Below are 56,671 nucleotides of genomic sequence, written 5' to 3' on the forward strand. Positions count from 1 at the left end.
GAGCGTGGAGGTCGAGTTGTAGAAGTGCACGATCGCCCGCCGCGCGCCGCGCAGCGACTCGAAGGTCCGGTCGATCAGGTGCTCCCGGCACTGGGTGAGCACCTGGATCGTGACGTCCTCCGGGATCAGGTCCTGCTCGATGAGCTGCCGCACGAAGTCGTAGTCCGTCTGGCTGGCCGAGGGGAAGCCGACCTCGATCTCCTTGTAGCCCATCTGCACCAGCAGCTGGAACATCCGGCGCTTGCGCTCCGGCGACATCGGGTCGATCAGCGCCTGGTTGCCGTCGCGCAGGTCCACCGCGCACCAGCGCGGCGCGACCTCGACGTGCCGGGTCGGCCAGCCGCGGTCGGGCAGGTCGATCCGGAACTGCTGCTGGTACGGCTGGTAGCGGTGGTACGGCATCCGGCTGGGGCGCTGCCGGGCGATCGGATCGGTCTCAGCGTCGGTGACGGGTTGAGCCATGACGGAGTGCTCCCTGGAACATGTGGCGTCAGCAATCGGAAGGTGTCGGCCAGGTGCCGGGCGACGGTGCCCGGGCGGTTGCCGATGGGAAGTTCGGATGTGCTGGACGGCGCGGTTGGACTCCGCGACGAGGTGCCGGCCTTCAGGCCTCGTCGCGGCGACCAAGGAGGAGGTACGCCTGCCACATGACCAGGTAACCCTACGTGGCGGGCCGGGGTGCGGGAAGGCCGGTCCGGACTATGAGACGTACTTCGCAGCCTGGCTGGTCAGCAGCAGGTCGGCCAGGGGGAGCCGACGGCGCAGCCCGGTCTCCGAGCGGAGCAGGTCGGCGGGGAGGCTGAGCGGGTCACCGAGCTGCCCGACGGCCGCCACCGCGTGCGGCCGTACGCCCGCCGGCAGGTCGAGGTCGGCGGCCAGGCCGGCGTGGTCGAGGTCGCGCAGCTGGCGTACGTGCAGGCCGAGCGCCGTGGCCTGCACGGTGAGGTGGGCGACTGCCTGGCCCAGGTCGTACGCGTGCCCGGCGGAGCCCGTGCGGTGGGCGCACAGCAGCAGCGCGGAGGCGCGCTGGGCCCACCGCTGGTCCCGTTCCGGCAGGTTGACCAGGATCCGCTTGAACGTCTCGTCGTCCCGGTGCCCGAGCGCGAACCGCCACGGTTGGGCGTTGCCGGCCGAGGGCGCCCAGCGGGCCGCCTCCAGCAGCGCGGACGCGTCCTGGCGGGACAGCTCCGCCACCGGGTCGAAGGACCGGGGGCTCCAGCGGAACGCGAGCAGCGGGGTGAGGTCGGCCATGGGGTGAGTGTCCCGTAAGGGCGATTCAGTACTTAAGGGCGGGATGTCCGAATGTGGCGAACGGCACCCGTAACGTCACCCGTGGTCAGAACGTTCCCGCGCTCGGGCTCACGGTCGGCTCCCCGGTCGGCTCCGGCGTCGCCGTGCCGAGCGGCTCGGCGTCGACCACCGGCCCGGCCAGCTGCACGGTGGCCGGGGCCGGCGCGGGCGTCCCGGCGAGGATCAGCGTGCCGAACGCGGTACGCACCGCCGTGGGCGTGCCGTCGGGGCCGTAGCAGTAGATCCCCACGTCGAGCGGCGCGTTGATCGACGCCGAGGTGGTCTCGACCGAGTAGCAGGCGCCGGACGCGCCGGGCGGCGGCTGGGCCGGCGAGACGGCGAGCGGGGCCCGCTGGTCGGTCAGCACGTCCAGCCAGTCGGTGAACGGGTGCTGCACCCGGGGATCGAGCCGCCGCGGCACGGCCTCGTCCGGGTCGCCGAGGCGTACGCAGGCCGCCGGCTCGGGCCGGGCGGCGGACGGCAGGGCGCACTGGAACAGCCCGTCGGCGGTGGCGGCGAACGAGACGTCGGCGGTCCCGCCGAGGGCGCCGCCCGGCACGTCGACCCGCCAGCTGCCGTCGTTCGCGCTGGTCACCAGGATCGTCCGGTCCGGGGACCCGGGGGCGCGCAGCGTGTAGCTGGCGACCAGGTGCCGGTCCTGCGCGGCGGCCGCCAGCGCGGCCAGCTCGTCGCGCGCCGCGTCCAGCCCCGCCGGCGCCGGTGTCGCGGTGGGGGTGGGCCGGGCGACCGGCTGGTCGGCGGTGCAGGCGACGAGGAGCGCGGGCAGGGCGAGCGCGAGCGGGCCGGCGAGGCGTCGGGCCCGACGCGCGGGCTTCGCGGTGGGGCCGGCCGGGCGGGGATGGGCGTGCACGGGGCCATTCTGCGGCCCGGAAACGGCGCGCGTGGGCCCTGCCGCGCGCAGCGCCCCGGCGTGTCGCGTGCCACCCCGCCCCGCGCGGCCGGGCCGGATCGTGGGATCACCCGACCCGCCCGGGTCGGCCGACCGATACCCTGGGTGCGTCTGACGCGCGCCGCCGGCTGAGATCCGGCGGCGTCGGCACGCTCAGGGTCGTCGCTGGGAGGGAGTGCACCGTCGTGGCACTCGTGGTGCAGAAGTACGGCGGGTCCTCCGTCGCCAACGCGGAGCGGATCAAGCGGGTGGCCGAGCGCATCGTCGCCGCCCGCAAGGCCGGCGACGACGTCGTCGTGGTGGTCTCCGCCATGGGGGACACGACAGACGAGCTGCTCGACCTGGCCAACCAGGTCAGCCCGCTGCCGCCGGGCCGCGAGCTGGACATGCTGCTCACCGCCGGGGAGCGGATCTCCATGGCGCTGCTCGCCATGGCCATCCACAACCTGGGGTACGAGGCCCGCTCGTTCACCGGCTCCCAGGCGGGCGTGATCACCACGTCGGTGCACGGCCGGGCGCGGATCATCGACGTCACGCCGGGCCGGCTCAAGGGCGCGCTCGACGAGGGCGCGGTGGTCATCGTCGCCGGCTTCCAGGGCGTCTCGCAGGACACCAAGGACGTCACCACGCTGGGCCGGGGCGGCTCCGACACCACCGCCGTGGCGCTCGCCGCCGCGCTGCACGCGGACGTCTGCGAGATCTACACCGACGTGGACGGCGTCTTCAGCGCCGACCCGCGGATCGTCCCGAACGCGCGGCACATCACCCAGATCACCTACGAGGAGATGCTGGAGCTGGCCGCCTGCGGCGCCAAGATCCTGCACCTGCGCAGCGTGGAGTACGCCCGCCGGGCGGGCTTGCCGATCCACGTCCGTTCGTCATACTCGACCAACACCGGCACGATGGTCACCGGATCGATGGAGGACCTTCCTGTGGAGCAAGCACTGATCACCGGGGTCGCCCACGACCGCAGCGAAGCCAAGATCACGATCGTGGGGGTGCCCGATGAGCCGGGCGCCGCCGCGCGGATCTTCGACACCGTGGCCGGCGCCGAGATCAACCTCGACATGATCGTGCAGAACGTGTCCACCGAGGGCACGGGTCGCACGGACATCTCCTTCACGCTGCCCAAGGCCGACGGCCCGACGGCCATGGCCGCCCTGAGCAAGATCCAGGAGTCGGTCAAGTTCAAGGGCCTGCTCTACGACGACCACGTCGGCAAGGTCTCGCTGATCGGGGCCGGCATGCGCTCGCACCCGGGCGTCGCGGCCGGCTTCTTCGCCGCCCTCGGCGCGGCGGGGGTGAACATCGAGATGATCTCCACCTCGGAGATCCGGGTCTCCGTGGTCTGCCGTGACACCGACCTGGACGCCGCGGTGCGCGCCATCCACGAGGCCTTCGACCTCGGCGGCGACACCGAGGCCGTCGTCTACGCGGGGACGGGACGGTAGCCACCGTGTCGCCGCTGCCCACCCTGGCCGTGGTCGGGGCGACCGGTGCCGTCGGCACGGTGATGTGCGAGCTGCTCAGCGGCCGGAAGAACGTCTGGGGCGAGATCCGGCTGCTCGCCTCGGAGCGCTCGGTCGGGCGGCGGCTGCGCTGCCGGGGTGAGGAGCTGACCGTCCAGGCGCTGACCCCGGAGGCGTTCGACGGCGTCGACGTGGCGATGTTCGACGTCCCGGACGAGGTCTCCGCGCGGTGGGCGCCGATCGCGGTCGGCCGCGGGGCCGTCGCGGTGGACAACTCCGGCGCCTTCCGGATGGACCGCGACGTCCCGCTGGTGGTGCCGGAGATCAACCCCGAGCAGGTACGCAACCGGCCGAAGGGCATCATCGCCAACGCCAACTGCACCACCCTGGCGATGATCATCGCGATCGCCCCGCTGCACCGCGAGTACGGGCTGCGCGAACTGGTGCTCGCCTCCTACCAGGCGGCCTCCGGCGCCGGCCAGAGCGGCGTGGACACCCTGCACGCCCAGCTGACCAAGATCGCGGGGGACCGGGTGCTCGGCTCCCGCCCCGGCGACGTACGCCAGGCGGTCGGCGACGACGTGGGCCCGTTCCCCGCGCCGCTGGCGCTGAACGTGGTGCCCTGGGCCGGCTCCCTGGCCGACGCGGGATGGTCGTCCGAGGAGATGAAGCTGCGCAACGAGTCGCGCAAGATCCTCGGGCTGCCCGACCTGAAGGTCTCCGCCACCTGCGTACGGGTCCCGGTGGTGACCGGCCACTCCGTCGCGGTGCACGCGGTCTTCGCCACCGAGGTGGACGCCGAGGGCGCCCGCGAGGTGCTGCGGAACGCGCCCGGCGTGATCCTGGTCGACGACCCTGCCGCGGGCGAGTTCCCGATGCCCATCGACGCGGTCGGCACCGACCCCTCCTGGGTGGGCCGGATCCGCCGCGCCGTCGACGACCCGCGCGCCCTGGACTTCTTCGTCACCGGCGACAACCTCCGCAAGGGCGCCGCCCTCAACACGGCCCAGATAGCCGAACTCCTGGCCAGGGAACTGACCCCCCGCTGACCCCGGTCAGGCGGGGGCCAGGCGGACGCCGTCGCGGCCGTGTCGTTTGACCGCGTACAGCGCCCGGTCGGCGCGGCGCAGCGTGGCCTCGGGTGACTCGCCCGGGCGGGGGAGGGCCACCCCGACGCTGATCGTGCGGCCGATCCGCCTCGCCGCCTCGGCGAGGCGCTCGGCGATCCGGACCGCCTCCTCGGGGCGACTCACCTCGATCACCGCCACGAACTCGTCGCCGCCGATCCGGTAGAGCTCGTCGCCGTGGCGCAGCGCCGCCTCCAGGGCCCGGGCCAGCCGGACGAGCACGCGGTCGCCGGCCTGGTGGCCGTACGTGTCGTTGACGGTCTTGAAGCCGTCCACGTCGATCGCCAGCAGGGCCGTGCGCCCCGGGGTGGCCACCGCGATCCGCTGGCCGAACGGGCCCGTGTGCCGCAGCCCGGTCAACGGGTCCGAGTTGGCCTGCTCGCGCAGGCGGGCGAGGGTGCGCAGCCGGTCCAGGCAGCTCCACGCCTGGCCGGCGAGCAGCTCCAACAGGTTGACCGTGGTGGGGTCGGGGCGCAGCAGCCGTTCGTCGGCGACCAGCAGCACCCCGCCGTCGTCGGGCCGGCCGACCGGCACCGCGACCAGGGTGCGCACCCCGGCCCGGGTCAGCGGCCGGTGGTCGGGGATGGGCGGGTGCCCGGCCTCGCCCAGCGTGTAGCCCACGCCGTGGCGGTGGGCGCGAGCGACCAACCGGCCCAGCGCGGCCGGGCCCGCCTCGGTCAGCTCCGCCCGGATCCGGGCCTCCAACTCGCCCGGGGTGGCGGGCGGCGTGCCCAGCCGGGGCCCGTCCGGGCCGGCGAGCACCAGCACCGCCGCGGAGAGGGTGGACACGTCCCGGGCCGCGGCGATCGCGGCGGCGAACAGGTCCCACTCCGTCGACGCGGAGGTCAGCGCGGCGGCGTGCCGGAGGAGCTTCTCGCTGCGGCTCTCCGCCGGTGGTCCGCCGAGCGCCACGATCCGGGCGCCGAGCCGGGCCGCCAGCCGCTCGGCGGTGTCGCGCCACGGGGCCAGGTCGGTCGGGCCGCACCACTGGAGGTCCAGCACCCCGATGGGCCGGCCCGCCGGGTCCAGCACCGGTACGCACACCTCGGCGGTGACGTCGGGGCGTACCGGGATGTAGTCGGGGTCCCGGGCGACGTCGGGCACGACGGCGGTCTCGCCGGAGGCGTACACCCGGCCCACGATCCCGGTCTTCGGCGGCACCGTGGAGAAGACCTGCCAGGACCCGGTGGCCGCGACGCAGCGGAGCCGGTCGTGGACGTGCAGCAGGACGGAGATGGTGGCCGGCGCGTGCCGGGCGAGCGCGCTGACGGTCCACCCGCACGCCTCGACGACGGTCGACGCCATGGGGAGGCGGACCGTGACGTCACGGATGACTCGCTCGTGATCCACTCGGCACGTCGTTCCAGGTAGGGAGGGCTGCGACCGGCGGGCGGGCCCGCGATCAAGCGTACTCAGCGGGGCCCCGGACCGCCGGTGACCAAGATCGCCCACCGCTTTCGTACACATGTGCCATCCACAGGCTGTGGACAGGGCCTGTGGGTTCGGCGGGCCGCGCGCCGGGGCTCGCGGCGATAGCGTGGGGGTCCCGGTCGAGTGGAGGCACGGATGCTCATCGCCCAGCTCAGTGATCCGCACGTGACCACCGGCGCGCTCGCCACCGAGCCGGCCGCCGGCCTGCACCGCGCCCTGGGGCGGGTGTTGGCGCTGAACCCCCGGCCCGACTGCGTGGTCGTCACCGGCGACCTGGTCGACCGTGGCGGCCCCGACGAGTACGCGGCCCTGCGCGAGATCATCGGCCGGTTCCCGCTGCCGGTGCACCTGGTCGCCGGCAACCACGACGACCGGGAGTCGCTGCTGGACGCGTTCGGCGGCACGCCGTGGCTCGGCGGCGGCTTCTCCGCGTACTACCACGTGGACCACCCCGAGGCGACGGTCGTGGTGCTGGACTCGTCGATGCCGGGCGGGGGCGGCGCCGGCTGCCTCGGCGAGGACCAGCTCGGCTGGCTGGACGGGGTGCTGGCCGGCCGCCCCGAGGTGCCGGCCGTGGTCTGCCTGCACCACCCGCCGGCGCCGGTCGGCATCCCGTTCCTCGACGACATCCGGCTGACCGACGGCGACGGGCTGGCCGAGGTGGTCGCCCGGCACCCGCACGTCGTCCGGGTGATCGCCGGGCACGTCCACCGCCCGGTCACGGTGAGCTTCGCCGGCACGGTGCTCACCACCGCGCCGAGCACCTGGCGGCAGAGTTCGCTCACCATGAGCGCGGAGGAGCAGTTCGGCTGGGTCACCGAGCCGACCGGCTTCCTGCTGCACCGGGTCACCGCGAGCGGATGCGCCACGCACCTGGTGCAGGCGAGCCACGCCGCCGGCATGACCTGCGGGTTCTGACCGCCGGGGGACGAGCGGTCGCGGATGGACGAGGTCTGGTATGTCGCGTACGGGTCGAACCTGCACGCGGCCCGGCTCGGCTTCTACCTGGCCGGGGGCTGCCCGCCCGGCGGACGGCGGACCTACCCGGGCTGCCGGGACCCGCGACCCCCGAGGCGTACGGTGCCGGTGTCGCTGCCCGGCGGCGTCTACTTCGCCGGTGAGTCCCGGGCGTGGACCGGCGGGATGGCGTTCTACGACCCGGCGCTCCCCGGCGAGGCGGCGGCCCGGGCCTACCTGCTCGACGTCGGGCAGTTCGCCGACGTGGCCGCCCAGGAGATGTACCGGGAGCCCGGCGCCGACGTCGGCCTGATCGCCGAGGCCGTGGCCACCGGGCGGGCCACCCTCGGCCCCGGCCGGTACGAGACCCTGCTCTGCCCCGGCCGGCTCGACGGGCTCCCGCTGCTGACCTTCACCGCCCCCTTGGCGGCGTCCGAGGTGCGGTGGCGGGCCCCGGCCCCGGCCTACCTCGGCATGATCGCCCGTGGCCTGCGCGAGTCGCACGGCTGGGACGCCGACCGGATCGTCCGCTACCTGCTGGCCCGGCCGGGAGTCGCCGACGCCTGGGACGCGGCGGCCGTCGCGGCACTGGTCGCCGGGGACGGACCGGCACTGACCGCCGGGGACGGACCGGCACTGACCGCCGGGACGGACCCGCGCATGACCGCCGGGACGGATCCGCGCTGACCGCCGGGAAGGATCCGGCACGACGCGCAGGACGACCGACGCACCGGCCGGTCCCGGGCACCGAACGCCGGGCGGGACGGGACGCCCGGTGGCCGTCGTCCCGCCGCCCGGTCACCCCGGCGGTCGGTCCGGCGACCGGCGCACGTCCCGCCGGTCGGCAGTAGATCAACCGGGCGGACGCAATTGCCCGCAACGACCGTTTCACCGTCCACAATCACCACCGGGCATCGATAACCTCGGCCGGCCGTGCGCGGGCACGGCTCATCCGCCGGCTCCACGAACCGGCCGTCTGTGTGTGGGGGAATCGCATGAGGAGAAGGCTGATCGGTCTCGCGGTGGCGCTCGCCGTAACGGTGGGCGTCTCGCTGACCGCCGCCGGCCCGGCCCAGGCCGCCACCCCGGCCATCCAGATCACCAAGGTCTACTACAACTCGCCGGGCGCCGACAACCGCTCGAACTCCAGCCTCAACGCCGAGTACGTCCGGCTGACCAACCGGCGCTCCACCGCCGTCAACCTGAAGTACTGGACGCTGCGTGACCAGGCCAACCACGTCTACAAGTTCTCCGGCGACTTCCGGCTTGCCGCGGGTGCCAGCGTCCTCGTGCACACCGGAAAGGGCACCAACAGCTCGACCCACCGCTACTGGGGCTCGGGCGCCTACATCTGGAACAACACCGGAGACAAGGCGTACCTGCGCAACTCGTCCGGCACCCTGATCGACTCCTGCTCGTGGGGGAGCCGCGGCAGCTACACGTACTGCTGAGGCGGCCGCCGGCCCCGGGCAGCCGGGGCCGGCGGCACTCGCGGCGGCGTCCACCGACGGGAATCCGTGCTCATCCGATCATCCTTCCGGCGTACGCCGTCCGTCCGGTCCTTCCTGGACCAGCCCGCCCGACTGCCGTGACGATCGGGCACCCGCTGCCGGGCATGTCGGAAACGCCCGTCCGGACCTCCCGGTCGGCGGGCGTAGGCCCAGTTCCCTCGGGTCCGCCCCGGTCGACCGGCGGCGTCCGACGATGAGAGGCTGTTTGCGACGCGGCGGCGTCCCCCACCGTCGCCACCGCGACCGAACCCTGCCGACGGCGCGGCCCGACCCGGGGTGGACCGTCACCCGGGTGCCCGCGCCGGCTTCCCACGAGGAGTTCCATGTCCATCCCCGGGATGCGCCGGGCCGCCATCGGCCTGACCGCGCTCGCCGTGACCGCCCTCGGCGCGGTCACGACCACCCCCGACCAGGCGGACGCCGGCCCGAAGCCGGTCGCCGTCAAGCTGCTCGCCCTCAACGACTTCCACGGCAACCTCGAACCGCCGACCGGCACCACCAACGGCACCATCGCCGGGCAGCCCGCCGGCGGGGCCGAATACCTCGCCACCCAGCTCGCCGAGCTGCGCAAGCGCGCCGCCAAGGAGCAGAACACCATCACCGTGGCGGCCGGCGACCTGATCGGCGCCTCCCCGCTGCTCTCCGCCGCGTTCCACGACGAGCCGACCATCGAGGCGCTGTCGTTGGCCGGGCTCGACTACGCCAGCGTCGGGAACCACGAGTTCGACGAGGGCGCCGACGAGCTGCTGCGCATCCAGAACGGCGGCTGCCACCCGGTCGACGGCTGCGCCGACGGCACCCCGTACGAGGGCGCCGGCTTCCAGTACCTCTCCGCGAACGCGTTCAGGACCGCGAGCGGCCAGCCGCTGCTGGCCCCGTACGCCATCCACAAGGTGCAGGGCGTCAAGGTCGGCTTCATCGGCATGACGCTGGAGGGCACCCCGCAGATCGTCAGCCCGCAGGGCGTCGCCGGCCTGACCTTCACCGACGAGGCGCAGACCGCCAACCGGTACGCCCGCGAGCTGCGCCGCCAGGGCGTCGAGACCATCGTCGTGCTGATGCACGAGGGCGGCACCCAGGACGCCACCGGCGGCATCAACGACTGCAAGGGCATCAGCGGCCCGGTCGTGGACATCGCCAACCGGATGGACCCGTCGATCGACGTGGTCGTCAGCGGCCACACCCACCAGGCGTACAACTGCGACATCAACGGCAAGCTGGTCACCAGCGCCAGCTCCTTCGGCCGCCTGGTCACCGACATCGACCTCTCCATCGACCGGCGCACTGGCGACGTGATCAGCGCCAAGGCCGAGAACGTGGTGGTCACCCGGGACCTCGCCAGAGACCGGGCGCAGACCGACCTGATCAACCGCTACAAGACGGTGCTCGGCCCGGTGGCCGGCCGCGAGGTCGGCCAGACCACCACGGCGATCAAGAAGACCCAGGAGACCCTCTTCGGTACGACCATGGGCGAGTCCCCGCTGGGCAACCTGGTCGCCGACGCGCAGCTCGCCGCCACCGACGACGAGCAGGGCGCGGTCGCCGCCTTCATGAACCCCGGTGGCGTACGCGCCGACCTCGACGCCGGCCCGGTCACCTACGAGGAGGCGTTCACGGTGCAGCCGTTCGGCAACAACCTCGTGACGCTCGACCTCACCGGTGCGCAGCTCTACTGCATGCTGGAGCAGCAGTTCGTCACCGGCCGGACGCTCTACCCGTCGTCGACCGTCCGCTACGTCGTCGACCCGGCCGGCACCACCGGCACCGTCGCCGACGCCTGCGCCGGCACCCGGGTCGTCCGGGGCAGCCTCACCCTGGGCGGGGTGGCGGTCACCGCCGACGCCACGTACCGGGTCACGGTGAACAACTTCCTCTCCGGCGGCGGCGACGGCTTCACCGTCCTCACCGGCGGCACCAACGCGGTCACCGGCATGATCGACCTGGATGCGTTCGTGGCCTACCTGACCGCCGAGTCCCCGCTCTCGGCGCCGGCCCTGGACCGGATCCGCACCACCGCGGAGGTCCCCGCCGCCTGACGGCAGCGGTACACACCCGACGGGCCCCGGAGCATCCGCTCCGGGGCCCGTTCTCCGTCCGTCCGTTGGCCGGCCCTGGGCCGGGGCCGGGTTGTCCGTCCGGTGGTCAGGCCTGCGCGGGGGCCGGTTCGGTGGCCGGTGGGGTGGCCGGCGTGCGGCCGTCCTGGGCCGGCGTGAGCAGCCGGCGCAGGGAGAGCGCGATGAGCGAGGCCACCAGGCAACCGCTGACGACCGCCACGACCCAGATCCGGCCGTTGGCCGCACCGAGCAGCGGGCCCGCCGTGACCGGGCCGATCACCCCGCTGATGCCGAAGATCATCGAGCTCATGGCGTTGTACCGGCCGCGCAGCGCGTCCGTGGCGAGCGCGTTCGCCAGCGCCGGCATCACCGGCGACAGCAGGGTCTCGCCGAAGCCGAAGATCGCCGAGCAGGCCACGACGCAGAGGGCGGCAACCAGCGCGTTGCTCGGGCCGACCACGCCCCCGGCTCCCAGGACCAGCCAGGCGATCGCGAAGACCGCGCCCACCACCGCCAGCCCGCCCGTCCGGCTGCGCCCCTCCATCCGCCGCAGGACCAGCAGCTGGGAGAGCACGATCATCACCGTGTTGCCGGCCAGCGCCCAGGCCACCACGCGCGGCGTCACCTCGGCCACCCGCACGGCGTACGCGGTGAAACCGACCTCGATCTGCGCGTATCCGCAGGTGGTCAGGACCAGGCCGAAGATGACGAGCCGCCGGAACGGGCGGTCGCGCAGCACGGTGAGGTAGCCGCCGGACGACGTCCGCTCCCCGGCCGGTCCGGCGGCGAGCCGGCGGCCCACGTGCGGCAGGGTCAGCAGGATCAGCGCGGGCATCAGGTAGCTGATCGCGTCGAGCACGTAGATCGCCTGGAAGGTGACCGCGCGGGTGGTGTCGACGATCGCGCCGGAGGTCAGGCCGCCGACGCCGATGCCGAGGTTGAGCAGGGCGAAGTTCAGCCCGAAGATCCGCTGCCGCTCGTCGGCGTCGGTGAGCGAGGCGAGGATCGTGTTCTGCCCGGGCCAGATGACGGAGCTGCCCATCGCGACCAGCGTCATCACCCCGAACGCCGAGGCGCTCGAGTCGACCAGCGCCAGCGACCCGGTGCCGACCGCCTCGATCACCAGGCCCGAGAGCAGGATCCGGCGCGCGCCGAACCGGTCGATGAGCGTGCCGCCGACCGGCGACAGCGCCAGGGTGACCACGCCGTACCAGCCGATCACCAGACCGGCCCGGGTGTCGGTGAGGCCCCGCACGTCGGTCAGGTAGATGAACAGGAACGGCAGGGTGAGGCCGCGCCCGATCGCCGACAACAGCGTGCCGACGAGCATCCGCCGGGCTTCCGGACGGCGGGGCAGGGCGCGACTGAGCATCCCCCGATTCTGTGCGCTGGGTGTGACGCAGCGCGAGACCTTTTCGCTCGGAGTTTCCCGCGCAGCGTGTGCGCGGTGTCACACCCCGAAGCGCGTCTGCGGGCGTCGTACCTCTCTGCGATCCTGGTCGGGATGACCACCACCTGGCGACACCTGCCCGCACCGGCCCGCGAGATCGCCACCGCCGCCACCGACGCGGTCGCCGCCGCGCGCGAGCGCGCCTCCGAGGCGTACGACGTCGCGGTGGCCCGGCTCGCCACGGCCGAGCGGTCCGGCCTGGTGCTCGGCGCGGTGGTCCGGCTGCTGCTGGAGGAGACCCACCCGGACGGTCTGGACGGCGACGACGTCCGTCAGGTGCTCGAGGGCTGTGTGCGCGGCGCCGCGCAGTGGCGGCCCGACGTCGACCCGCACGTGGTGCTCGTCCTGCTGGCGGGCGCCCTCGGCGTCTACGACCCGGACGGCGACGAGTCGCCGCCCGACCCGCCCCATGTGGCGCGGCACGCGCCGCTGCTCGTCGCCGACCTGCTCGCCGCCACCGGCCGGCCCCTCGACGGCTACCTGACCGCCGCGTTCACCGAGATCGCGCGCACCGAGCGGCAGGACTGACCGGCGGCCGGGTCCTGTCGGTGGTCGTTGCTACGGTCCGCTCCAGCTCGACGATCAACGGGAGGAAACGGCCTTGGGCGCGTCTTACTGGAGTTATTACGTCGCCTACCAACCCGATCTCGACGCCGCGCTGGACGCACTGCGGGAGAAGGTCTTCGCCGAGGGCACCTACTGGTGGACGCGGGGTGAGTTGGGCACGTCGGCCGGCGACCATCCCCAGCGCCCGACGGACATGGACGAGCTGTACGCCGACGAGTGGGTACAGGAATCGGGCACCCACTCCATCCTGGACATGTTCGACGTCGTGTCCGACGGCGAGGAGCCGGACTACGGCACGGTGCAGCCCGTGACCGCCGCAGAGGCACTGCGCTGCGCCGGCACGGAGATCCTGACCCGCGCGCACGTCGAGGCGATCGACGGCCTGGCCGAGCGCCGGGCTTTCGGCCGGTGCGCGATCCTGCACGACGCGGCCGGCCGCCCCGAGGAGATCTACTTCTGGGGCTTCTCTGGCGACTGATCCGTCCGGTCCGCCGACACCGCGTGGCCTTGGCCGACCCGGTATCCGACAGGGAGGTTCCGACATGACCAGCAAGTTCACCGAGTTGGCGATCGACTGCGCCGACCCTCACGGTCTCGCCCGGTTCTGGTGTGCCGTTCTCGGTTACGTCGTGCAGGACGAGGACGACGAAATCGTCACGATCGGCTCCCCCTCAGTGCCGGAAGGCAGGGACCGTCGCGGCCCGGTGCCACCGACGTTGACGTTCGCGCGCGTGTCCGAGGGCAAGACCGTCAAGAACAGGCTCCACCTCGACGTCAACCCGACCGACATGGGCCGGGACGAAGAGGTCCGTCGCCTGCTCGACCTGGGTGCTCGACACGCCGACGTCGGCCAGGGCGATGAGCGCTGGGTCGTACTCGCCGACCCGGAGGGGAACGAGTTCTGCGTCCTTGCGGACCGCTGCCCCTGACCGGGGGCACACCGCGGCTGCTCCGGCATTCGAGCTGCTCTCACCTTGGGGTAGGGAGCGGCTCCATGACAGCGTCGAACAGTTTCACCGACCGCGACGACCACGGAGCCTCGATCGAGAAGCTGCTGCCTTTTCGCTGCCTCCGGGAGAGCAGTGATCGCCGGAAACGAATCAAGGCCCCTCGTTGGAGGGGCCTTGACCTGCTCTTACCTCTGGTCGGGGTGGCCGGATTCGAACCGACGACCTCTTCGTCCCGAACGAAGCGCGCTACCAAGCTGCGCCACACCCCGAGGCGTGCCGACAAATAGTAGCCCACCCCGCTCAGGGGTCCAACTCGGTACCCCCACCGCCGTGGCGCCCCTCCCCGGCCCTCGCGGGAGCCGTCGAGCCCGGCGTCGTGGCTGATGTCGTAGACGATTCAGCTCGAAAGGACGGCCACACCCAGGCCGGGGCATCGGCGCGGATCCGGCGCCGCGCGTGCCCCATGTCACCGCGCCCGGTACGCCCGCCCGCCAGCCATTGGCGGCGGGCGGGCGTACCCGGGGCCGGAAGGGCAAGCCGCGGGTCAGCGGGGGATCAGGGTGAGCACGCTCGCCTCCGGCGGGCAGGCGAACCGGACCGGCGCGGTCGGGTGGGTGCCGAGCCCGGCGGTGACGTGCAGCCAGGAGTCGGATCCGGGCCAGCGGTGCAGGCCCCGTGCCATGGAGCGGGGCAGGCCGCAGTTGGTGACCAGCGCACCGACCCCCGGTACGCAGACCTGGCCGCCGTGGGTGTGCCCGGCGAGCATCAGCCCGAAGCCGTCGGCGGCCATCCGTTCGAGGACGGCCGGCTCGGGGGAGTGGGTGAGCGCGATCGACAGGTCGGCGGTGGGCGACACCGGCCCGGCCACGGAGTCGTAGTCGTCCCGTTCGACGTGCGGGTCGTCCACCCCGAGCAGTTCGACGACCCGGCCGCCGGCCTTCAGGGTGGTGCGGGCGTTGTTCAGGTCCGCCCAGCCGGCGCCGACGAAGACGTCGCGCAGCTCCTCGTGCGGCAGCTCGACGCCCTCGGTGTACTCCCGGTCGGGCAGGAAGTAGGTGAACGGGTTCTTCCAGACCGGCCCGGTGTAGTCGTTGGAGCCGAAGACGAAGGCCCCGGGAAAGTCGAACAGCGGCTGGAGGGCGCGCAGCACGCCGGGCACGGCGCCCGGGTGCGCCATGTTGTCCCCGGTGACCACGACCAGGTCGGGGTCGAGCGCGGCCAGCGACGCCACCCAGCGCTGCTTGCGCCCCTGGTCGGGCATCATGTGCAGGTCCGACAGGTGCAGGACCCGCAGCGGCTCCGCGTCGGCCGGCAGCACCGGCACGTCGTACCGCCGCAGGGTGAACATGTTGCGCTCGACGAGTGACGCGTACGCCAGGGTCGCCGCGCCGAGGGCGGCGGTCCCGGTCGCGAGCCGGAATAGTGTGCGCTTTCGCATGGCGTTCAGGGTAGTTTCACCGACCATGAGCACGCTGAAGGACCGTCTGACCGCAGACATGCGCGCCGCCCTGAAGGCGCGCGACGAGCTGACCACCTCCACGCTGCGGATGGCGCTCGCCGCCGTCGGCACCGCCGAGGTCGCCGGGAAGGCCAAGCGCGAGCTCACCGACGACGAGGTGCTCGCGGTGCTGACCAAGGAGGCGAAGAAGCGCCGGGAGGCCGCCACCGCCTTCGGTGACGCCGGCCGCACCGAGCAGGCCGCGAAGGAGGTCGCCGAGGGCGAGGTGCTGGAGCGCTACCTGCCGAAGCAGCTCCCCGACACCGAGCTGACCGAGCTGGTCGCGGGGGCGCTCGCCGCGGGCGGCTTCACCGGCAAGGCGCAGATGGGCCCGGCCATGAAGGCGGCCCAGGCGGCGGTGGCCGGCCGGGCCGAGGGCGGCCGGGTCGCCGCCGAGGTACGCCGCCAGCTCGGCCTCTGACCCGGGCCGCACCCACCCGCGTACGCGAAACGGGCGGGCACCCCCGCGAGGGTGCCCGCCCGTGGCGTTCGTCCGGCCGGCTCAGCCGCCGGGGCGGTTGGGCGGTCGGCCGGGGTTGGTCGGCCTGCTGTTGTCGGGCGTCGTGCCCGGGGCGGTGCCGCCGCCGGCGCTGATCTGGATGGTCACCACGCCGCCCTTGATGGTCCGGCCGTCGGGGCTGGTGCCGGCGGCCTTGCCGGCGGGGCAGCTCGACGGGACCCTGATGTCGGAGATGACCGCGTCGAAGCCCTCCGCCTCGATCCGGGACTTCGCCTGCTCCGGGTCCAGGCACTTCACGTCGGGGATCCGGCGCTGGTCGCCCTCGGAGATCTTCTGGCCCGGGGGCTCGAAGTCGACCCGCTTCTTGCCCTTCATGGCGTCGCGCAGGGTCTCGTAGACCGGCGGGTTGATGCCGTCGCGCTGGTTGTGCTTCATCTTGACGTTGGTCTGCGGCCAGTCCGGGTCGGCCATGATGCCGGCCACCGCGTACTGCTTGGTCATCGCGACCAGGGAGGCGGTCTTCTCCGAGTCGGTGGTGCCGGACTTGCCGGCCACCGGCGCGTCGACGATGCCCCGGACGTTCGCGGCCGTGCGGCTGCCGCCGCACTTGCTGGTCGAGGAGTTGTCACCGACCGGGCAGCGGGCGGCGTCGACGGCGGCGCGGGCCACCTCGGTGCTGACCCGCTTCTCGCAGCGCGGATTGGCGATGTCGAGCTTCTTGCCCTCCGGGTCCTTGATCTCCTGCACCGGGATGGGCTCGCAGTACTTGCCGTCCGCCGCGAGCGTGGCGTAGGCGTTGGCCAGTTCCAGCGGAGTGGTCTGCGAGACGCCGAGGGTGAACGCGCCCCAGTCGTGCGCGGCCTCCTTCGTGCCGCTCAACCGGATGTCCTCGGTGGTGCGGAACTGGATGCCGAGCCGCTTGGCCACGTCGACCACGTTCTCCGCGCCGACGCTCTGCTGGAGCGGCACGAAGTACGTGTTGATGGAGGAGGCGAAGGCGCTCCACATGGTCTGCACGCCGCCGGCCTTCTTGCCGGAGTTGGTCGGGCAGTAAATGTTGGTCCCGGGACAGGCGGCGGGACCGGGCTGAATCCTGTATTCCGACTTGAACGTCTGCGGGGCGTTGATCGTGTAGCCGAGCGGGATGCCCTTCTCCAGCGCCGCCACGATGGTGAAGATCTTGAAGGTCGAGCCGGCCTGGTAGCCCGTGAGGCCGTCGCCGCCGGTGAGCAGCGGGTTCACGGTGTTCGGGTAGTTGCCGAGCTTGCCCTTCTTGCGCTGCTTCGGATCGCTGTGCGGCTTGTTGGCCGGCTTCTTCGGATCGTCGAGCTTGAAGGTGCGGTTCACCGCCAGCGCCCGCACCCGGCCGGTGCCCGGCTCGACCACCGCCACCATGGCGGCTTCCTTGCTCTTCTCCGACTTGGCCTTGCGGACGGCCTTGTCGGCGCCCCGCTGGGCCTGCGGGTCGAGCGTGGTGACGACGGTGTAGCCGCCGCTCTTCAGCCGCCGTTCCCGGTCGTACGAGGTCGAGCCGAACGTCTCCTGCTGCATCCACCAGCGGTAGAAGTAGTCGCAGAAGAAGCCCCAGCCCTTCTCGTTGGTCGAGACGCAGCCGTTGGGGGCCCGCTTGCCGGTGACCTGGAGCTTGACGGCCTTCGCCGCGTCCGCCTCCTGCTGGGTGATGGCGCCGGTCTCGACCATGTTCTGGATGACGTAGTCGCGCCGGGCGAGGGCCGCCGCGTGGCCGCTCTTGGTGGTCGGGTCGTTGGTGCTCGGCGCCTTGACCATGCCGGCGAGCATGGCCGCTTCCTCGAGCTTCAGCTTGCTCGGCGGCTTGTTGAAGTAGACCTGGCTGGCGGCGTAGATGCCGTACGCGCCGTTGCCGAACGCGGCGATGTTGAGGTAGCGCTCCAGGATCTCGTCCTTGGAGAGCTCCTTGTCGATCTGGATGGCGTAGCGCATCTCGCGCAGCTTGCGGGCGCTGGTGTCCTCGGTGGCCGCGACCACGTCCGCCGGGTGACTCGCCGAGTAGGCGATGGCGAGCCGGACGTACTGCATGGTCAGCGTCGAGGCGCCCTGCTGGCTGGACGCGTTGGACTGGTTGTTGACGAAGGCCCGGGCGATGCCGTTGAGGTCCACGCCGTTGTGCTTGTAGAAGTCGTGGTCCTCGGCGGCGATGATCGCCTTCTGCATGACGGGCGCGATGTCGGCCAGCTTCACGTCGCGACGGTTCTCGTCGTACATGGTCGCCAGCGGGGTCTTGCCGTCGGAGGCGAGAAGGTAGCTGATCTGTGGCGCGCGGGCCACGGTCAGCTCCTTGGGAAGTGCGCCGAAGGTCTCGGCGCCGGCCTTCGCGGCCAGCCCGGACATCGCCACCGCGGGGAAGGCCGCCGCCGCGACCACCACGCCGGCCAACAGGCCACATATGAGTAGCGATGCGGCGTTGGTCAGCACATTGTGGTCACGTTTCCGCATCCAGGTCACCTCGACAGGGTACGCGAGTAGGGAACGAGGGGCGCCGGGGCGTTCTTTCCCCATTTCCTGCGCGCGCCGACCTCGTTGTGCTAAACGCACGACCCCCGGTGCGTGGTTGCGTGAATCCGCCGCCGAGTCTCCCTCCTGACGGAGGAGGCTCGCAGCGTTTTCGCGGACTCCGACGGGGTAACCGGCGGTCGCGAAGCCCGGGAAGCCGGGAGTGTCCGGAATGATGGATTTCGCCGACAACGTTGCGTAATCAGTCGACTACAGAGCATGATGGGGGCGGCGACAGCGCCACATGTCGTCCGTGCCGCCTTGGGGAAGGCAGGCCGGGCGATCGGGGGGAATTGCCGGCTGGTCCGCGACGGGGTCGGTAGGTACTGCAAGGGGGGACGTGTACAGATGGGCATGATCACTGACTGGCCGTCGCTGGCGGCGTGTCAGAACGGGGACCCGGACGCGTTGTTCGTACAGGGCGCCGAACAGAACGTGGCGAAGCGGATCTGCCGGAGCTGCCCAGTTCGGTACGAGTGCCTGGCCGACGCGCTGGACAACCGGATCGAGTTCGGCGTGTGGGGTGGCATGACCGAACGCGAACGCCGCGCGCTGTTGCGCCGCCACCCCCAGGTGGCGAGCTGGCGCAAGATGTTCGAGGCCGCGATGAAGAAGAACGCCAAGGACAAGACCGGCAAGGACAAGATCCTCGTCAGCACCGCCGGCTGAGCGCCGTCACGGCCGGCTGATCGCCGCGCCGATCGTCCGCAGCCCGTCGACGTCGTGCACGTCGGCGGGCTGCGCCGTCACCGACACCGCCGGCACCGCCGGGAAGGCCTCGGTGAACCGGGCCGCCACCTGCCGCTCGCGTGCCGCCTGCTGGGCCAGCGCCGCGTGGGCCCGCAGCACGTCGACGGTGCCCTCGTGCCCGCCGAGGCCGGCCAGCCGCTCCGCGGCGGCCAGGCTCTCCGCCGCGTCGAGCCCGGGCGCCGCCGAGCGGTGCACCCGGTTGAGCACCAGGCCCGCCAGCGGCATCTTCTCCTCGCGCAGCCGGCCCGCGAAGTAGGCGGCCTCCCGGACCGCGTCCGGCTCCGGGGCCGCGACCAGCAGGAACGCCGTCTCCCGCGCCTGGAGGATGCGGTACGTCTGCTCGGCGCGCTGGCGGAAGCCGCCGAACATCGAATCCAGCGCGGCGACGAAACCGGAGAGGTCGGTCAGCAACTGCGCCCCGAGCACCTTCTGCACGACCTTGGAGAACATCCCGAACGAGGCCGTGACCAGGCTGAACATGCTCCGGCCGCCGGTACGCGCCGGGGCCAGCAGCAGCCGCAGCATCCGCCCGTCGAGGAAGCGGGACAGGCGGGCCGGGGCGTCCAGGAAGTCCAGCGCCGAGCGGGACGGCGGGGTGTCCACCACGATCAGGTCCCACTCGCCCCGGGCGTGCAGCTGGCCCAGCTTCTCCATCGCCATGTATTCCTGCGTGCCGGCGAAGGTCGAGCTCATGGCCTGGTAGAAGGGGTTGGCGAAGATCTCCGCCGCCTTCGCCGGATCGGTGTGCTGGAGCACCACGTCGTCGAAGGTGCGCTTCATGTCGAGCATCATGGCGTGCAGCTCGCCGCCGTTGGCCTCGACGTCGATCCCCTTCACCTGGCGGGGGGTGTTGTCCAGCTCGGTCAGCCCGAGCGACTGGGCCAGCCGGCGGGCCGGGTCGATGGTGAGCACCACCGTGCGCCGGCCGTGCCGCTCCGCGGCGCGCAGGGCCAGCGCGGCGGCCGTGGTCGTCTTCCCCACCCCGCCCGCCCCGCAGCAGACCACGATCCGGACGCCCGGATCGGCGAGGATCTGGTCGACGTCCAGCTGCGGCGCCGCGTCTTCGGAAGGCACCAATCGAGCGTATCGGGCCGGGTCGGTCCGTGCGTCCGTGCCGCTGGCAGGTGTGAGTCAATCCGCTCGGACGAGGGTCGCGGCGAGCCGGTCCAGGCCGGCCCGGCCCACCCCGTCGGGCAGCAGCGGCAGCTCGGTCATCGGCAGGCCCAGCTCCACCAGGTCGGCCCGCAGCGTCTCCTCCAGCTCGCGGCGGACCGCTTGGTCGCGCGCCTCGGCGGCCAGCCCGGCGACGGTGGCCCGGTCGGTCGGCAGCCCGGCGGCGCGCAGCCCCCGCTCCAGCTCGGCGGCGGCCACCACCCGCCCCGCGGGCAGCGGCGGCCGGGCGCCGTTGACGATCACCCGTCCCACCGGGAAGCCGAGCTGGGTCAGCTCGGCGATCGCGTCGACCGTCTCCTGGACCGGCATCTCCTCCAGCAGGGTGACGACGTGCACGGCGGTGATCGGGGAGCGCAGCAGCGCGGCGACCCCCTCGCTCTGGGTCTTGATCGGGCCCACCTTGGCCAGCCGGGCCGTCTCGGCGGTGACGTTGAGGAACCGGCCGATCCGCCCGGTGGGGGGCGCGTCCAGCACCACGGCGTCGTACGCGCGCCGCTGGCCGCTGGTGCGGGTGGTCGCCTCCTTCACCTTGCCGGTGAGCAGGACGTCCCGCAGGCCCGGGGCGATGGTGGTGGCGAAGTCGATCGCCCCGAGCTTGCGCAGCGCCCGGCCGGCCGCACCGAGCTTGTAGAACATGTCGAGGTACTCCAGCAGGGCCTCCTCGGCGTCCACCGCCAGCGCCCGCACCTCCCCGCCGCCCGGCGCGTCGGTCAGGTGCCGCTCCTCGTACGGCAGCGGGTCGGTGCCGAAGAGCTGGGCGATGCCCTGCCGCCCCTCGACCTCGACCAGCAGCGTGCGCCGGCCGCCGGCGGCCAGGGCCAGGGCCAGCGCCGCCGCGACGCTGGTCTTGCCGGTGCCGCCCTTGCCGGTCACGACGTGGAGGCGGGCCGGCCACTCCGGGCCGGCCGGATCGGCCGGCGACTCTGCTGCTCGCACCCGTCGAGCCTATCCAGGCCGCGGGCTCAGGCGACCTCGCAGACCCACCAACCCGTCTTCTTCACCACGGTGAACCGCAGGTCCTGGTCGGCCACCTTCTCGTCGGCGGTGGTCATGGTGACCTTGGTGGTGACCGTGGCGCGGTCGCCGGTCTGGTTGTCAACCTTGGGGGTGCTCCACCGGAACCGGGGGTTCTGGTGGGCAGAGACGTGCTTCTCGACCTCGGCGACCTTGGCGGCGATCTTCTTCTCGTCGCGGGACGAGGAGCAGACCAGGCCGGCCGCCCGGTCCGCGTCGCGCTCCTGGTAGACGGCCTTGAGGAACTCGTCCACCGCGACCGCCGGCTCCTTGGCCCCCTCGCCGCTCTCGGCGTCGCGCAGCGTCAGGAACGTGACGACGCCGCCGGCGGCGCAGAGCAGCAGGATCACGGCCAGGGCGATGGCGGCGATGAGCACGCCGCGCTTCTTCTTCGGCGCGGCGGGTGGCTGGTAGGGCGGGTACCCGGCCGGGGGAGGCGGGATCGACGGGTCACCGGCGCCGGCCGGGCCGGGCGGGACGGCGGCGGCGTCGGGAGTCGCCGGGAAGCCCGGCTGGCCGGCCGGCGGTCCGACGGGACCACCGCTGGGTGGTTGGGTCATCTCATCCCCCGGGTTGCGACGTCGTCGCCTGACCGGGCGACGAGCGTGATCGAGCTGGCGGCGAGCCGGCGAGCGCCCGTCCGACCGGAAGGGTAACGGTCGATTCGCCGCTCCGGGGGGCGGCGGGTGCCGTCAGGTTCCTTACCGACGCTGTGTCGCATATGTGACTTTGTGTGACCAGATGTGCGCGTCCTGTTGGCGGGACTGTCGCCCCGGACCTACGTTCTCACCGGCGCGGGGGGCGGGCCGGACGAAGGGTCCCGGCCCGCAAGCGACGACCTGACCAGGTACGACGTCCGGAGGCAAGGCATGCGCGACGTGGACAACATTCCTCGAGCCCAGTTCCCGGCGGGCGACCGGGCGCGGCGGCCCGGCTCCTCGGGCGACGCCGAGGGCGGCGCCGGCCTGCCCATCAACGAGCGGTCGTACCGGCGGCCCGCCGAACCCGCCGAGGTGGTGCGCGCGCCCGGCCGGCCGGGCCCGGGCGGCCGGGACGAGGAGGAGCCCGGGTTCGTCATCCACCTGCCGATCCGGGTCGCCGACCTGAGGGCGGCCACCGCGCTGGCCGGGACGGTCGCCACCTCGCTGAGCTTCCTGACCGAACTGGACGCCGGCGAGACCACCGTCTCCAGCACCGACGACCAGAACAACCGGCACCGGGTCTTCTGTGACCTGCTGCTGTCGGACCGCTCCCGCTGCCCCCAGCCGTACGAGCACGGCGGCCCCTGCGGAGAGGTGCCGACGCCGCCGGAGCAGCGTCCCGCGCCCCGCCCGTCGGCCGGACCGTAGGCTGTGCGTCGAGAAGTCGAACTCCAGCCAAGGGAGCCCTCCACCTATGCAGAAGTGGGAATACTCCACGGTCCCGCTGCTGGTCCACGCGACCAAGCAGATCCTCGACAACTGGGGTGAGGACGGGTGGGAACTCGTCTCCGTGGTTCCCGGTCCCAACCCGGAGCAGCTCGTCGCCTACCTGAAGCGGCCGAAGGCATGAGCAACGGTCCGCACGCGAAGCTCGCCGAGCTCGGGCACACGCTGCCCGAGGTGGTCCCGCCGTTGGCCAGCTACGTGCCGGCCGTACAGTCCGGGCAGCACGTCTACGTCTCCGGGCAGCTGCCGATGGTCGAGGGGAAGCTGCTCGCCACCGGCAAGGTCGGCGCCGGCGTCTCCGCCGAGCAGGCCAAGGACCTGGCCCAGCAGTGCGCGCTCAACGCGCTGGCCGCGATCGACTCGCTGGTCGGCCTGGAGAACGTCGTCAAGGTCGTCAAGCTGACCGGCTTCGTCGCCGCCGCCTCCGGCTTCACCGCCGTCCCGGGCGTGATCAACGGCGCCTCCGACCTGTTCGGCGCGGTCTTCGGGGAGGCCGGCCGGCACGCGCGCAGCGCCGTCGGCGTCGCCGAGCTGCCCCTGGACGCCCCCGTCGAGGTCGAGGTCATCGTCGAGGTCTCCTGACCTGCGCCACCGCCCCGCGATCCTGCGCTGTGCACCCGGCAAAAGCCGTGAACTGGGACGTACCGGGGGCCGAGAGCGCAGGATCGCGGGGAGTGGCCGGCGGGGCCGTACGATCGCAGCCATGACCGGGCACTTCACCGCGCCGGCGGCGGCGCTCGCCGGCGAACTCCCGGGTTGGGTGACGCTGCTGCGTGCCCCCAACCCGGGGCCGATGACGCTCGACGGCACCAACACCTGGGTGTTGCGCGCCCCCGGCCAGGAGCACGCCGTCGTCGTCGACCCGGGCCCGGCCGACGAGGGGCACCTGGCGGCGATCGCCGCGCGAGGGCCGATCGGCCTGGTGCTGATCACCCACGGCCACCCCGACCACACCGACGGCTCGCGCCGCCTGCACGACCTGCTCGACGGGGTGCCCGTACGCGCCGCCGACCCGGCGCACACCATCGCCGGGCAGCCGCTGGCCGCGCCCGGGGAGGAACTCGGCGGCCACGGCCTGGGCGTCCGGCTCGTGCCGACCCCCGGGCACACCGGCGACTCGGTCTGCTTCCTGGTCGAGCACGGCGACGAGCGGGTGGTGCTCACCGGCGACACGATCCTGGGTCGGGGGACCACCGTGGTCGCCCACCCGGACGGGCACCTCGGGGACTATCTGGCCAGCCTGGAGCTGCTCTCGACGTACCGGGGGATCCCGGCGCTGCCGGGGCACGGCCCGGCGCTGGCCGACTGCGGCGCCGCCGCGGACTTCTACCTGGCCCACCGCCGGGCCCGGCTCGACCAGGTCAGGGCGGCGGTCGCCGCGGGTGCCAGCACCGCCGCCGAGGTGGTCGCGACGGTCTACGCGGACGTCGACCGGTCGCTGTGGTGGGCCGCCGAGTGGTCGGTCCGGGCGCAGCTGGAGTACCTGGGTCGGGAATCCGGCGGAGGTGCCGCGGGGTTGGGGCAAGCGTGACCTGCCCGGTGTGCGGAACCGTCGCCGTGCCCGGCGCGCGGTTCTGCCACAACTGCGGCGCCGCGCTGCCGGCCGCCGCGACGCTGCCCGCGGCCGAACGCCGCGTGGTGACGGTGCTCTTCGGCGACCTGTCCGACTTCACCTCCTGGTCGGAGGACCTCGACCCGGAACGCGTCGGCGCGGTCACCGACCGGGTGCTCGCCGCCCTGGCCGGCGCGGTGAAGACGTTCGGCGGGCACGTCGACAAGCTCACCGGCGACGGGATCATGGCGGTCTTCGGCGCGCCGGTCGCGCACGAGGACGACGCCGAGCGGGCCGTGCGCGCCGCGCTGTCGATGCAGCGGGCGGTCCGCCGGGTGCTCGACGACGAGCGGGGCGGCGGCGCGCCGCTCGGCCTGCGCGTCGGGCTGAACACCGGCGACGTGATCGCCGGCATCCAGGCCGCGATCGAGTACACGGTCATCGGCGACACCGTGAACACCGCCGCCCGGCTGGCCGACGCCGCCGCCGTCGGCGCGGTCTACGCGGGGGCGCGCACCTCCGCCGCCACCCGGCACGTCGCCTCCTGGCGGGCGCTGCGCCCGCTGCGGCTCAAGGGCAAGCGCGAGCCGGTCGAGGCGTACGAGCTGCTCGGTCTCCTGGACGCCCCGGGCACCCGCTCCGGCCTCGGCGACGAGGCCCCCTTCGTCGGCCGGGAGACCGAGATCGGTCGGGTCGCCGGCCGGCTGGCCGAGGTCATCGACCGCGCCGAGCCCCGGGTGCTGCTGATGACCGCCGAGGCCGGGATCGGCAAGTCCCGGTTCGCCGCCGAGGTGGAACGCCTCGCCGCCGGCTACGACGTCGGCGCCGGCCGGTACGCCGCGCACACCGGCGCCCGGGTGCTCTCGGTGCGCTGCGCCGCGTTCGGCGAGCGACGCCGGCTCGCGCCCCTGGCCGACCTGGTCCGGGCGGCGGTCGGCCTGCCCAACGACGCCGCCACCGCGCTCACCCGCCCGGCCGTCGAGGAACGCCTGCGCCGGCTCGGTCAGCGACTCAGCCGCTCCGGCGAGCCGGCGCCGGTCGCCACCGACCAGTTGCTGGCCCTGCTCGGGTACGCGGAGCTGCCCGGTGGCGGCCCGGCCGACCAGGGCGAGTGGGGCACCACCCAGCCCGCCGACGCCGACGCCGTGCCGAACGCGGTCGCGGACCTGCTCACCGCGCTCGCCGGGGAGGCGCCCCTGGTGATCGTCGTCGACGACCTGCACGACGCCACCGCCGAGACCATCAAGGCCCTCGGGGTCACCCTGTCCCGGCTCGCCGGCCCGGTGCTGGTGCTGCTGCTCGGCCGGCCCGAGCTGGTGCGTACCGCCGGGGCGCTGACCCGGGTCGCGGACGCCGAGGTGCACGCGCTGCCGCCGCTGCGCGGCGCCGACGCGGCCCGGCTGCTCACCACCTACCTCAGCGGCGGCAGGCTGCCGCAGCCCGACACCGACCGGCTGCTCGCCACCGCCCAGGGCAACCCGTTCTACCTGGCCGAGCTGGTCACCCTGCTGATGGAGCGGGGCGCGCTGACCGCCGTCGCCGAGCGGAACTCCCCGAACCAGGGCGGCTGGCGACTGGTGCCCGGCTCGCTCGGCAGCCGCCTGCTCTCCCGCGACCTGGCCGCGGTGCTCGCCGCGCGCATCGACGCGCTGCCGGCGGAGGCCCGCTCCGTGCTGCGGGACGCGGCGGTCGTCGGCGACACCGTGCCGGACGGTGCGCTGGAGGCGCTGCGCGAGCAGCGGGCCGGCCGCGACGGCCGACCGGCGGCGGTGGTCGCCGTCGAGCTGGAGCGGGCGGTCGAGGAGCTGCTGCAACGCCGGATGCTGCACCGCACCCGCACCGGGTACGCCTTCGCGACGCCGTTGATGCGCGAGGCCGCGTACGCCGGGGTGAGCAAGGCCGAGCTGGCCGAGCGGCACGCGGCGCTGGCCCGGTGGGCCGCGGCCGATCCGCCGGCGGGGGCGGGCGCGCCGGGTGGCTTCGCCGAGGCGGCCCGGGACGTCTTCGTGGCCCAGCACGTGGAACGGGCCGCCGCGCTGGCCGACGCGGTCGGCCTGCGGCCGGACGCGCCGGCGCGGGCCGTCGTCGGTCTGGGCGTCGCCGCGCTCGGCGGGGCGGCGCGCCGGTCGCTGCAGGCGGGCGAGCCGGCGATGGCCGTGGAGTACGCCGAACGCGCCGCCGAGCTGGCCCGCGACGGGGTGCCGGCGGCCGACCGGGTGGTGCACGCCCGGGCGCTGCTCCAGGTCGGTCGCCCCGCCGACGCCCTCGCCTTCGCCGAGAAGATCGCCGCCAACGCCGGCGACGAGCCCGTCGTCCGGACCAGCGCGCTGCTGCTCGCCGGGCAGGCCCACCAGACCATGGGCGACCAGGGGCGCGCGGTGGCCTGCTGGCAGGAGGCGTTGCAGGTGGCCACGGCCGGAGGGCTGCCGACGCTGCGCGCCTCCGCGATGCGCCGCCTCGGCATGGCCGACTTCGTCGCCGGGCGGTTGGGGCAGGCCAGCAGCCGGCTCGCCGCGTCGTACCAGGTCAGCCTCCAGGCGCAGGACCGCCGGGGGCAGGCGTGGTCGTTGCAGAACCTGGCCTGGGTGACCACGACCCGGGGCGACTTCGCCGGCACCGATGCCGTGCTCGGCCGGGCCGCCCGGCTCTTCGCCGAGCTGAAGGACCCGTACGGGCGGGCGTGGCTGCGTGGCACCACCGCCTTCGCCCGGCTGCTCGCCGGCCGGCTGCGCGAGGCGTGCCGGATGGCGCAGGTCTTCCTGCCGTTCGGCGAGCGGGTCGGCGAGGCGTGGGCGGTGGGCACGCTGCGCGCGGTCGAGGCGTTCGCCACCGCCGAGCTGGGCGAGCTGGCCGAGGCGGACCGGGGGGCCCGCCGGGCGTACCGGGAGTTCGCCGCCGCCTCCGACGACTGGGGGCGCGGGTTCGCGCTGGTCGTCCGGGGGGTCGTGGCGCGCGGGCTGGGCGAGCCGGGGCACGCCGCCGACCTGCTCACCGACGCGCTGTCGTACGCGGAGCGGACGTCGCACCCGTTGCTCACCGGGATGGCGGGCACGCTGCGCGGGTTCGTGGCGCTGGATCTGGGCGACTGCGAGACGGCCGAGCGGCACGCCCGCTCGGTGCTGACCGCCGTCGAGCCGCACAACCCGCAGGCGCCCGCCCAGGTGGGGCCCCGGGTGCTGCTGGCCACCGCCCGGCTGGCCGCCGGCGACTCCGCGACCGCCGTCGGGCTGCTCGCCCCGGTGGCCACGGCCGCCGCCACCGTGCCCTCGCTGCTCTTCTCCCGCCGCCACACCATGGCCCGGTACGCGTCCGCGCTGCTCGCCCACGGCCAGCACGAGCAGGCGCTGGACTGGGCCCGGCGGGCCGTCACCGTCCCGGCGGAGGACGTGCGCAGCCAGGTGGTGGCCGCGCGCGTGCTCGCCGAGGCGCTCGCGGCCTGCGGCCGGCCGGAGGAGGCGCTGGCCAGCGCCGAGGAGGCGGTCTGCCTGGCGTACGCGACGGAGCAGCGCAGCGAGCGCGCCGCCGCCGACGCCCTGCGGGCCCGCCTCGCCACCCCCTAGTCCCGCCGGGTCCCGGGGCCGGAAAGGTCCGGCGGTTCTGGGGATGCGGTCTGTCGGGGGTGGCCGATAGCGTGTCAGGTCCGTGGGGCGGTCGGTCGTGCGACCGCGTCGGGTCTGGGGAGGGCCGTGATGAGGTTGCCGCGTTCGGCCGCCGGGTGGACGATCGCGGTCTTCGGCGTGCTGGCCCTGCTCATGGGCGCGGTCGGGCTGGTCTGGCCGGAGGCGCTGCTGCGCCTGCTCGGCTTCGAGGTGCCGGAGACCCGCGCGATCGGCGACCACACCGGCACCTTCCTGGTCGCCTCCTCGATGGCCTCGTTCAACATGGGGGTCTACTACCTGCTCGCCACCGCCACCGAGTGGCGCCCGTTCTTCCGCTTCACGGTGGTGTTCCGGCTGGTGACGTTCACGGTGTTCAGCATCGTGGTGCTGGCCGACATCGCGCCCGGGCGGTTCTTCGGGGTGGCGGCCTGGGAGGGCCTCGGCGCGGTGGCGACCGCCGTCGGGCTCTGGTGGGACGACCGGCGCGCGGGTCCGGGAGCGGTGGGTGGCGGAGGCGGCTCCGCCGCCGGTGCCGTCCCGGCCGCTGATGCGGTTCACTGAGCCGCCGGTCCGGTTGGGTATTTTCAGAGCTGTGACCGAGACCCCGCCCGGCGCCCTGCCGTTGCCCATCGTGCCCGGTCTGACCGATCTGCACGTGTTTGCCAGGGGAGGCTACGCGACGATCTACAAGGCGACCCAGATCTCCGTGGGTCGCGAGGTCGCGGTCAAGGTGGAGAATCGCACGCTCGACAGCGAGCACGACCAGGCCCGCTTCCTGCGCGAGGCGCGGGCCGCCGGGCGGATGTCGTCGCATCCGCACGTGGTCGACCTCTTCGACGTTGGGGTCACGGTCGACCAGCACCCCTACCTGATCATGGAGCTCTGCGACGGCTCGTACGCCGAGCGGATGCGGACCTCGCCGCTCGGGCCGGCCGAGGCGCGCGACCTCGGGGTCAAGATCGCCGACGCGATCGCCCACTCGCACGCCGCCGGCGTGCTGCACCGCGACGTCAAGCCGGCGAACATCCTCCACTCGCACTTCAACTCGGCGGTGCTGGCCGACTTCGGGCTCGCGGTGGTCGCCGAGATGCGGGACGCCTCGGTCGCCCTGGAGGTGCTCACCCCGGCCTACGCGCCGCCGGAGATGTTCAACCACAGCCCGCCGTCGCCCGCCGTCGACGTCTATGCCCTCTGCGCCACCCTCTACGCGGTGATGCACGGCCGCCCGCCGCGCTGGCAGTCCGAGCGCAACCCCAGCCTGGTCACCGTGCTGGAGATGTTCCACCAGCCGGTTCCCGGCCTGCCCGGGGTGCCGGCCGAGATGATCGACGTGCTCCGGGTCGGGATGTCCAACGATCCCGGCGAGCGTCCCTCGGCCGTCGAGCTGCGCGACCTGCTGGTCGGCCTGCCGCTCGGTCCGGCCGGCTCCCCGGTGGGCGGCATGGGCGCGCCGGGTCCGGTCAGCGGCGGGCCCGGCCCCGTCGGCCCCTACGCCGTCGACCACGCTTCCCGGCCCGCCCCGCGACCGCCGGTGGAGGACCTCCACCCCACGGTGCCCACCGTCGGCCAGCGGCGTCGGCGGCGCTGGTTCCTCGGCGGTGCCGGGATGGTCGCGCTGGCCGCCTCGGCCGGTGCGGGCGCCTGGCTGGCCGGCGCGGTGTCGTCCCCGGGACCGTCGCCGACGGCCGGCGTGGCGGCGACGAGCGTGGCGGCGAGGAGCGCGGTGCTGCCCGCCTGTGCCCTGACGACCGGGTTGCCCGCCGGCGCGGGCTGCGCCGACGAGTTGGAGTGCTTCGGGCCGATGGAGGTGCGCGGCGCGCGGGCCCGGGCGGCCCGGGTGCCCTGCGACGGCCAGCACACCTGGGAGAGCTACGCCGAGGGCAGGCTCCCGGACACCCTGGTCGGTGCCGATCACGACGAGGTCAGCGCGGACGCGGTGGTGCGCCGGGTATGCAACGAGACCACCTTCCGGCTCACCAGCGGGATCAGCTACGCGGACGGCTGGAACCTCGAGGTGCTGCCCCCGGCCGGGGCCGACGCCGACCGGACGTACCGCTGCCTGGCCGGGCGCGGGCTCGACGCGCTCGCCTCACCCACCCTCACGGGCCGCTGAGCCGCCGCGTCCCCGGTGGCGCTCCCGCATGGCGCGGACGGCCTCCCGGTTGTCGAGCGACTCCAGCGTGTCGGCGTCGACGCCGTACAGGCCCCCGGCCGGCTGCCCCGGGCCGCCCGGCGTGACCGCCGGTTCCGTGCCGTCCTCCTGCCGGGCCGCCGCCACGGACACCGCCGCGATCATCGTCGACAGGACGCAGAGCAGCGCCAGGGTCACCCCGACGAGATCCTGACGCCCCCAGACGATCAGCGTCACCAGCAGCGAGGCCGCCGTCAGCGCCGCGAGGACCGCCTTCGCCCGCGCGTCGGGCCTCGGAATTCGCACCCGTCCAGGATGTCCGAGCGGGGCCCGCTGTCAACCGGGACGCCGGCACCGGATGCGATGATCTCCGCCGGAGATCGTCTGCGTGGGAGAGGAGTGCCGGTGACCCGCGTCCTCCGGATCGTCGCCGCCGTGCTGGTGTCGGGTGCGCTGGCCGCGTGCGGGTCGGACGGGCCGCCGGAGCCGGCGACCGCGCCGCCCCCCGCGAGCGGCGGCACGCCGGGGGCGCCCTCGTCCCCGCCCCCGTCGTCGGCCGCCGCGTCGTCGGCCGGCCCCGCGTCGTCGGCCGCCGGTCGCGGCGGGTACGCCAACCCGGACGAGGCGATGGCCGGGCACCTGTCGGCCGTGCCGGGGGTCCGCTACCTCGGTCTGTGCAAGAACGCGAAGCGCGATCCGACGGCGGTCTGCGCCCTCCGGATGGGCTTCGTCGGCCAGGACGAGGTCTACGGCCTCGGCGCCCCGCACAGCGACGTCGTCGGCTTCCTGTTGCTGCGCGAGGGGCCCGACGGCTGGCGGGTGGCGGACGAGCACGCGCCGGACGGGAAGACCGCGGCGCCCGCGTGGATGGCCGGCATCGGGTAGCCCCGGCACGCGCAAGGGCGTAAAGCGTCGACGATGAAAAATTCGTTACATCGATCGTCCGGATTGTCGTATATACAGCCAATCGTCGGCCTGCGTCCCTGTCGCGTCATCCCTAGAGTGACGGGGGTCGAGCCACGGCTCGACCGTCCTGTCGCCCACCGGAAGGCGTCCACATGCCACGACGAAACCGGTCCCTCGCCGCCGCGGGAATCGCCGGCGTCCTCCTCGCCGGCGCCGCGGTCGCGCCCGCCGCCGCCGCACCGTCCCCCGCCGGCGGGGACCGTCCGGTCACCTCCGACCGGACCAGCCCGCAGGAGGCCCGCCGGGTCGACCGGGTGCCCACGCCCACACTGGACTGGTACGCCTGCTACGACTACGCCGAGTGCGCCACCGTCCGGCTGCCCCGGGACTACGACGAGCCGAACGGCCCGACGACCGAGGTCGCCGTGCTGCGGGTCAAGGCCCGCGACCAGCAGCGGAAGATCGGCAGCCTCTTCATCAACCCGGGCGGCCCCGGCGGCTCCGGCACCGACGTCGCGCTCGCCGCGCCGTACTTCCTCGGTGACGAGGTGCTCGACCGCTTCGACGTCGTCGGCGTCGACCCACGCGGCGTCGCCGCCAGCCAGCAGGTCAGGTGCTTCCCCTCGGTCAAGGAGCAGACCCAGGCGTACGCCGGGCTGAACGTGGCCTTCCCGTGGACGAAGGCCGAGGAGAAGGCGTACGTCGCCTCCTCGAAAGCCGTCGGCAAGGGCTGCTCCACGACGGGCCGGCCGCTCACCGGCGCGATGTCGACCGCCGAGGTCGCCCGGGACATGGACGTGCTGCGCCGCGCCGTGGGCGACCGGAAGCTCACCTTCCTCGGCTTCAGCTACGGCAGCATCCTCGGCCAGTACTACGCCAACATGTTCCCGGACCGGGTCCGCGCCGTGGCGATCGACGGGGTGCTGAACCCGAACGAGTGGGTCGGCCAGGGCAGGGCGCGCAGCCTGTCCCAGGAGGACCGGATGCGCAGCGCGCAGGGCGCGTACAAGGCGCTGCGGGAGATCCTGGTGCGTTGCGACAAGGCCGGCGCGGAGGCGTGTCCGCTGGCCGAGGGGGACCCCGTCGCGTCGTTCGACCTGGTCGCCAAGCGGCTGCGGGCCAAGCCGGTGGTGATCGAGGACCCCGATCTCGGCCCGCTCACCATCACGTACGCCGACTTCATCGCCGCCAACCTGGGCGCGCTCTACGGCCCGGCGGGCTACGCCGAGGTCGTCGACCTCACCGCCGCCCTGCTGGTGCTCACCGACCCGGCGTCGTCCCCGGCCGCCCGCCGCCCGGCGACGGCCGACGTGACCCGGCAGGCCGCCAAGGCCCGCGAGCAGGCCCGACGGTACGACTTCCCGTACAACAACGGGTTGGAGACCTTCCTCGGCGTGGACTGCACCGACGGGTACCACCCGAAGGACGCCGGCTCGTTCCCGGCGCTGGCCGCGAAGGCCGACGAGCGCGACCCGTACTTCGGCCGACTCTGGACGTGGGGCACCTCGCCCTGCGCCCGCAAGACCTGGACCGTGCGCGACGAGGACGCCTACACCGGGCCGTTCAACCGGCGGACCGCCGCGCCCGTGCTGGTGCTGGGCAACTACTGGGACCCGGCGACCAGCTACCGGGGCGCGGTGGGCTCGGCCCGGCTGCTGCCGAACAGCCGCCTGCTCAGCAGCGACAGCTGGGGGCACACCGCGTACGGGACGTCGGCCTGCGTGACCGGCGCCGTCGACGCGTACCTGCTGCGCGGGGCGCTGCCGGCCAACGGCAAGGTCTGCGTGGGCGACGTCCAGCCGTTCGCCGAGCTGCCGGCGGAGCCGGGGGCGACCCGGCGCGCGGAGGCGGCGAAGGGCGCGCCGACCGTCGAGGGGGCCCCGGGACGGGGCGAGCCGAAGCGGCTCCCGCCGGTGGTCGCTCCGCTGCCGGCGGTCGGCACGCTGACCGTCCGCTGAGGACCCGGGGTGCGGCGGGCGATCGGGCGTCCGCCGCACCCCGGCCCGCTCAGTAGGACTTGTCCTGGCCGAGGACGTGCTGGGCGACGAAGTTGAGGATCATCTCGCGGCTGACCGGGGCGATCCGGCCGGCGCGTACCGCGCCGAGCAGCGTGGCCACGCCGTACTCGGTGGTCATGCCGGCTCCGCCGAGCACCTGTACGGCGGTGTCGACGGCCAGCGCGGCGGCCTCCCCGGCGGCGTACTTGGCCATGTTGCCGGACACCCCGGCCTCCAGGTCGCGGCCGGCGTCGTAGAGGGTGGCCGCCTTCTGGATCATGAGGCGGGCCAGCTCGACCTGCACGGCCGCGTGCGCGAGCGGGTGGGCCACGCCCTGGTGCGAGCCGATGGTCCTGCCGCCCCAGACCTTGCGGGTGGCGGTGTACTCGCTGGCCCGCTCGATGGCGTACCGGCCGGTGCCGGCGCCCATCGCGGCGACCGTGATCCGTTCGGGGTTGAGCCCGGCGAAGAGCGCCGGCAGGCCGGCGTCCAGCGACTCGCCGACCAGCGCGTCGGCGGGCAGCCGCACGTCGTCGAGGTAGAGCAGGAACTGGTTCTCCGGGGACACGATCTCCATGTCCAGCTTGGACCGGGTCAGTCCCGGTGCGTCGGTCGGCACCACGAACAGCGCCGGCTTCAGCCTTCCGGTGGTTGCGTCTTCGGTACGGGCCACCACCAGCACGTACGACGCCTCGTCGACGCCCGAGATGTAGCACTTGCGGCCGGAGATTAGCCAGTCGTCGCCGTCGCGGCGGGCCACCGTGCCGAGCCGGTGGAAGTTCGAGCCGGCCTCCGGTTCGGTGATCGCGAAGACCACCTTCAGCGAGCCGTCGGCGAAGCCGGGCAGGTAGCGCTTGCGCTGCTCCTCGGTGCCGTGCCGGGCGATCACCGTGGCCGCGATGGCCGGGGAGACCACCAGCAGCAGCAGGGGACAGCCGGCCGCCGCCAGCTCCTCGCAGACGATGGCCAGCTCGGTGATCCCGCCCCCGCCGCCGCCGTACTCGGTGGGGATGTTGACCCCGAGGTAGCCCAGCCGGCCGGCCTCGTCCCACAGCTCGGTGGTGTGCTCACCGGCCTTCGCCTTGGTGACGAAGTAGTCGTGGCCGTACCGGCGGCCCAGGGCGCGCACGGCGTCGCGGAGCTGGGCCTGCTCGGGGGTGAGGTCGAAGTTCATCGCGGGCCCTCCAGGATCACTCGGGGTCGACCACGGCCAGCACGGCGCCCGTGTCGACCTGTCCGCCGGCCGCGACCGGCAGCTCGGCGACCACGCCGTCGGCCGGGGCGAGCACGGGATGTTCCAGCTTCATCGCTTCCAGGGTCAGCAGCAGGTCACCGGCCGCCACCCGCTGCCCGACCTCGACGTGCACCCGGGTCACCGCGCCGGGCAGCGGCGCGACCAGCGACCCGGCCGCCAGCTCCGGGGTGGGCTCTCCGAAGCGCGGCAGCTCGGCCAGGCTCGCCGCCCCGTCCGGGCCGTCCACGAAGACGTCCGACCCCACCCGGTGTACGCGGTACGCGCGCCGCACCCCGTCCACGTCGAGCACCACCCGATCGGGGTACGCCCCGACCAGGGTCACGGCCGGCGGCGGCGCGTCTGCCGGGGCCGCCTCGTCCGGGGTCGGCCCGCCTTCCGGGGCCGCTCCGTCCGGGGTCGGCCCGTCGGCGAGGGCGGCGGAACCGGCGTCCGGCGACACCGACCACTCGGCGAGGCCGCCCGAGCGGTCCAGCCGGTAGCGGACCTCGATCTCGCCGTCCGGCCCCGCGTAGCGGGTGACCTGCGGGAAGGCCGGCACGTTGCGCCAGCCCGACGGGAGCCCGGCGAGCACCGGCGCGTCGGCCCGACGGGCGGCGGCGGTGGCCAGCGCGGCGGCCAGGGCCACCAGGGGGAGCTGGTCGGCCGGCAGCAGCGGGGCGAAGACCTCCTCGTGCCGGTCCAGGAAGCCGGTGTCGATCTCAACGGCGCCGAACTCCGGGCTGCGCAGCACCCGCACCAGCAGGTCCCGGTTGGTGGTCACGCCGTGCAGCTCGGCCCGGGCCAGCGCGCCGGCCAGGGCGCGGGCCGCCTCGGCGCGGGTGGGCGCCCAGGCGATCACCTTGGCGAGCATCGAGTCGTAGTGGACGCCCACCACCGAGCCGTCCACGACGCCGGAGTCGAGGCGCAAGCCTGCCCGGGAGAGGTTCTCGAACTCACGCTCCACCCCGGGAATCGCGAACCGGTGCAGAACCCCCGCCGCCGGCCGGTACCCGTGCACCGGATCCTCGGCGCACAACCGCACCTCGATCGCGTAGCCCCGCACCGCTATCCGGCCGTGAAGGTCTTCCGGCAGGGGCTGGCCTTCGGCTACCAGCAGTTGCAGTCGAACCAGGTCCAGGGCCCCGAGGGCGACCAGCTCGGTGACCGGGTGCTCGACCTGGAGCCGGGTGTTCATCTCCAGGAAGTAGATCTCCCCGTCGGGCGCGAGCAGGAACTCGACCGTGCCGGCGCCGACGTAGTCGACCGCCCGGCCGGCGGCCACCGCCGCCTCGTGCAGCGCCGTGCGCACCTCGTGCGGGAGGACGCCGGGCGCCTCCTCGACGAGCTTCTGGTGCCGGCGCTGGATCGAGCACTCGCGTACGCCCAGGGCGGCCACCGTCCCGTGCGTGTCGCCGAAGATCTGCACCTCGACGTGCCGGCCCCGCTCGACGTACCGCTCGATGAAGACCGTGCCGTCGCCGAACGCGCCGGCCGCCTCGCGGCGCGCGGAGGCGACGGCCTCGGCCAGCCCGGCGGCGTCCCGGACGACGCGCATGCCGCGCCCGCCACCCCCGGCGGACGCCTTCACCAGCACCGGGAAGTCGGTGATCTCGTCGGCGTCGGTCCAGGTGGGCAGCATCGGCACGCCCGCCTCGGCGAGCAGCGCCTTCGCCGCCATCTTGTCGCCCATCGCGGCGATCGCCTTGGCGGGCGGGCCGACCCAGGTCAGCCCCGCGTCGCTCACCGCGGCGGCGAACTCGGCGTTCTCGGCGAGGAAGCCGTAGCCGGGGTGGACGGCGTCCGCCCCGGCCCGGCGGGCCGCGTCGAGGATCAGATCGATCCGCAGGTACGTCTCGGCGGGCGCGTTCCCGGGCAGCCGGACGGCGTGGTCGGCCTCGGCGACGAACGGCGCGTCGGCGTCGGCGTCGGAGTGCACGGCCACCGTCTCGACGCCGAGCGCCCGGCAGGTGGCGAAGACCCGCCGGGCGATCTCGCCCCGGTTCGCCACGAGCAGTTTCCGGATCACTGGTCCCGCCTCTCGATCGCATTCATGTGCGCACTGCCGCCTCACATCCGGAAGACGCCGAAGCCGTCGGCGCCCCTGACTGGTGCGTTGTGGATCGCCGACAGGCAGAGCCCGAGGACCGTACGGGTGTCGCGGGGGTCGATCACCCCGTCGTCGTAGAGCCGGCCGGAGAGGAAGAGCGCGCCGGACTGCGACTCGATCTGCTGCTCGACCATCATCCGCATCGCGGCGTCGGAGTCCTCGTCGTAGTCCCGGCCCCGGGCGGCGGCGGCCTGCCGGGCCACGATGGACAGCACGCCCGCGAGCTGCGCCGGCCCCATCACCGCCGACTTGGCGTTCGGCCAGGTGAACAGAAACCTCGGCTCGTACGCCCGCCCGCACATGCCGTAGTTGCCGGCGCCGTAGGACGCGCCGAGGTTGACCGTCAGGTGCGGCACGGTCGAGTTCGACACCGCGTTGATCATGAGGGCGCCGTGCTTGATGATGCCGCGCTGCTCGTACTCGGTGCCGACCATGTAGCCGGTGGTGTTCTGGAGGAAGACCAGCGGGGTGTCGGCGGCGTTGGCGAGCTGGATGAACTGGGTCGCCTTCTGCGCCTCCTCGCTGAACAGCACGCCCCGCGCGTTGGCCAGCACCCCGACCGGATAGCCGTGCAGCTCGCCCCAGCCGGTGACCAGGGCGGTGCCGTAGGCCGGCTTGAACTCGTCGAACTCGCTGCCGTCGAGCACCCGGGCCAGCACCTCGCGCGGGTCGAACGGCACCTTCAGGTCGGCGCTGGCGATGCCGAGCAGCTCCTCCGGGTCGTACTTCGGCGGCTGCGGGGCCGGGTTGCGCGGCGGCGGGCCCTGCTTGCGCCAGTTCAGCCGGCGTACGCACTGCCGGGCCAGCCGGATGCCGTCCCGCTCGTCGGACGCCAGGAAGTCGGCCAGGCCGGACGTCGTGGCGTGCATGGCGGCCCCGCCGAGGGACTCGTCGTCGGTGACCTCCCCGGTGGCCATCTTGACCAGCGGCGGCCCGGCCAGGTAGACCTGCGACCGGTCTCGGATCATGATCACGTGGTCGGACATGCCCGGCACGTACGCGCCCCCGGCGGTGGCGTTGCCGAAGACCACGCTGACCGTGGGGATCTTCGCGGCCGAGAGCCGGGTCAGGTCGCGGAACACCCGTCCGCCGGGGATGAAGATCTCCGCCTGGGTGGGCAGGTCCGCGCCGGCCGACTCGACCAGGTTCACCATCGGCAGCCGGTTGACCAGGGCGATCTCGCCGGCCCGGCGGGTCTTGGCGAGCGACCACGGGTTCACCGCGCCGCCGCGTACCGTCGGGTCGTTCGCGACGACCAGGCACTCGACGCCCTCGACGACGCCGATGCCGGTCACCACGCTGGCGCCGACGGGGAAGTCGGTGCCGTACGCCGCCACCGGGGACAGCTCCAGGAACGGGCTGTCCGCATCGAGCAGCAGCTCGATCCGCTCCCGGGGGAGCAGCTTGCCCCGCCCGTGGTGCCGGGTCACGTACTTCTCGCCGCCCCCGGCGCGGGCCCGGTCGAGGGCGGCGTCCAGCTCGGCGAGGCGCTCCAGCAGGGCCTCCCGGTTGGCGCGGTGCCCCGGCGAGGACGGGTCGATCGCGCTGCGCAGTGTGGTCATAGGCCCATGCCCTTCGCGATGATCTCGTTCATGATCTCGGTGGTGCCGCCGCCGATGCCGAGGATCCGGGCGTCCCGGTAGTGCCGCTCCACCTCGGCGTCGCGCAGGTAGCCGTAGCCGCCGTGCAGCTGGAGCGACTGGTCGACCACCTCGGCGCAGGCGGCCACCGCGACGTTCTTCGCCATCGCCACCTCGGTCACCACCGGCTCGCCCGCCGCCACCCGCGCCGCCACCTGGTGCACGTACGCCCGGGCCGCCTCGGCGCGGGTGTGCATCTCGGCCAGCCGGTGCCGGACGAGCTGCCGGCTCGCCAGGGGCCGGCCGAACGTGGACCGGTCCCGGCACCAGCGCACCGCCAGCTCCACGGACCGCTGCGCGGTGGCGTACGCCTGGGTGGCGAGGGAGAGCCGCTCCGCGGCGAAGTTCTGCATGATCGCCAGGAAGGCGGTGTCCTCCGCGCCGACCCGGTTCGCCACCGGCACCCGGGCGTCGACGAAGGAGAGCTCGGCGGTGTCGGAGCAGTGCCAGCCGAGCTTCTCCAGCCGGCGCCCGACCGTGAAACCGGGCGTGCCCTTGTCGATCACCAGCAGGGTCAGGGCGCCGGTGCCCGGCGGCAGGGTGCAGACCGCGGTGGTCACGAAGTCGGCCCGGACGCCGCTGGTGATGTAGGTCTTCGACCCGTTGACCACGTAGTGGTCGCCGTCCCGTCGCGCGTGGGTGCGGATGCTCGCCACATCCGAGCCGCCGTCGGGCTCGGTGATCGCCAGCGCGCCGATCATGGTGCCGGCCAGCGTCGGCCGGACGTACCGGTCGATCAGCTCCGCGTCGCCGGAGGCGACGATGTGCGGCAGCGCGATGCCGTGGGTGAAGAGCGCCGCGATCAGGCCGGACGAGCCGCCGGAGCGGATGATCTCCTCGGTGACGATGATCGAGTCGAGCAGGTCCCCACCGCTGCCGCCGACCGCCTCCGGGAAGCCGATGCCGAGCAGGCCGAGCTTGGCGGCGGTGGCGTGCAGCTCCCGGGGGACCTCGCCGGCCCGCTCCCAGTCGTCCAGGTGCGGCAGCACCTCCCGGGTGACGAAGGCCCGGGTCAGCTCCCGCAGTTGCCGGCGCTCCGGCGTGTCCACGATGGTCACCGACCCTCCCCGGGCGTCGTGCCGACGGTGGGGGAGCCGGGGCCGGGCGCGAGTTCCGCCGGCAGGTCGACGACTCGGGAGCGGAGCAGCTCGCCGAGCGCCTTGGCCTGCGGATCGAACCGGGTGGAGGCCGCCACCCCCTGCCCGAGCAGGCCCCGGACGACGAAGTTGACCGCCCGCAGGTTCGGCAGCTCGTACCGCTCCACCGTCAGCGGCGCGGTCTCCGGCAGCAGCTCGCGCAGCCGGTCGGTGGTCAGCCAGCCGCGCAGCCACGACCAGGTCGCGTCGGTGCGGGCCCAGACGCCCAGGTTGGCGTCGCCGCCCTTGTCGCCGGAGCGGGCCCCGACCAGCGCGCCGAGCGGCGCGCGCCGGGTGGACCGGTCGGCCGACGCGGCGGGCGGCGGCTCGGCCTCCGGCGGGTCGGCGGCGGGCGCCGGCTCGTCCGGCGGGCCGGCGGTGCGGGCCGGCGGCGGGATCGCCACCCGCTCACCGGAGGGGAGCACCGCGACGTGCGGCACCGCGTCCTGCGGCACGGCGTCGGCCGTGAACACCCCGTAGGGCGTCGCGTCGCCGGGCAGCGTGGTCAGCGTGCAGCCGGGATAGGAGGCCAGGGCCAGTTCCACCGCGGCGGCCGAGAAGGCCCGCCCGGCCCGCGCCTTGTCGCCGTCCCGCAGGTGTACGTGCAGCAGCGCGCTCGCCGCCTCGGTGTCGACCGCGTCCGCGTGGTCGGTGCGGGCCAGGGTGAACTCCAGCCCCTCCGTGCCGACCGCCGCCTCGACCTGGCTGCGGACCAGGGCCGCCTTCGCGGGGATGTCGAGCCCGCACAGGACGAAGGTCATCGAGTTGCGGAAGCCGCCGAGGTTGTTGACGCCCACCTTGAGGGTGCCCGGCGGGGGCGTGCCCCGGACGCCGCTCACCCGTACCCGGTCCGGCCCGTCGGCGCCCAGCTCGACCGTGTCCAGCCGGGTCACCACGTCCGGGCCGAGGTAGGCCGGGCCGCCGACCTCGTAGAGCAGCTGGGCGGTGACCGTCTCCACGGTGACCGCGCCGCCGGTGCCCGGGTGCTTGGTGACCACACAGGAGCCGTCGGGGTGCAGCTCGGCGACCGGGAAGCCGGGGCGTCGCCCGCCGTCGGGCAGCTCGGTGAAGAAGCTGAAGTTGCCCCCGGTCACCTGCGCCCCGCACTCGAGCAGGTGACCGGCGACGGTCGCCCCGGCCAGCGCGTCCAGGTCGTCGTGGCCCCAGCCGAAGCGGGCGACCGCCGGCCCCACCACCAGGGACGCGTCGGTCACCCGGCCGGTGACCACCACGTCCGCCCCGGCGTCCAGGCAGGCGGCGATGCCGTACGCCCCCAGGTAGGCGTTCGCCGTCAGCGCGTCCGGACGGGCGAGGGCGTCGCCCTCGACGTACCCGACGCGGACGGTCAGGCCCAGCCGGTCGGCGAGCGACCCGATCGCGGCGGCCAGGCCGGCCGGGTTCAGCCCGCCGGCGTTGGTCACGATCCGCACGCCCCGGTCCAGCGTGGTGCCGAGGCAGCCCTCCAGTTGGCGGAGGAAGGTCTTCGCGTAGCCGAGGGCGGGGTCGCGCAGCCGGTCGCGGCCGAGGATGAGCATGGTCAGCTCGGCCAGGTAGTCGCCGGTCAGCACGTCCAGCTCGCCGCCGTCGAGCATCTCCCGCCACGCCGTGGACCGGTCGCCGTAGAAGCCGGAGGCGTTGCCCACCCGCAGCACGTCGCTCACGCCGCCACCCCGCCCGCGACGTCGGTTCCGGCGGCGGCCGGCGGGCGGCCGGGGCCGGGTGGGCCGGCGAAGGCCTGCGCGACGTCCAGCCACGCATCGGCGACCGGCCCGGTCGCCGACAGCGCCAGGTCCGTGCGGTGCCTGCGCTGGGTGACCAGCAGGCAGAAGTCGAGCGCGGGGCCGGCGACCCGGTCGGCGGCGTCGGCCGGGCCGTACGTCCAGGTGTCGCCCTCCGGCGCCGCCAGCTCGACCCGCACCGGCGCCGTCGGCACCGGCCGGCCGTGGGCGGCGAAGCTGTGGCCGAGGGTACGGAAGCCGAGGTGCGCGACGTGCCGCAACCGGGCCGTGCCGGGGCGCGTCACCCCGAGCGCGTCGGCGACGTCCGTGCCGTGCGCCCAGGTCTCCATGATCCGGGCGGTGGCCATCGAGGCGGCCGACATCCGGGTGCCGAACCAGGGCAGCTTCCCGCCGGCCGGCACGCGCGCCAGCGCGTCGGCGAGCGCCGTCCGGCCGGCGCGCCAGCGGGGGAGCAGCTCGCTCGGCGGGGCGAGGAACTCCTCGGCGGCGGCGTCGACGAGCCGGGCGGGGTCGGGGGCGGCGACCACGGTGGCGAGGAACGCCTCGGCGTCGGTGGCGGCGAGCAGTGCCACGTGGTCGGTCCAGGCGAGGTGGGCGATCTGGTGCCCGACGCTCCAGCCCGGCGACGGCGTGGCGCGTCCCCAGTCGACCGGCGGCGGGCCGGCCACCAGGTCGTCGAGCTGCTCGGACTCGTCGGCCAGGTCCGCGAGCAGGTCCTTGAGGTCGACCATGGTGCCTCCGGGGCTGGGCGGGCCGGTCAGGGCGGGCGGTCAGGGGGTGAGCAGGGTGGCGAGCTGGCGCTTCCAGGTGTGCAGCAGGGCGGTGCGGCGGGACGAGTCGTCGTTGAGCAGGTTGGCCACGCCGAGCCCGCGGAGCAGGTCGAGGGTCGCCTGCACCGCCTCGCGTACGCCCGGGCGGCGCTCGTCCACGTCGAGCAGCGCGACGGTGAGCCGGTGCATCTCGCGGCCGACCCGGGCCTCCAGCGGCACCAGGGCCTCGCGCAGCTCCCGGTCGGTGCGTGCGGCGACCCAGAGTTCGAGGGCGGCGACGAAGAGCGGGCCGGTGAAGGCCGCGCCGAGCAGGTCGATCACCCGGTCGAGCCGCTGGGGGCCGGGTGGCAGCGCCTCGGCCTCGGTGCGCAGTTCCTCCGCCCGCCGCTCGGCGAGGTGGGCGACGGCGGCCGTGACCAGCGCGGCCTTGGTGGGGTAGTGGTGCAGCTGGGCGCCGCGTGAGACGCCGGCCCGGGCCGCGACGACGGTGGTGGTGGTGCCGGACCAGCCGTGCTCGACCAGGCACTCGACGGTCGCCTCCAGCAGCCGGGCCTGGGTGGCGCGGCTGCGTTCCTGCTGAGGGACGCGGGTCGATGCGGGCACGGGGACAGCGTGCCGCCGTTGAAACAAACAGTCAAGACTGACTTTTTCTGGCCGGCACCGGACCGTCGCGTGCCGGCCGAGGTTGGTGACCATGTGGTCGGGCGCTGTCGAGCTGCCCCACGGATGGGGCAGAGGCCTGCGGGGCCACAGGCTCGCCCGGACAGCCCCGCCCGCTGCCGGACGGCGACGGGGCCTCCAGCCCGATCCGGGCTCAAGCGCAATCCAAGCTGGGCCCAGCCCTGGGCTGGGGTCTTGATCCGAAGCTGGGCTCGGTCGCGGCTGGCTCACGTTCGCCTGAGCTCGCGTCGGTATGGGAAGCCGGCCGGTCCTATGGACGGGGCAGCTCGACAGGGCGCGACGGGTGTCGTCCCACCCGGGCGGGAGTCATCCGTCGGTCACTGCTCAGCGGCCGTCGCGCGGGGCGAACACCGCGAGGGCGGTGGCGTCGCTGTGTCGGGAGCGCAGGTACTCGTCCGCCCACTCGGCGGCGTCGGGGAAACCCGACTCGGCGGCCACCCGGGCGCAGGCGGCGTCCACGTCGAAGGGAGTGCGCCGCAGGTGCACCCCGGGCCCGAGGAGCGCCCAGAAGGCGCCGGGGCCGCCGTAGGGCATCCCGACGCTGCCCGGGTTGACGATCAGCCGCCGGTCGGCCAGCCGGGTGAACGGCATGTGGGTGTGCCCGCAGACCACCATCCCCACCTCGGCCGGGACGTCGGCGAGCACCTCCGCCCAGCGTTCCATCCGGGAGTCGACGAGCACGACCTCCTCGTCGTCGCGGGGGGTGGCGTGGCAGAACAGCACCGGACCGAGGCCGGTGACCTCCAGGGTGACCGTCAGCGGCAGCGCCGCCAACCGGGCCACCTGGTCGTCGCGGAGCTGCCCCGCCGCCCAGTTGGAGACGTCGATCGGGGAAGGGCGGCCGGCCCGCGCCTCCACCAGCTCGCGGTCCGCGTTGCCCCGTACCCAGCAGACCCGGTCGCCGAGGCCGGCGAGCACGTCCAGCACCTCGACCGGCTGCGGGCCGGCCGCGATGTCGCCGGTGAGCACGATCAGGTCGGCGGCGGCGACGTCCGGCTCGGCCAGTACGGCCTCCAGCGCCGGCAGCGCACCGTGGATGTCGGAGAGAACGGCGACCCGGTCCAGCATCGCTCCACCGTGCCCGCCGGACCGGCCGGTGTCCAGCGATTCTGCCCCGGGCAGATCCGGCGGGTCGGGCGCGTCAGACGCGGGCGCGGCGGGCCAGGCGCTCCGGGTCGAGGATGATGATGCTCTTGCCGTCCAGGCGCAGCCACCCGCGGGAGGCGAAGTCGGCCAGCGCCTTGTTGACGGTCTCCCGGGAGGCGCCGACGAGCTGGGCGATCTCCTCCTGGGTGAGGTCGTGGGTCACCCGCAGCACACCGCCGTCGCGGGTGCCGAAGCGGCCGGCCATCTGGAGCAGGTTCTTGGCGACGCGGCCGGGCACGTCGGTGAAGATCAGGTCGGCGAGCGAGTCGTTCGTCCGCCGCAGCCGGCGGGCGAGCACCCGGAGCAACTGCTCCGCGATCTCCGGCCGGTTGTTCAGCCACGGGCGCAGGGCCTGCTTGCGCAGCCGCACCAGCCGGGTGTCGGTGACCGCGGTGGCGGTCGCCGTGCGCGGCCCGGGGTCGAAGAGCGACAGCTCGCCCACCATGTCCGACGGGCCCATCACCGCGATCAGGTTCTGCCGGCCGTCGGCAGCCCGCCGACCGACCTTGATCTTGCCGGACAGCAGGATGTAGAGACTGTCGCCGGGCTCGCCCTCGTTGAAGACGATCTCGCCCTTGCGGACCTCCAGCGTCTCCATCTCCTTGGCGAGCGCCTCGGCAGCCTCCGGGTCGACGCCCTGGAAGATCCCGCTGCGAGCCAGTACCTCGTCCATCGCGCACCTCCGCCTGCGCGTGCCGTCCGTCGGCCGGGTCCGCCGTCCGCTGATCCCTCGCGCGTCGCCAGTCTAGGCGCACGTGAGCAGCAATCAGAGGTGCACCCCTGGAATCTTGATCGTTGGGCGTAACCTGCCGGCCCTGATCAAGCAGTAGGATCGCGCGCCCGCCCGGGCGCTCTGACCGGCCCCGACAGGTGGGCCGTAGGGTCACCACGTGCTGAGTGAACCCGTGCTGACCGCCCGCCAGGAGGGCGGTCGGGACGTCCCGCTGCTGGTCTGGCGCGCCGACCGCCCGCTGCGCGCGGTCAGTTCCGCGCCGCTGGGCGGCGGGATCGGCGTCCGGCACTGGGTCGTCAACGCGACCGTACCCATGTCGTACGACCGGGACGACCCCGCCGACCACCTGGCCGAACTCGCCGACCGGCTCGACCTCGACGGGCCCGGGATCGGCCTGCTGACCGGGGTGGACGTCGCCGAGGTGGTGGCCCGGACGGACACCGGCGTGCGGGTCTGGGCGACGGTCGGCCTGGGCACCCCGGTCCGGGCGGCGGAGCCGGCCCCGGCGGTGCTGGCCCAGCGGGTCGGCACCGTCAACATCGTGGCGTACGTCCCCGCCCGGCTCGGCGACGCCGCCCTGGTCAACGCCGTGGCCACGGCCACCGAGGCGAAGGCGCAGGCGATCGCGGAGCTGGGCGTGCCGGGCACCGGCACCCCGACGGACGCGGTCACCGTGCTCTGCCCGGTCGACGGCCCCGAGTCGGCGTACGGCGGCCCGCGCTCCACCTGGGGCGCGCCGCTGGCCCGGGCCGTGCACGCCGCCGTGACGGTCGGCGGGGCGGGCACCGTGGTCCCGTGGTCGGACCGACCGGCCGGCTGAGACTCCGTCCGATCGGCCCTCGTTTCGGCGTTGCGCACCCGATAAGGTCGCGCTCGATGTACGCTGCCGCCTCCCCCCGCCGCCGGGCCGCACTCGCCCTCGGCGCGTTGCTCGCCGTCCTGCTCGCCGCCGGCTGCGGGGGCCCCGGTTCCGGGGCCGACCCGGTCTGGCGGTCCGGCGCGGGCGGTGGCACCCCTGCCCCGGCCCGCTCGGGCGCTCCCGCCCAGTCCGCGGAGCAGGCGATCTCGCTCTCGGCGACCGGCGACATCATCATGGGCAACGCGCCGAACCGGCTGCCCCCCGACGGCGGGAAGGGCTTCTTCGACTCCGTCGAGAAGGCGCTCGCCGCCGACCTGGTGATGGGCAACCTGGAGGAGCCGCTCACCGTCGACACCGGCACCGGCAAGTGCGGGCCGAACTCGACCCGCTGCTTCCAGTTCCGGGCCCCGCCCGAGTACGCCGCGCACCTGCGCGACGCCGGCTTCGACCTGCTCAACCAGGCCAACAACCACGGCTACGACTTCGGCCCGAAGGGCTACGAGAACACCCAGAAGGCGCTGGAGAAGTACGAGCTCGCGCACACCGGGGCGCCCGACCAGATCACCGTGGTCGACGTCAAGGGGGTCAAGGTCGCGGTCGCCGGCTTCTCGTCGTACGTCTGGTCCAACAGCCTCACCGACATCGCCGCGGCGAAGAAGGTGATCACCAAGGCGGCCGGCATGGCCGACGTGGTCGTCGTGCAGGTGCACATGGGCGGCGAGGGGGCCGAGAAGACGCGGGTGCGGCCGGGCACCGAGATGTTCCTCGGCGAGAATCGGGGCGACCCGGTCAAGTTCTCCAAGGCGATGATCGACGCAGGGGCGGACCTGATCGTCGGGCACGGCCCGCACGTGCTGCGCGGCATGGAGTTCTACAAGGGCCGGCTGATCGCGTACAGCCTGGGCAACTTCGCCGGCGGGGGCAACTCGCTCAGCAACGCCGGCCGGCTCGGCTGGGGCGGGGTGCTCAAGGTGTCGCTGAAGCCGGACGGCAGCTGGGCCGGCGGCTCGTTCGTGTCGACGTACATGAACTCCATCGGCAAGCCGACCATGGACCGCGACGACCGCGGGCTGGGCCTGGTGCGGCAGCTGACCAAGAGCGACTTCCCGGAGACCGGCGCCCGGTTCGACGACGCCGGCGCGATCAGCGCGCCGCAGGGCGGCTGACCGGGGCGGCGCGGCGCGTGGACCCGGCCGACCGTCGGCCGGGCGACGTAGGCTGGCCGGCGTGACCACGAGTTCCTCCGGCTTCACCGAGACCGACCTCGGGCGCACCCGTCGCGCCCGGCGGATCGGCCGGGCGCTGACCGACACCCACCCCGACGCGCACTGTGAACTGGACCACTCCAATCCCCTGGAGCTGGCCGTCGCGACGATCCTCTCCGCGCAGTGCACGGACAAGAAGGTCAACGAGGTCACCCCGAAGCTCTTCGCCCGCTACCCGAGCGCCGCCGACTACGCGGGGGCCGATCGGTCGGAGCTGGAGGAGCTGATCCGGCCCACCGGCTTCTACCGCAACAAGACCGACTCGCTGATCAAGCTCGGCCAGGCCCTCGTGGAGCGGTACGACGGCCGGGTCCCCGGCAGGCTCGCCGACCTGGTGACGCTGCCCGGCATCGGCCGCAAGACCGCCAACGTCATCCTCGGTAACGCCTTCGACGTGCCCGGCATCACCGTCGACACCCACTTCCAGCGGCTGGTCCAGCGCTGGCGGCTGACCGCCGAGACCGACCCGGTCAAGATCGAGCACGCGATCGGGGCGCTCTTCCCCCGGCGCGACTGGACCATGCTGTCGCACCGGATCATCTTCCACGGCCGGCGGGTCTGCCACGCCCGCAAGCCGGCCTGCGGCGCGTGCACGCTGGCGAAGCTCTGCCCGTCCTACGGCACCGGCCCGACCGAGCCGGCGGCGGCCGCAAAGCTGCTCAAGGGCCCCCGGGCCCGTGACCTGGCGGTGGCGGCCGGAGTCGACCCGGAGCTGGTGCCGGTCCAGGCCGTCGTGGCGGAGGTGCCGTGAGCGCGAGGAGGAGTGAGCCGGTGTTGCGAGCCCCGCAGTCGCGAACCACGGTGAACCGATGAACCGCCGGCTCGCCGCCCTGCTCCTACCCGTGCTGCTGGCCGCCGCCGGGTGCACCGCCGGCACCGAGGAGAAGGATCCGGGTCCGTCCGACCGGCAGAAGGCCGCCGCGAACCGGCCGTCGCCCTTCCAGGACTGCTCCGCCCTCGGTGCTCCGCCCGCGTCCGCCCCGGCGTCCCCGTCCGGGGGCGGGGGGCAGGCGCTGCCCGAGCTGACCCTGAACTGCTTCACCGGCGGCGCCCCGGTCGCCCTCCGGGACCTGCGCGGGCCGGCGGTGGTCAACGTCTGGGCCTCCTGGTGCCCGCCCTGCCGCCAGGAGCTGCCCGCCTTCCAGCGGCTCAGCGAGCGCGCCGCCGGCCAGCTCCAGGTGATCGGGGTCAACAACCAGGACGGCCGGGAGGCGGCCCAGGCCATCGGGGAGGACTTCGGCATCCGCTTCCCGGTGCTGGTCGACCAGGGCGAGCGGCTGAAGCGGGAGCTGAACCGCAAGGCCATCCCCCTGACCGTCTTCGTCGACGGGCAGGGCCGCGTCCGGCACGTAGACTCCTCCGGCGCGCTCGACGACGCCCGCCTGGCCGAGCTGGTCCGCCAGCACCTCGGCGTGACGGTGCCGGCATGAGCGGCCCGGCGCGACCGGCGGGGCGGGACGGTGCCGGCGTGGGCCGCCGGCGCTGCACGGGGGTGCGGGCGTGAGCCGGCGGCCCCCGGACTGGTTCGAACCGTTGCTGACCCGGCTCGGCAGCGCCCGCAGCGAGGACTTCACCCGGCTGGTCACCCCGGAGAGCGGGGGGCGGGAGAGCGCGGTGCTGGTGCTGCTCGGCGAGGAGCCCGGCGCCGGCCCGGACGTGTTGGTCCTCCAACGGGCGGCCACCCTGCGCAACCACGCCGGCCAGCCCGCCTTCCCCGGCGGCGCGGCCGACCCGGAGGACGCCGACGTCCGGGCGACCGCGCTGCGCGAGGCGAACGAGGAGGTCGACCTCGATCCGGCCAGCGTCACCGTCCTGGCCGAGCTGCCGAAGCTCTGGATCCCGGTCAGCGACTTCGTGGTCACCCCGGTGCTCGCCTGGTGGCACGCTCCGCACCCCGTGCACCCCCGGGAGCCGGCCGAGGTGGCACACGTGGCCCGGCTGCCGATCACCGAGCTGGTCGACCCGGCGAACCGGATGCGGGTCCGCCACCCGAGCGGCTGGATCGGCCCGGCCTTCTCGGCGCGCGGGATGCTGGTCTGGGGCTTCACCGCCGGGGTGCTGGCCGCCCTGCTCGAGATGGGCGGCTGGGCCCGGCCGTGGCCCCGCGACCGGGTTGTGGACCTGCCGCCGACCGGGGCCACCCCGGCGCCCTCGGCCGGCACCGACGCGGTCGACGAGACCCCGGTGCGCTGACCGGACGGTCACCTTCCGCAAGCGATGGTCATCTCGCGGGCCCGGTGCCCGTACGCTTGACGCGTGTCCGCCGTGGATCTCGTACTGCTGCTGCTCATGCTCGTGTTCGCGATCAGCGGATACCGCCAGGGCTTCGTCATCGGGGTGCTGTCGTTCTCCGGCTTCTTCCTGGGTGCACTGGTGGGCCTCCAGGTGGGGCCGCTGCTGGCCCAGCAGTTCGTCGACAGCGGCACCCGGGTGCTGATCTCCCTGGTGGCGATCTTCGGGCTGGCGGTGGTCGGCCAGGCGCTCGCCGGCTGGCTCGGTTCGCACCTGCGCAAGACGATCACCAGTGACGTCGCCAAGCGGGTCGACGACGTCGGCGGGGCGTTCGTCTCGCTCTTCGCCGTGCTGCTGGTCGCCTGGCTCGTCGCGGTGCCGCTCGGCTCGTCGTCCCTGCCCTGGCTGGCCTCCTCGGTGCGCAACAGCGCGCTGCTGACCGTGGTCGACCGGGTCCTGCCCGACCAGGCGCAGCAGCTCTCCACGGCGCTGCGGGACACCGTCGACACCAACGGCTTCCCCGACGTCTTCGGCGACCTGGCCCCCACCCGGGCCCGGCAGGTGTCCCCGCCCGACCCGGCGCTCGCCGGCTCCCAGGTGGTGGTCAACAGCCAGCGTTCGGTGGTCAAGGTGCTCGGCTCCGCCCCGAGCTGTTCGCGCCGGATCGAGGGCTCCGGCTTCGTCTACGCCGACGACCGGGTGATGACCAACGCCCACGTCGTCGCCGGTACCCGTTCCACCGTCGTCGAGCTCAACGGCGACCGGTACGACAGCAAGGTGGTCGTCTACGACCCCGACCGGGACCTGGCCGTGCTGCACGTGCCGGGGTTGCCCGGCCCGTCGATGCGGTTCGCCGCCGGTAACGCGGGCAGCGGCGCGGACGCGATCGTGCTGGGCTTCCCGCTCGACGGGCCGTACAACGCCCAGTCGGCGCGGATCCGGGACGTCGACCGGATCACCGGGCCGGACATCTACTCCGGCGGCAACGTGACCCGGGAGGTCTACACGATCCGGGCGCTCGTGCAGAGCGGCAACTCCGGCGGCCCGCTGGTCTCCTCGAACGGGCTGGTCCTCGGGGTGATCTTCGCGGCGGCGGCCGACGACCCGAACACCGGCTTCGCGGTGACCGCGGCCGAGGCTCGCCCGGTCGCCCTGGCCGGCGCCGAGCGCACCCGCGCCGTCGGCACCGGCGACTGCACCTGACGGGTCAGTTCCCCGCACCCGCCGGCCCGTGGCCTGCGGGCGGCGCCGGCCGGCCGGGCGGGGCGGCCCGCCAGACGGTGAGGGCGGCGGCGGTCGCGGCCACCACGGCCGTGCCGAGCAGCCAGCCGGCCAGCACGTCGCTGGTCCAGTGCACGCCGAGGGCCACCCGGCTGAACCCGGTCACCAGGGCGAGCAGCAGGGCGGCCGTCCACACCACCCGGCGCGCTACCGGCCGGGCGTGCGGAAGGAACACCACCAGCAGCACTCCGGCGGCGAGGGCGGCGTTGAGCGCGTGCCCGGACGGGAAGGCCAGGCCGGGCGCCTCGGCCACCGGCTCGGGCAGGTCCGGCCGGGGCCGACCGACGAGCAGCTTGAGCAGCGGGCTGAGCAGGCCGCCGACCGCCATGGTGACGGCCACCCACACCGCCAGCTGCCGGGCACCGCGACGGACCAGCCAAAGGACCAGGACCAGGGCCCCGACGCGCAGCGGCATCGGGGCGAACACGTCGGTCCAGAGGGTCATCAGGCGTACCCACGCCGGGTGGTCGGCGGCGTAGCCGACCAGCGCGTCGGTGACCGCCGTGTCCAGCCGGCGCAGCGGTGCCCAGTCCCCCAGGACCAGGACCGCCAGCAGCGTGAACGGCACCGCCACCAGGAACGCGGCGACCGCGGCGAGGGTCAGCCGCAGGCCCCGGGCGTGGTCCGGGTGCAGGCGGCGGCCACGCCACGAGGGGCGCGGCGGGGCGGCGAGGGTACGCGGGCCGGACGAACTCATGACATCCGTTCTACCCGCCACGCGGCCCGGTCAGACCCGGTCCGGGTCGGCCGCCCGGTCCGGGGCCGTCCGCCCGGGCCGGGTTTCCCGTCGCCGGGCGACGACGGTTCCCTCCCGGGAGGGCGTCGGCGGCTCAGTGTGCCGGCGGGCGACGCCACGTCCCGGCGGCGCGCCGGGGCGAGGCCAGCGGGGTCCACCGGCGGAACCGGCGCACCATCAGCGCCGCCCCGGTCAGCAGGGCGACGAGGAACACGGCCCCGGTCCACAGCTGCTCCGGCGTGGTGTCCTCGTGCGCGCCCGCCGGCTGCGCCGACCACCGGGACTGCTGGCGCGGCACGGTGAAGCCGCGCGGGTCGCCGCCGACCCCCGCGACGTCGGGCTGCGTCGACCCGGGCGCCGGGCCGAACCCGACCACGCCCGGCGAGGACTGGTCGTCCAGGGGGTTGCGGCCCACCGGGCCGACCTCGGCGTCCAGCGCGGCGACCGGGTCGACCATGCCGTACCCGAAGCGGTCGTCCCGGCCGGTCGGACCGATGTCGCGGGCGGTGGTGAGCAGCCGGTTGACCACGTCGCCGGCGGACATCTCCGGGTACCGGGCCCGCACCAGCGCGGCGGTGGCGGCGACCAGCGGCGCCGCGAAGCTGGTGCCCTGCACCCGCCAGTAGCCGCCCGGCCGGGCCCCGACCAGGCCGGTGGCGGGGGCGGTGAGCACGGTGGCCCGCCCGGTGATCGAACCGGACCAGAGGTTGTCGCTGTCGCGCTCCGACCCGGCGACCGCGATGACGCCCGGCTCCCGGGCCGGGTACCAGACCTTCGCGTTGGACGAGTTGCCCAGGTTGCCGGTGCAGGCGACCACGACGACGTCCCGGACGAAGGCGTAGTCGAGCGCCGCCGCCAGGGCGGGGCTGTCGCCGCTGCCGCCGAGGGACAGGTTGATCACGCGGGCGCCGTTGTCGACGGCCCAGCGCACACCCTTGGCGACGATCAGCGCGTCGTCGTAGCGGTTCTCGGCGTCGAGGACGCGGACCGGGAGGATCCGCGCGTCCGGCGCCAGGCCGACGGCCCCCCGCGCGTCATCGTTGCGGCCGGCGATCAGCCCGGCGACGGTGGTGCCGTGGCCGACCGGATCGGGGTCGCCGGCCGCGCCCCGGGCAGCGACCAGGTCGAGGCCGGGCAGCACCTGGCCGGCCAGGTCGGGATGGGCGGCGTCCACACCGGAGTCGATCACCGCGACGGTGACCCCCCGCCCGGTCGAGCTGCGCCACGCGGTCTTCGCCCGCAACACGTCGAGCTGCCACTGCTCGTCGCGGACCTGGTCGGGGCGGTTCCTGCTGTCGGGCGCCGCGAGCGCCACCGGGACGACGGCGGCCGGCTGGCGGAGGACCGGGCGGGCGGCGGGCTGCCGGGGGGCGGCGTCGGCCGCCGTGACCGGACCCGCGACCGACACGACGACGGCCGTCACACCGAGCAACGTACGTCCGGCGATCCGCCGAGCCGCTGGCGGACAGCTGTGCCGCACGGTCGTCACTCCCTCAGACATTCATCGCGACGCAAACATGACGATCGGAGATTACCGGTTCCTCGCCGCCTTGCGGGGCGTTCCGGGGACACCGGTCACGGCGGCGGCAGATGGGCCAGCTGGACCAGGCGTACGCCCTCGCGGCGGGTGACCAGCCGGCCGCGTCCCGGGGGCAGCGGGCCGGGCCTGACCGGGCCGACCAGCGCCCCCTCCTCCGGGCTGCCTGCCATCACCAGCCCCGCGGTGGAGAGCTCGCGGAGGCGCTGCACGAGCGGCTCGTACTGGGCCCGTCCGGCACCGCCCGAGCGGCGGGCGAGCACCAGGTGCAGCCCGACGTCCCGGGCGTGCGGCAGGTGCTCCTCCAGCGCGCGCAGCGGGTTGGACGGCCCGCTGGCCACCAGGTCGTAGTCGTCGACGAGCACGAACAGCTCCGGCCCGGACCACCACGTCCGCTGCCGCAGCTGCGCGGGCGTCACGTCCGGGCCGGGCACCCGGGCAGCCATGTAGCCGGCGGCGGACTCGATCAGGTCGGTGGTGTGCGCCGCGGCGGAGCCGTACCCGATCAGGTGCGGCGACGCCGACTCGGTCAGGTCCGCCAGGCTGCGGCGGTAGTCGACCAGGATCACCCGGGCCTGCTCGGGGGTGAACCGGGCCATGATCGAGGTGGCCAGCGCCCGCAGGAACGACGACTTGCCGCACTCGGCGTCGCCGAAGACCACGAAGTGCGGCTCGGTGGCGAAGTCCAGCACCACCGGGCGCAGGTCGGCCTCGGCGATCCCCACCGGGATCCGCAGGTCGGTGGTCGCGGTCAGGTCCAGCTCGGCGTACGGGAGCACCGGCGGGAGCAGCCGCACCGGCGGCGCGACCGGGCCGGCCCAGCCCTCGGCGGCCTGCTTGACCAGGTCCGTCGTGTCCCCACCCGAGGCGGCCAGCTGCGGCAGCGCGGTGAGGAAGTGCAGGCTCTCCGCCGTGACACCCCGGCCGGGGGTCTTCTCCGGCACGTTCGCCGCCGCCCGGCGGGCCACCAACGAGTCGGCCGGGTCGCCGAGGCGCAGCTCCAGCCGGGAACCGAAGAGGTCCCGGATCGCCGGCCGGAAGTCCAGCCAACGCACCGCCGTCGCCACCACGTGCACCCCGTACGACAGGCCGCGGGTGGCCAGGTCGGTGATGAGGGGCTCCAGGTCGTCGTACTCGCCGCGCAGGGTGGCCCAGCCGTCCACCACCAGGAACACGTCGCCGAACGGGTCGGTCCCGGGTTGGCCGGTGCCCGCCAGCGCGGCCCGGCGCTGCCGCCAGGCGGCCATCGACTCCACGCCCAGCTCGGCGAAGCGCTGTTCCCGGTCGACCAGCAGGGTGGCGATCTCGCCGACCGTACGCCGGACGGCCGTCGGGTCGGCGCGGCCGGTGACCCCGCCGACGTGCGGCAGGTCGCGCAGCGCGGCCAGCCCGCCGCCGCCGAAGTCGAGGCAGTAGACCTGCACCTCGGCCGGGGTGTGGGTCAGCGCCAGGGCGCAGACCAGCGTGCGCAGCGCGGTCGACTTGCCGCTCTGCGGGCCGCCGACCACCGCGACGTGGCCGGCGGCGCCGTCCAACGCCAGCCAGAGCAGGTCGCGGCGCTGCTCGAAGGGCTTGTCGACCACCGCGACCGGCACCTGGAGCGCGCCGTGCAGCTCCGGGTTGCCGAAGGCGAGACCGCGCGCCGGATCGACGCCGACCGGCCCGAGCAGCTCGTCCAGCGCCGGCGCCCGGCCGAGCGGGGGGAGCCAGACCTGGTGGGCGGGCGGCCCCTGCCCGGCCAGCCGGTCGACCATCAGCTCCAGCAGGCTCTCCGTGCCGCCCTCGTCGGCCGTGGCAGCCAGGGCGGGCGGCCCGACCGGCTCCGGCTTGGGCACGAAGTGGGTGGAGAAGGAGAGCAGGCGCGGGGCCCCGGCGCCGCCCGCGCCCGGCGCCGCACCGCGCCGGCGCAGGGCCCCCGAGACGTACGCGGCCTTGAACCGCACCAGCGGCTCGGTGCCGAAGCGCAGGTAGCCGTGGCCGGGGGAGCGGGGCAGCTCGTGCGCGTCCGGCACCCCGAGCACCGTGCGGGACTCCAGCGCCGAGAAGGTCCGCAGCCCGATCCGGTACGACAGGTGGGTGTCCAGCCCGCGCAGCCGACCCTCCTCCAGCCGCTGCGAGGCCAGCAGCAGGTGCACGCCGAGCGACCGGCCCAGCCGGCCGATCTGCACGAACAGGTCGATGAAGTCGGGCTTGGCCGACAGCAGCTCGGAGAACTCGTCGCAGATCAGCAGCAGCGACGGCAGCGGGGCGAGCGGGGTGCCGGCGGCGCGGGCCCGCTCGTAGTCGCGCAGGCTGGCGAAGTTGCCGGCCCGGCGCAGCAGCTCCTGGCGGCGGACCAGCTCGCCGTTGATGGCGTCGACCATCCGGTCGACCAGCGGCAGCGCGTCGGCCAGGTTGGTGATCACCGCGGCGGTGTGCGGCAGCCGGTCGAAGGAGGCGAAGGTCGCACCGCCCTTGAAGTCGATCAGCACGAAGTTGAGCTGCTCCGAGCTGTGCGTGGCGGCCAGCCCGAGCACCAGCGTGCGCAGCAGCTCGGACTTGCCGGAGCCGGTCGCCCCGATCAGCAGGCCGTGCGGCCCCATCCCGTCCTGCGCCGACTCCTTCAGGTCCAGCTCGATGGCGCCGCCGTCGGTGCCCACCCCGATCGGCACCCGCAGCCGCTCCCGGGCGGACCGGGGCACCCACCCCTGCTCGGCGGTGAAGCTCTCCGGGTCGCCGAGACCGAGCAGCTCGGGCAGGCCCAGCTCGGCGCCCGGCGGGGCGTCCGGGCCGCGGGCCGCCGTGGCCAGCCGCAGCGGGGCCAGCCGCCGGGCGACGGCCTCCGCGTCGACGAGGTCCAGCCGGTCCGCCGTACCCACCTCGGCGTGCCCCTGCGCGGAGTGGGAGTGCAGCCGGCCGCCGTGCAGCTCGAGCAGCAGCGCGAACCGGTCCAGCAGGCGCGGCGGCGGGGTGTCCAGGTCGATGATCGTGACGGCGTCGATGCCGCCGTCGCCGGTCAGGTCGGTGGCCCCGGTCAGGTCGCCCCCGTCGAGCACCACCACCACGTGCGGGCCGTCGGTGGCCGGGCCGGCGGGGCTGAACCGGGACCGGCTGGCGAGCACCTCGTCCAGCAGCCCCTCCAGCTCGGCCCCCGCGCTGGTGACCAGCCGGACCGGGCCGAGCGCGTCGGTGCGGGTGGGGTGGTGGGCGTGCGGGAGCCACTTGACCCACTCCCAGGCGGCCCGTCGCTCCGGCCCGGCGCAGACGGCGACGAGCAGCTCGTCCGGGGCGTGGAAGACCGCGAGCTGGGCGAGCATCGCCCGGGCCAACGCCTGGGCGGCGGGTCCGTCGCCGTGGCCGGCCGGGCCGGCGGTGGCGTCCCGCACGAAGACCCGGGCGAAGCTGCGCAGCGAGAGCGCCACCGGCAGGTCGGGCACCACGGAGTACGCGTCCAGGAACCGGCGCAGCGCGCCGGCGGTCATCGGTTCCAGCTCCTCCAGCGGGCGGGTGACCGGGGGGACCAGCGGCGTGGCGAGGGTCTGCGGGCCGACGGCGACCCGGACCACCGCGAAGTCCGGGTCGGTGGGGCGGCGTTCCCAGACCCGGTGGCTGTCCACCGTCGACCAGAGCCGGCCGGGATCCGGGTGCCGGTAGTAGAGCCCGGCACGCTGCTGCCCGGCGGTCTGCCGGACCCGGCGCCGCAGCACGGTCAGGTGCCGCAGGTAGTCCCGCCGCGCGGCCATCATCTCCGACTTCTTCGGGGTGCCGGAGGCGCTGCCCCACGAGGTCACCAGCATGGCGAGCGAGGAGAGCCCGAACATCCCGCCGACCACGTAGGAGTACGCGCCCCCGCCGCGGCCGAACATCATCGCCATCGCCACGGTGCCGCCGAGCATGGGCAGCACCATGAGCAGCTGCTGCCAGCGCCCGCCGGCGACGGCGGGGATCTCCGGTGGCGCGTCCACCGGCAGCTCGCCCACCGGGATCTCCGGTGCCGGTCGGCGGGGCGGCCGCTTGATGACGACAGTGGACACTCGACCTCCTGACAGCGCTCGGTAACCCGAGCCTGGCTCATGGTAGGTAAAGTCCTGTCGTCCGCGCAGCCACCGACCCCGCCGGAGATGGAGATCAGTCGATGACGATCGGGCTGGCCCGGGTGACCATCAGCGCCCCCCAGCGGCGGGTGGACGTCGCACTGCCCGAGCAGGTGCCCCTGGCCGAGCTGCTGCCCGAGGTGCTGCGGCACGCCGGCGAGGGGCTCGCCGACGACGGCGAACGGCACGGCGGCTGGGTGCTGCGGCGCACCGACGGGGCGGTGCTGGCCACCGCCCAGGCGCTGCTGCCGCAGGGGGTCCGCGACGGCGAGGTGCTGCACCTCGTGCCGGCCCGCGCGCAGTGGCCCGAGCTGGAGTACGACGACGTGGCCGAGGCGATCGCCGACGGCGCCCGGCGGCGCGGCGGGGCGTGGTCACCCGCCGCCACCCGGGCCGCCGCCCTGGCCGGGGCCGCCGTGCCGCTGGCCGTCGGGCTGCTCGCCGTGACGGCCGGCGGGCCGGCGCACGAGGCGGCCTGGCCGGCCGCCGCCGTGGTGGCGCTCCTGCTCACCCTCGCCGGGGTGGTGGCGTCCCGCGCCCACGCCGACGGGCCGGCCGGCGCGACCCTGGGCGGCTACGCGCTGCCGTACGCGGCGGTGGCGGGCGCGCTGGCGGTCAGCTCCGGCGACCCGGTCGGGCCGGTACCGGGACTGCGCTGGATCGGCGCGCCCGAGCTGCTGGCCGGGTCGGTGGCGCTGCTGCTGGTGTCGGTGCTCGGGCTGGTCGGCGTCGCCACCCGGCTCCGGG

49 protein-coding genes, 1 tRNA gene and 1 pseudogene (1 of these 51 cut by a window edge) are annotated in these 56,671 nt (G+C 74.4%); 27 read left to right on the forward strand and 24 right to left on the reverse strand.

The window, feature by feature from the left end:
* From AB0G13_RS08555 to AB0G13_RS08565, 3 genes and pseudogenes are all read right to left on the reverse strand, one after another.
* Window positions 1–462 (reverse strand): annotated as a pseudogene (locus AB0G13_RS08555) (2-isopropylmalate synthase); the annotation flags it as partial.
* A 237-nt stretch (window positions 463–699) separates the two neighbouring features.
* Entirely contained in the window at window positions 700–1,251 is a 552-nt protein-coding gene (locus AB0G13_RS08560; protein ID WP_357870849.1) for a nitroreductase family protein, read from the reverse strand.
* An 85-nt stretch (window positions 1,252–1,336) separates the two neighbouring features.
* Window positions 1,337–2,161 (reverse strand): hypothetical protein, encoded by an 825-nt coding sequence (locus tag AB0G13_RS08565; RefSeq protein WP_357870852.1) that lies wholly within the window; start codon window positions 2,159–2,161, stop codon window positions 1,337–1,339.
* A 224-nt stretch (window positions 2,162–2,385) separates the two neighbouring features.
* Here AB0G13_RS08565 and AB0G13_RS08570 point away from each other — a divergent pair, with 224 nt between their 5' ends.
* Complete coding sequence (locus AB0G13_RS08570) at window positions 2,386–3,651, forward strand: aspartate kinase (RefSeq protein ID WP_089003025.1); 1,266 nt, start codon at window positions 2,386–2,388, stop codon at window positions 3,649–3,651.
* A gap of 5 nt (window positions 3,652–3,656) precedes the next feature.
* Entirely contained in the window at window positions 3,657–4,718 is a 1,062-nt protein-coding gene (locus AB0G13_RS08575) for an aspartate-semialdehyde dehydrogenase (protein WP_357870855.1), read from the forward strand.
* 6 nt (window positions 4,719–4,724) lie between these two features.
* Here the strand turns inward: AB0G13_RS08575 and AB0G13_RS08580 are convergent, their stop codons facing one another.
* The gene (locus tag AB0G13_RS08580) at window positions 4,725–6,146 is read right to left on the reverse strand and encodes a diguanylate cyclase (RefSeq protein ID WP_357870858.1); all 1,422 of its coding nucleotides are present in this window, start codon (window positions 6,144–6,146) and stop codon (window positions 4,725–4,727) included.
* 216 nt (window positions 6,147–6,362) lie between these two features.
* On the opposite strand from AB0G13_RS08580, the gene AB0G13_RS08585 reads away from it, so the two are divergent.
* The 4 genes from AB0G13_RS08585 (at window position 6,363) to AB0G13_RS08600 (ending at window position 10,731) form a co-directional block, all read left to right on the forward strand.
* The gene (locus AB0G13_RS08585) at window positions 6,363–7,145 is read left to right on the forward strand and encodes a phosphodiesterase (RefSeq protein ID WP_357870861.1); all 783 of its coding nucleotides are present in this window, start codon (window positions 6,363–6,365) and stop codon (window positions 7,143–7,145) included.
* A gap of 24 nt (window positions 7,146–7,169) precedes the next feature.
* Window positions 7,170–7,871 carry a histone deacetylase gene (locus tag AB0G13_RS08590; protein ID WP_357870864.1) on the forward strand — a complete coding sequence of 234 codons (702 nt, stop codon included), beginning with the start codon at window positions 7,170–7,172 and terminating at the stop codon, window positions 7,869–7,871.
* Window positions 7,872–8,179: 308 nt separating this feature from the next.
* Window positions 8,180–8,635, forward strand: a complete 456-nt coding sequence (locus AB0G13_RS08595) for a lamin tail domain-containing protein (RefSeq protein WP_357870867.1) — start codon at window positions 8,180–8,182, stop codon at window positions 8,633–8,635.
* 383 nt (window positions 8,636–9,018) lie between these two features.
* On the forward strand, window positions 9,019–10,731 hold the full coding sequence (locus AB0G13_RS08600; protein ID WP_357870870.1) for a bifunctional metallophosphatase/5'-nucleotidase: 1,713 nt from the start codon (window positions 9,019–9,021) through the stop codon (window positions 10,729–10,731).
* A 106-nt stretch (window positions 10,732–10,837) separates the two neighbouring features.
* Here the strand turns inward: AB0G13_RS08600 and AB0G13_RS08605 are convergent, their stop codons facing one another.
* Window positions 10,838–12,121, reverse strand: coding sequence for an MFS transporter (locus AB0G13_RS08605; RefSeq protein ID WP_357870873.1), 1,284 nt, complete (start codon window positions 12,119–12,121; stop codon window positions 10,838–10,840).
* A 132-nt stretch (window positions 12,122–12,253) separates the two neighbouring features.
* Between AB0G13_RS08605 and AB0G13_RS08610 the strand changes: the two genes are divergently transcribed.
* The 3 genes from AB0G13_RS08610 (at window position 12,254) to AB0G13_RS08620 (ending at window position 13,695) form a co-directional block, all read left to right on the forward strand.
* On the forward strand, window positions 12,254–12,727 hold the full coding sequence (locus AB0G13_RS08610) for a hypothetical protein (RefSeq protein WP_357871019.1): 474 nt from the start codon (window positions 12,254–12,256) through the stop codon (window positions 12,725–12,727).
* Between the two features lie 73 nt (window positions 12,728–12,800).
* Window positions 12,801–13,244, forward strand: a complete 444-nt coding sequence (locus AB0G13_RS08615; RefSeq protein ID WP_357870876.1) for a hypothetical protein — start codon at window positions 12,801–12,803, stop codon at window positions 13,242–13,244.
* Between the two features lie 64 nt (window positions 13,245–13,308).
* Entirely contained in the window at window positions 13,309–13,695 is a 387-nt protein-coding gene (locus tag AB0G13_RS08620; protein WP_357870879.1) for a VOC family protein, read from the forward strand.
* 213 nt (window positions 13,696–13,908) lie between these two features.
* On the opposite strand, the gene AB0G13_RS08625 is transcribed toward AB0G13_RS08620, so the two are convergent.
* Both AB0G13_RS08625 and AB0G13_RS08630 read right to left on the reverse strand, forming a co-directional pair.
* Window positions 13,909–13,985, reverse strand: a tRNA-Pro gene (locus tag AB0G13_RS08625).
* Window positions 13,986–14,260: 275 nt separating this feature from the next.
* Entirely contained in the window at window positions 14,261–15,154 is an 894-nt protein-coding gene (locus tag AB0G13_RS08630) for a metallophosphoesterase (RefSeq protein ID WP_357870883.1), read from the reverse strand.
* A gap of 25 nt (window positions 15,155–15,179) precedes the next feature.
* On the opposite strand from AB0G13_RS08630, the gene AB0G13_RS08635 reads away from it, so the two are divergent.
* Window positions 15,180–15,635 carry a GatB/YqeY domain-containing protein gene (locus AB0G13_RS08635; RefSeq protein WP_357870886.1) on the forward strand — a complete coding sequence of 152 codons (456 nt, stop codon included), beginning with the start codon at window positions 15,180–15,182 and terminating at the stop codon, window positions 15,633–15,635.
* An 81-nt stretch (window positions 15,636–15,716) separates the two neighbouring features.
* Here the strand turns inward: AB0G13_RS08635 and AB0G13_RS08640 are convergent, their stop codons facing one another.
* Window positions 15,717–18,149 (reverse strand): penicillin-binding protein, encoded by a 2,433-nt coding sequence (locus AB0G13_RS08640; RefSeq protein WP_357870889.1) that lies wholly within the window; start codon window positions 18,147–18,149, stop codon window positions 15,717–15,719.
* A gap of 405 nt (window positions 18,150–18,554) precedes the next feature.
* On the opposite strand from AB0G13_RS08640, the gene AB0G13_RS08645 reads away from it, so the two are divergent.
* On the forward strand, window positions 18,555–18,875 hold the full coding sequence (locus tag AB0G13_RS08645; protein WP_357870892.1) for a WhiB family transcriptional regulator: 321 nt from the start codon (window positions 18,555–18,557) through the stop codon (window positions 18,873–18,875).
* A gap of 6 nt (window positions 18,876–18,881) precedes the next feature.
* On the opposite strand, the gene AB0G13_RS08650 is transcribed toward AB0G13_RS08645, so the two are convergent.
* Genes AB0G13_RS08650 through AB0G13_RS08660 form a run of 3 tightly spaced genes read right to left on the reverse strand, consistent with a single transcriptional unit; the run spans window position 18,882 to window position 21,703 of the window.
* Window positions 18,882–20,033: an ArsA-related P-loop ATPase gene (locus AB0G13_RS08650; protein WP_357870895.1), complete on the reverse strand. Its 1,152-nt coding sequence runs from the start codon at window positions 20,031–20,033 to the stop codon at window positions 18,882–18,884.
* A gap of 54 nt (window positions 20,034–20,087) precedes the next feature.
* The gene (locus AB0G13_RS08655) at window positions 20,088–21,065 is read right to left on the reverse strand and encodes an ArsA-related P-loop ATPase (protein WP_357870898.1); all 978 of its coding nucleotides are present in this window, start codon (window positions 21,063–21,065) and stop codon (window positions 20,088–20,090) included.
* A 26-nt stretch (window positions 21,066–21,091) separates the two neighbouring features.
* Window positions 21,092–21,703 (reverse strand): hypothetical protein, encoded by a 612-nt coding sequence (locus tag AB0G13_RS08660; protein WP_357870901.1) that lies wholly within the window; start codon window positions 21,701–21,703, stop codon window positions 21,092–21,094.
* A gap of 309 nt (window positions 21,704–22,012) precedes the next feature.
* Between AB0G13_RS08660 and AB0G13_RS08665 the strand changes: the two genes are divergently transcribed.
* From AB0G13_RS08665 to AB0G13_RS08695, 7 genes are all read left to right on the forward strand, one after another.
* On the forward strand, window positions 22,013–22,492 hold the full coding sequence (locus AB0G13_RS08665; RefSeq protein WP_357870904.1) for a hypothetical protein: 480 nt from the start codon (window positions 22,013–22,015) through the stop codon (window positions 22,490–22,492).
* Between the two features lie 46 nt (window positions 22,493–22,538).
* Window positions 22,539–22,694, forward strand: a complete 156-nt coding sequence (locus tag AB0G13_RS08670; RefSeq protein ID WP_018222171.1) for a DUF4177 domain-containing protein — start codon at window positions 22,539–22,541, stop codon at window positions 22,692–22,694.
* On the forward strand, window positions 22,691–23,152 hold the full coding sequence (locus tag AB0G13_RS08675) for a RidA family protein (RefSeq protein WP_357870907.1): 462 nt from the start codon (window positions 22,691–22,693) through the stop codon (window positions 23,150–23,152). Before AB0G13_RS08670 ends, AB0G13_RS08675 begins: the two co-directional genes overlap by 4 nt.
* A gap of 121 nt (window positions 23,153–23,273) precedes the next feature.
* Window positions 23,274–24,101: an MBL fold metallo-hydrolase gene (locus AB0G13_RS08680; RefSeq protein WP_357870910.1), complete on the forward strand. Its 828-nt coding sequence runs from the start codon at window positions 23,274–23,276 to the stop codon at window positions 24,099–24,101.
* Window positions 24,098–27,682 carry an adenylate/guanylate cyclase domain-containing protein gene (locus AB0G13_RS08685; protein ID WP_357870913.1) on the forward strand — a complete coding sequence of 1,195 codons (3,585 nt, stop codon included), beginning with the start codon at window positions 24,098–24,100 and terminating at the stop codon, window positions 27,680–27,682. The genes AB0G13_RS08680 and AB0G13_RS08685 overlap by 4 nt, the downstream gene beginning before the upstream one ends.
* 129 nt (window positions 27,683–27,811) lie before the next feature.
* A complete protein-coding gene (locus tag AB0G13_RS08690; RefSeq protein ID WP_357870916.1) occupies window positions 27,812–28,282 on the forward strand; it encodes a hypothetical protein in 471 nt (156 codons plus the stop codon).
* Window positions 28,283–28,313: 31 nt separating this feature from the next.
* Window positions 28,314–29,834: a serine/threonine-protein kinase gene (locus tag AB0G13_RS08695; RefSeq protein ID WP_357870919.1), complete on the forward strand. Its 1,521-nt coding sequence runs from the start codon at window positions 28,314–28,316 to the stop codon at window positions 29,832–29,834.
* Here the strand turns inward: AB0G13_RS08695 and AB0G13_RS08700 are convergent.
* Window positions 29,811–30,158, reverse strand: coding sequence for a hypothetical protein (locus tag AB0G13_RS08700; protein WP_357870922.1), 348 nt, complete (start codon window positions 30,156–30,158; stop codon window positions 29,811–29,813). The two genes, AB0G13_RS08695 and AB0G13_RS08700, sit on opposite strands and share 24 nt — an antisense overlap.
* A gap of 99 nt (window positions 30,159–30,257) precedes the next feature.
* On the opposite strand from AB0G13_RS08700, the gene AB0G13_RS08705 reads away from it, so the two are divergent.
* Both AB0G13_RS08705 and AB0G13_RS08710 read left to right on the forward strand, forming a co-directional pair.
* Window positions 30,258–30,737 carry a hypothetical protein gene (locus AB0G13_RS08705; protein WP_357870925.1) on the forward strand — a complete coding sequence of 160 codons (480 nt, stop codon included), beginning with the start codon at window positions 30,258–30,260 and terminating at the stop codon, window positions 30,735–30,737.
* A gap of 173 nt (window positions 30,738–30,910) precedes the next feature.
* Window positions 30,911–32,716 (forward strand): alpha/beta hydrolase, encoded by a 1,806-nt coding sequence (locus AB0G13_RS08710; RefSeq protein WP_357870928.1) that lies wholly within the window; start codon window positions 30,911–30,913, stop codon window positions 32,714–32,716.
* Window positions 32,717–32,765: 49 nt separating this feature from the next.
* Here the strand turns inward: AB0G13_RS08710 and AB0G13_RS08715 are convergent, their stop codons facing one another.
* From AB0G13_RS08715 to AB0G13_RS08755, 9 genes are all read right to left on the reverse strand, one after another.
* Window positions 32,766–33,929, reverse strand: a complete 1,164-nt coding sequence (locus AB0G13_RS08715) for an acyl-CoA dehydrogenase (protein WP_357870931.1) — start codon at window positions 33,927–33,929, stop codon at window positions 32,766–32,768.
* A 16-nt stretch (window positions 33,930–33,945) separates the two neighbouring features.
* Window positions 33,946–36,015 (reverse strand): biotin carboxylase N-terminal domain-containing protein, encoded by a 2,070-nt coding sequence (locus AB0G13_RS08720; protein ID WP_357870934.1) that lies wholly within the window; start codon window positions 36,013–36,015, stop codon window positions 33,946–33,948.
* 41 nt (window positions 36,016–36,056) lie between these two features.
* Complete coding sequence (locus tag AB0G13_RS08725; RefSeq protein WP_357870937.1) at window positions 36,057–37,658, reverse strand: carboxyl transferase domain-containing protein; 1,602 nt, start codon at window positions 37,656–37,658, stop codon at window positions 36,057–36,059.
* Entirely contained in the window at window positions 37,655–38,794 is a 1,140-nt protein-coding gene (locus tag AB0G13_RS08730) for an acyl-CoA dehydrogenase family protein (protein WP_357870940.1), read from the reverse strand. Before AB0G13_RS08730 ends, AB0G13_RS08725 begins: the two co-directional genes overlap by 4 nt.
* On the reverse strand, window positions 38,791–40,533 hold the full coding sequence (locus AB0G13_RS08735; protein ID WP_357870943.1) for an acyclic terpene utilization AtuA family protein: 1,743 nt from the start codon (window positions 40,531–40,533) through the stop codon (window positions 38,791–38,793). The genes AB0G13_RS08730 and AB0G13_RS08735 overlap by 4 nt, the downstream gene beginning before the upstream one ends.
* Window positions 40,530–41,342, reverse strand: coding sequence for a TIGR03084 family metal-binding protein (locus tag AB0G13_RS08740; RefSeq protein WP_357870946.1), 813 nt, complete (start codon window positions 41,340–41,342; stop codon window positions 40,530–40,532). The genes AB0G13_RS08735 and AB0G13_RS08740 overlap by 4 nt, the downstream gene beginning before the upstream one ends.
* Window positions 41,343–41,381: 39 nt before the next feature.
* Window positions 41,382–41,984 carry a TetR/AcrR family transcriptional regulator gene (locus tag AB0G13_RS08745; protein ID WP_357870949.1) on the reverse strand — a complete coding sequence of 201 codons (603 nt, stop codon included), beginning with the start codon at window positions 41,982–41,984 and terminating at the stop codon, window positions 41,382–41,384.
* Window positions 41,985–42,386: 402 nt separating this feature from the next.
* On the reverse strand, window positions 42,387–43,130 hold the full coding sequence (locus tag AB0G13_RS08750; RefSeq protein WP_357870951.1) for a metallophosphoesterase family protein: 744 nt from the start codon (window positions 43,128–43,130) through the stop codon (window positions 42,387–42,389).
* A gap of 73 nt (window positions 43,131–43,203) precedes the next feature.
* A complete protein-coding gene (locus tag AB0G13_RS08755) occupies window positions 43,204–43,881 on the reverse strand; it encodes a Crp/Fnr family transcriptional regulator (protein ID WP_089003062.1) in 678 nt (225 codons plus the stop codon).
* 217 nt (window positions 43,882–44,098) lie between these two features.
* On the opposite strand from AB0G13_RS08755, the gene AB0G13_RS08760 reads away from it, so the two are divergent.
* The 6 genes from AB0G13_RS08760 to AB0G13_RS08785 all read left to right on the forward strand — a co-directional run bounded on the left by AB0G13_RS08760 (window position 44,099) and on the right by AB0G13_RS08785 (window position 49,500).
* Window positions 44,099–44,761 carry an adenosylcobinamide amidohydrolase gene (locus AB0G13_RS08760; RefSeq protein ID WP_357870954.1) on the forward strand — a complete coding sequence of 221 codons (663 nt, stop codon included), beginning with the start codon at window positions 44,099–44,101 and terminating at the stop codon, window positions 44,759–44,761.
* A 56-nt stretch (window positions 44,762–44,817) separates the two neighbouring features.
* On the forward strand, window positions 44,818–45,966 hold the full coding sequence (locus tag AB0G13_RS08765; protein WP_357870957.1) for a CapA family protein: 1,149 nt from the start codon (window positions 44,818–44,820) through the stop codon (window positions 45,964–45,966).
* Between the two features lie 61 nt (window positions 45,967–46,027).
* Entirely contained in the window at window positions 46,028–46,816 is a 789-nt protein-coding gene (gene nth, locus AB0G13_RS08770) for an endonuclease III (protein WP_357870959.1), read from the forward strand.
* Window positions 46,817–46,874: 58 nt separating this feature from the next.
* Window positions 46,875–47,495 (forward strand): TlpA disulfide reductase family protein, encoded by a 621-nt coding sequence (locus AB0G13_RS08775; protein ID WP_357870962.1) that lies wholly within the window; start codon window positions 46,875–46,877, stop codon window positions 47,493–47,495.
* 70 nt (window positions 47,496–47,565) lie between these two features.
* Window positions 47,566–48,258: a CoA pyrophosphatase gene (locus tag AB0G13_RS08780; RefSeq protein ID WP_357870965.1), complete on the forward strand. Its 693-nt coding sequence runs from the start codon at window positions 47,566–47,568 to the stop codon at window positions 48,256–48,258.
* A gap of 63 nt (window positions 48,259–48,321) precedes the next feature.
* Window positions 48,322–49,500 carry a MarP family serine protease gene (locus AB0G13_RS08785; protein WP_357870968.1) on the forward strand — a complete coding sequence of 393 codons (1,179 nt, stop codon included), beginning with the start codon at window positions 48,322–48,324 and terminating at the stop codon, window positions 49,498–49,500.
* A gap of 4 nt (window positions 49,501–49,504) precedes the next feature.
* Here AB0G13_RS08785 and AB0G13_RS08790 read toward each other — a convergent pair whose 3' ends face one another.
* The 3 genes from AB0G13_RS08790 to eccCa form a co-directional block, all read right to left on the reverse strand.
* On the reverse strand, window positions 49,505–50,275 hold the full coding sequence (locus AB0G13_RS08790; protein ID WP_357870971.1) for a phosphatase PAP2 family protein: 771 nt from the start codon (window positions 50,273–50,275) through the stop codon (window positions 49,505–49,507).
* A 133-nt stretch (window positions 50,276–50,408) separates the two neighbouring features.
* On the reverse strand, window positions 50,409–51,815 hold the full coding sequence (gene mycP, locus AB0G13_RS08795; RefSeq protein ID WP_357870974.1) for a type VII secretion-associated serine protease mycosin: 1,407 nt from the start codon (window positions 51,813–51,815) through the stop codon (window positions 50,409–50,411).
* A 74-nt stretch (window positions 51,816–51,889) separates the two neighbouring features.
* Entirely contained in the window at window positions 51,890–55,864 is a 3,975-nt protein-coding gene (gene eccCa, locus AB0G13_RS08800; RefSeq protein ID WP_357870978.1) for a type VII secretion protein EccCa, read from the reverse strand.
* A gap of 101 nt (window positions 55,865–55,965) precedes the next feature.
* Between eccCa and eccD the strand changes: the two genes are divergently transcribed.
* A protein-coding gene (gene eccD, locus AB0G13_RS08805; RefSeq protein WP_357870981.1) for a type VII secretion integral membrane protein EccD crosses the window boundary here: on the forward strand, window positions 55,966–56,671 show its 5' portion. 695 nt of this gene lie beyond the right edge of the window; 706 of the gene's 1,401 nt are visible here — the first part of the coding sequence; the start codon lies at window positions 55,966–55,968; the stop codon falls past the right edge of the window.

The sequence above is a fragment of the Micromonospora sp. NPDC023633 genome (genome assembly GCF_040640035.1).
Taxonomy (GTDB): Bacteria; Actinomycetota; Actinomycetes; order Mycobacteriales; family Micromonosporaceae; genus Micromonospora.

Bases quoted from the DNA above. Each gene is read 5' to 3' on its own strand.
- AB0G13_RS08750 (WP_357870951.1), bottom strand. From the start codon at position 43,130: ATGCTGGACCGGGTCGCCGTTCTCTCCGACATCCACGGTGCGCTGCCG.
- mycP (WP_357870974.1), bottom strand. From the start codon at position 51,815: ATGTCTGAGGGAGTGACGACCGTGCGGCACAGCTGTCCGCCAGCGGCT.
- AB0G13_RS08640 (WP_357870889.1), bottom strand. From the start codon at position 18,149: ATGCGGAAACGTGACCACAATGTGCTGACCAACGCCGCATCGCTACTC.
- AB0G13_RS08715 (WP_357870931.1), bottom strand. From the start codon at position 33,929: ATGAACTTCGACCTCACCCCCGAGCAGGCCCAGCTCCGCGACGCCGTG.
- AB0G13_RS08755 (WP_089003062.1), bottom strand. From the start codon at position 43,881: ATGGACGAGGTACTGGCTCGCAGCGGGATCTTCCAGGGCGTCGACCCG.
- AB0G13_RS08690 (WP_357870916.1), top strand. From the start codon at position 27,812: ATGAGGTTGCCGCGTTCGGCCGCCGGGTGGACGATCGCGGTCTTCGGC.
- AB0G13_RS08645 (WP_357870892.1), top strand. From the start codon at position 18,555: ATGGGCATGATCACTGACTGGCCGTCGCTGGCGGCGTGTCAGAACGGG.
- AB0G13_RS08605 (WP_357870873.1), bottom strand. From the start codon at position 12,121: ATGCTCAGTCGCGCCCTGCCCCGCCGTCCGGAAGCCCGGCGGATGCTC.
- AB0G13_RS08680 (WP_357870910.1), top strand. From the start codon at position 23,274: ATGACCGGGCACTTCACCGCGCCGGCGGCGGCGCTCGCCGGCGAACTC.
- AB0G13_RS08630 (WP_357870883.1), bottom strand. From the start codon at position 15,154: ATGCGAAAGCGCACACTATTCCGGCTCGCGACCGGGACCGCCGCCCTC.
- AB0G13_RS08595 (WP_357870867.1), top strand. From the start codon at position 8,180: ATGAGGAGAAGGCTGATCGGTCTCGCGGTGGCGCTCGCCGTAACGGTG.
- AB0G13_RS08765 (WP_357870957.1), top strand. From the start codon at position 44,818: ATGTACGCTGCCGCCTCCCCCCGCCGCCGGGCCGCACTCGCCCTCGGC.
- AB0G13_RS08610 (WP_357871019.1), top strand. From the start codon at position 12,254: ATGACCACCACCTGGCGACACCTGCCCGCACCGGCCCGCGAGATCGCC.
- AB0G13_RS08775 (WP_357870962.1), top strand. From the start codon at position 46,875: ATGAACCGCCGGCTCGCCGCCCTGCTCCTACCCGTGCTGCTGGCCGCC.
- AB0G13_RS08590 (WP_357870864.1), top strand. From the start codon at position 7,170: ATGGACGAGGTCTGGTATGTCGCGTACGGGTCGAACCTGCACGCGGCC.
- AB0G13_RS08620 (WP_357870879.1), top strand. From the start codon at position 13,309: ATGACCAGCAAGTTCACCGAGTTGGCGATCGACTGCGCCGACCCTCAC.
- AB0G13_RS08560 (WP_357870849.1), bottom strand. From the start codon at position 1,251: ATGGCCGACCTCACCCCGCTGCTCGCGTTCCGCTGGAGCCCCCGGTCC.
- AB0G13_RS08740 (WP_357870946.1), bottom strand. From the start codon at position 41,342: ATGGTCGACCTCAAGGACCTGCTCGCGGACCTGGCCGACGAGTCCGAG.
- AB0G13_RS08660 (WP_357870901.1), bottom strand. From the start codon at position 21,703: ATGACCCAACCACCCAGCGGTGGTCCCGTCGGACCGCCGGCCGGCCAG.
- AB0G13_RS08670 (WP_018222171.1), top strand. From the start codon at position 22,539: ATGCAGAAGTGGGAATACTCCACGGTCCCGCTGCTGGTCCACGCGACC.
- AB0G13_RS08790 (WP_357870971.1), bottom strand. From the start codon at position 50,275: ATGAGTTCGTCCGGCCCGCGTACCCTCGCCGCCCCGCCGCGCCCCTCG.
- AB0G13_RS08665 (WP_357870904.1), top strand. From the start codon at position 22,013: ATGCGCGACGTGGACAACATTCCTCGAGCCCAGTTCCCGGCGGGCGAC.
- AB0G13_RS08585 (WP_357870861.1), top strand. From the start codon at position 6,363: ATGCTCATCGCCCAGCTCAGTGATCCGCACGTGACCACCGGCGCGCTC.
- AB0G13_RS08675 (WP_357870907.1), top strand. From the start codon at position 22,691: ATGAGCAACGGTCCGCACGCGAAGCTCGCCGAGCTCGGGCACACGCTG.
- AB0G13_RS08710 (WP_357870928.1), top strand. From the start codon at position 30,911: ATGCCACGACGAAACCGGTCCCTCGCCGCCGCGGGAATCGCCGGCGTC.
- AB0G13_RS08600 (WP_357870870.1), top strand. From the start codon at position 9,019: ATGTCCATCCCCGGGATGCGCCGGGCCGCCATCGGCCTGACCGCGCTC.
- AB0G13_RS08635 (WP_357870886.1), top strand. From the start codon at position 15,180: ATGAGCACGCTGAAGGACCGTCTGACCGCAGACATGCGCGCCGCCCTG.
- AB0G13_RS08725 (WP_357870937.1), bottom strand. From the start codon at position 37,658: ATGACCACACTGCGCAGCGCGATCGACCCGTCCTCGCCGGGGCACCGC.